At 59.2% G+C, this 53,968-nt stretch carries 58 protein-coding genes and 1 tRNA gene (1 of these 59 cut by a window edge); 27 read left to right on the plus strand and 32 right to left on the minus strand.

All coding sequences use genetic code 11. From position 1 onward, the window contains the following. Window positions 1–82: 82 nt before the first annotated feature. From ACIPIZ_RS11695 to dapA, 3 genes are read right to left on the minus strand one after another with little or no spacing between them, the layout of a single operon-like run. Entirely contained in the window at window positions 83–844 is a 762-nt protein-coding gene (locus ACIPIZ_RS11695; RefSeq protein WP_401165411.1) for an MBL fold metallo-hydrolase, read from the minus strand. 6 nt (window positions 845–850) lie between these two features. Further along, window positions 851–1,966, minus strand: a complete 1,116-nt coding sequence (gene bamC / locus ACIPIZ_RS11700) for an outer membrane protein assembly factor BamC (RefSeq protein WP_105708455.1) — start codon at window positions 1,964–1,966, stop codon at window positions 851–853. A 17-nt stretch (window positions 1,967–1,983) separates the two neighbouring features. Next, window positions 1,984–2,862, minus strand: a complete 879-nt coding sequence (dapA, locus tag ACIPIZ_RS11705; protein WP_038358365.1) for a 4-hydroxy-tetrahydrodipicolinate synthase — start codon at window positions 2,860–2,862, stop codon at window positions 1,984–1,986. A gap of 329 nt (window positions 2,863–3,191) precedes the next feature. Between dapA and ACIPIZ_RS11710 the strand changes: the two genes are divergently transcribed. Both ACIPIZ_RS11710 and ACIPIZ_RS11715 read left to right on the plus strand, forming a co-directional pair. After that, window positions 3,192–3,752 carry a glycine cleavage system protein R gene (locus tag ACIPIZ_RS11710; RefSeq protein WP_008077813.1) on the plus strand — a complete coding sequence of 187 codons (561 nt, stop codon included), beginning with the start codon at window positions 3,192–3,194 and terminating at the stop codon, window positions 3,750–3,752. 10 nt (window positions 3,753–3,762) lie between these two features. Continuing rightward, the gene (locus ACIPIZ_RS11715; protein ID WP_064388451.1) at window positions 3,763–4,236 is read left to right on the plus strand and encodes a peroxiredoxin; all 474 of its coding nucleotides are present in this window, start codon (window positions 3,763–3,765) and stop codon (window positions 4,234–4,236) included. 135 nt (window positions 4,237–4,371) lie between these two features. Here ACIPIZ_RS11715 and ACIPIZ_RS11720 read toward each other — a convergent pair whose 3' ends face one another. Continuing rightward, window positions 4,372–5,442 (minus strand): AI-2E family transporter, encoded by a 1,071-nt coding sequence (locus ACIPIZ_RS11720; protein WP_064388453.1) that lies wholly within the window; start codon window positions 5,440–5,442, stop codon window positions 4,372–4,374. Window positions 5,443–5,473: 31 nt separating this feature from the next. Further along, window positions 5,474–5,713, minus strand: a complete 240-nt coding sequence (locus tag ACIPIZ_RS11725) for a sulfurtransferase TusA family protein (protein WP_064388455.1) — start codon at window positions 5,711–5,713, stop codon at window positions 5,474–5,476. Between the two features lie 98 nt (window positions 5,714–5,811). Between ACIPIZ_RS11725 and ACIPIZ_RS11730 the strand changes: the two genes are divergently transcribed. Beyond that, window positions 5,812–7,245: a M48 family metalloprotease gene (locus ACIPIZ_RS11730; RefSeq protein WP_064388458.1), complete on the plus strand. Its 1,434-nt coding sequence runs from the start codon at window positions 5,812–5,814 to the stop codon at window positions 7,243–7,245. A gap of 80 nt (window positions 7,246–7,325) precedes the next feature. On the opposite strand, the gene ACIPIZ_RS11735 is transcribed toward ACIPIZ_RS11730, so the two are convergent. The 4 genes from ACIPIZ_RS11735 to rpoE all read right to left on the minus strand — a co-directional run bounded on the left by ACIPIZ_RS11735 (window position 7,326) and on the right by rpoE (window position 11,142). Then, window positions 7,326–8,759 (minus strand): DegQ family serine endoprotease, encoded by a 1,434-nt coding sequence (locus ACIPIZ_RS11735; RefSeq protein WP_401165414.1) that lies wholly within the window; start codon window positions 8,757–8,759, stop codon window positions 7,326–7,328. Window positions 8,760–8,968: 209 nt separating this feature from the next. After that, window positions 8,969–9,934: a MucB/RseB C-terminal domain-containing protein gene (locus tag ACIPIZ_RS11740; protein ID WP_401165416.1), complete on the minus strand. Its 966-nt coding sequence runs from the start codon at window positions 9,932–9,934 to the stop codon at window positions 8,969–8,971. A gap of 8 nt (window positions 9,935–9,942) precedes the next feature. Beyond that, a complete protein-coding gene (locus ACIPIZ_RS11745; RefSeq protein WP_064388462.1) occupies window positions 9,943–10,530 on the minus strand; it encodes a sigma-E factor negative regulatory protein in 588 nt (195 codons plus the stop codon). Between the two features lie 30 nt (window positions 10,531–10,560). Further along, window positions 10,561–11,142 (minus strand): RNA polymerase sigma factor RpoE, encoded by a 582-nt coding sequence (rpoE, locus tag ACIPIZ_RS11750; protein ID WP_003172477.1) that lies wholly within the window; start codon window positions 11,140–11,142, stop codon window positions 10,561–10,563. A 558-nt stretch (window positions 11,143–11,700) separates the two neighbouring features. Between rpoE and nadB the strand changes: the two genes are divergently transcribed. Further along, complete coding sequence (gene nadB / locus ACIPIZ_RS11755; protein ID WP_105708449.1) at window positions 11,701–13,317, plus strand: L-aspartate oxidase; 1,617 nt, start codon at window positions 11,701–11,703, stop codon at window positions 13,315–13,317. On the opposite strand, the gene ACIPIZ_RS11760 is transcribed toward nadB, so the two are convergent. Both ACIPIZ_RS11760 and ACIPIZ_RS11765 read right to left on the minus strand, forming a co-directional pair. After that, a complete protein-coding gene (locus tag ACIPIZ_RS11760; protein WP_064388474.1) occupies window positions 13,286–13,738 on the minus strand; it encodes a protein YgfX in 453 nt (150 codons plus the stop codon). The two genes, nadB and ACIPIZ_RS11760, sit on opposite strands and share 32 nt — an antisense overlap. Continuing rightward, window positions 13,722–13,976, minus strand: a complete 255-nt coding sequence (locus ACIPIZ_RS11765) for a succinate dehydrogenase assembly factor 2 (protein WP_007911418.1) — start codon at window positions 13,974–13,976, stop codon at window positions 13,722–13,724. Before ACIPIZ_RS11765 ends, ACIPIZ_RS11760 begins: the two co-directional genes overlap by 17 nt. 150 nt (window positions 13,977–14,126) lie before the next feature. Here ACIPIZ_RS11765 and ACIPIZ_RS11770 point away from each other — a divergent pair, with 150 nt between their 5' ends. Both ACIPIZ_RS11770 and ACIPIZ_RS11775 read left to right on the plus strand, forming a co-directional pair. Then, a complete protein-coding gene (locus ACIPIZ_RS11770; protein WP_064388476.1) occupies window positions 14,127–15,068 on the plus strand; it encodes a folate-binding protein YgfZ in 942 nt (313 codons plus the stop codon). Between the two features lie 35 nt (window positions 15,069–15,103). Beyond that, complete coding sequence (locus ACIPIZ_RS11775; RefSeq protein WP_064388478.1) at window positions 15,104–15,925, plus strand: HDOD domain-containing protein; 822 nt, start codon at window positions 15,104–15,106, stop codon at window positions 15,923–15,925. 107 nt (window positions 15,926–16,032) lie between these two features. Here ACIPIZ_RS11775 and ACIPIZ_RS11780 read toward each other — a convergent pair whose 3' ends face one another. Together ACIPIZ_RS11780 and ACIPIZ_RS11785 are read right to left on the minus strand one after the other, a co-directional pair. Continuing rightward, a complete protein-coding gene (locus ACIPIZ_RS11780) occupies window positions 16,033–17,418 on the minus strand; it encodes a sensor histidine kinase (RefSeq protein WP_064388479.1) in 1,386 nt (461 codons plus the stop codon). Then, window positions 17,411–18,082 (minus strand): response regulator, encoded by a 672-nt coding sequence (locus ACIPIZ_RS11785; RefSeq protein WP_007898613.1) that lies wholly within the window; start codon window positions 18,080–18,082, stop codon window positions 17,411–17,413. The genes ACIPIZ_RS11780 and ACIPIZ_RS11785 overlap by 8 nt, the downstream gene beginning before the upstream one ends. 236 nt (window positions 18,083–18,318) lie before the next feature. Between ACIPIZ_RS11785 and ACIPIZ_RS11790 the strand changes: the two genes are divergently transcribed. From ACIPIZ_RS11790 to ACIPIZ_RS11810, 5 genes are read left to right on the plus strand one after another with little or no spacing between them, the layout of a single operon-like run. Further along, complete coding sequence (locus ACIPIZ_RS11790; protein WP_401165420.1) at window positions 18,319–19,611, plus strand: OprD family porin; 1,293 nt, start codon at window positions 18,319–18,321, stop codon at window positions 19,609–19,611. A gap of 53 nt (window positions 19,612–19,664) precedes the next feature. After that, window positions 19,665–20,642, plus strand: coding sequence for a tripartite tricarboxylate transporter substrate binding protein (locus tag ACIPIZ_RS11795; protein WP_034153137.1), 978 nt, complete (start codon window positions 19,665–19,667; stop codon window positions 20,640–20,642). Between the two features lie 56 nt (window positions 20,643–20,698). Further along, on the plus strand, window positions 20,699–21,157 hold the full coding sequence (locus tag ACIPIZ_RS11800; protein WP_122853640.1) for a tripartite tricarboxylate transporter TctB family protein: 459 nt from the start codon (window positions 20,699–20,701) through the stop codon (window positions 21,155–21,157). Window position 21,158: 1 nt separating this feature from the next. Further along, a complete protein-coding gene (locus ACIPIZ_RS11805; RefSeq protein ID WP_105708443.1) occupies window positions 21,159–22,673 on the plus strand; it encodes a tripartite tricarboxylate transporter permease in 1,515 nt (504 codons plus the stop codon). After that, complete coding sequence (locus ACIPIZ_RS11810; RefSeq protein WP_401165423.1) at window positions 22,666–23,700, plus strand: AbrB family transcriptional regulator; 1,035 nt, start codon at window positions 22,666–22,668, stop codon at window positions 23,698–23,700. Before ACIPIZ_RS11805 ends, ACIPIZ_RS11810 begins: the two co-directional genes overlap by 8 nt. Before the next feature lie 85 nt (window positions 23,701–23,785). Here ACIPIZ_RS11810 and ung read toward each other — a convergent pair whose 3' ends face one another. Continuing rightward, window positions 23,786–24,478, minus strand: a complete 693-nt coding sequence (gene ung / locus ACIPIZ_RS11815; protein ID WP_064119805.1) for a uracil-DNA glycosylase — start codon at window positions 24,476–24,478, stop codon at window positions 23,786–23,788. A gap of 132 nt (window positions 24,479–24,610) precedes the next feature. Here ung and ACIPIZ_RS11820 point away from each other — a divergent pair, with 132 nt between their 5' ends. Then, window positions 24,611–25,723 (plus strand): enoyl-CoA hydratase/isomerase family protein, encoded by a 1,113-nt coding sequence (locus tag ACIPIZ_RS11820; RefSeq protein ID WP_150647038.1) that lies wholly within the window; start codon window positions 24,611–24,613, stop codon window positions 25,721–25,723. A 54-nt stretch (window positions 25,724–25,777) separates the two neighbouring features. Here ACIPIZ_RS11820 and ACIPIZ_RS11825 read toward each other — a convergent pair whose 3' ends face one another. Next, window positions 25,778–26,185, minus strand: a complete 408-nt coding sequence (locus ACIPIZ_RS11825; protein WP_064388490.1) for a hypothetical protein — start codon at window positions 26,183–26,185, stop codon at window positions 25,778–25,780. A 181-nt stretch (window positions 26,186–26,366) separates the two neighbouring features. Continuing rightward, window positions 26,367–26,618, minus strand: a complete 252-nt coding sequence (locus ACIPIZ_RS11830) for a hypothetical protein (protein ID WP_064388492.1) — start codon at window positions 26,616–26,618, stop codon at window positions 26,367–26,369. 326 nt (window positions 26,619–26,944) lie between these two features. On the opposite strand from ACIPIZ_RS11830, the gene ACIPIZ_RS11835 reads away from it, so the two are divergent. The 6 genes from ACIPIZ_RS11835 to ACIPIZ_RS11860 all read left to right on the plus strand — a co-directional run bounded on the left by ACIPIZ_RS11835 (window position 26,945) and on the right by ACIPIZ_RS11860 (window position 31,433). Next, window positions 26,945–28,432 (plus strand): diguanylate cyclase, encoded by a 1,488-nt coding sequence (locus ACIPIZ_RS11835; RefSeq protein WP_401165426.1) that lies wholly within the window; start codon window positions 26,945–26,947, stop codon window positions 28,430–28,432. After that, complete coding sequence (locus tag ACIPIZ_RS11840) at window positions 28,425–28,655, plus strand: cysteine-rich CWC family protein (RefSeq protein WP_401165428.1); 231 nt, start codon at window positions 28,425–28,427, stop codon at window positions 28,653–28,655. The genes ACIPIZ_RS11835 and ACIPIZ_RS11840 overlap by 8 nt, the downstream gene beginning before the upstream one ends. Window positions 28,656–28,688: 33 nt before the next feature. Next, complete coding sequence (locus ACIPIZ_RS11845) at window positions 28,689–29,381, plus strand: pseudouridine synthase (protein WP_064388495.1); 693 nt, start codon at window positions 28,689–28,691, stop codon at window positions 29,379–29,381. 316 nt (window positions 29,382–29,697) lie between these two features. Beyond that, window positions 29,698–30,582: an alpha/beta fold hydrolase gene (locus ACIPIZ_RS11850; protein ID WP_105708428.1), complete on the plus strand. Its 885-nt coding sequence runs from the start codon at window positions 29,698–29,700 to the stop codon at window positions 30,580–30,582. A gap of 158 nt (window positions 30,583–30,740) precedes the next feature. Continuing rightward, window positions 30,741–30,814, plus strand: a tRNA-Gly gene (locus ACIPIZ_RS11855). Between the two features lie 214 nt (window positions 30,815–31,028). Continuing rightward, window positions 31,029–31,433: a type II toxin-antitoxin system HicB family antitoxin gene (locus ACIPIZ_RS11860; RefSeq protein WP_064388546.1), complete on the plus strand. Its 405-nt coding sequence runs from the start codon at window positions 31,029–31,031 to the stop codon at window positions 31,431–31,433. 86 nt (window positions 31,434–31,519) lie between these two features. Here the strand turns inward: ACIPIZ_RS11860 and ACIPIZ_RS11865 are convergent, their stop codons facing one another. After that, on the minus strand, window positions 31,520–31,882 hold the full coding sequence (locus ACIPIZ_RS11865; RefSeq protein ID WP_064388498.1) for a DUF6124 family protein: 363 nt from the start codon (window positions 31,880–31,882) through the stop codon (window positions 31,520–31,522). A gap of 572 nt (window positions 31,883–32,454) precedes the next feature. Between ACIPIZ_RS11865 and ACIPIZ_RS11870 the strand changes: the two genes are divergently transcribed. After that, window positions 32,455–33,183, plus strand: a complete 729-nt coding sequence (locus ACIPIZ_RS11870) for a class I SAM-dependent methyltransferase (protein WP_401165430.1) — start codon at window positions 32,455–32,457, stop codon at window positions 33,181–33,183. A 227-nt stretch (window positions 33,184–33,410) separates the two neighbouring features. Here the strand turns inward: ACIPIZ_RS11870 and tam are convergent, their stop codons facing one another. After that, window positions 33,411–34,181, minus strand: a complete 771-nt coding sequence (gene tam, locus ACIPIZ_RS11875; protein WP_150647036.1) for a trans-aconitate 2-methyltransferase — start codon at window positions 34,179–34,181, stop codon at window positions 33,411–33,413. Between the two features lie 376 nt (window positions 34,182–34,557). Here tam and ACIPIZ_RS11880 point away from each other — a divergent pair, with 376 nt between their 5' ends. From ACIPIZ_RS11880 to ACIPIZ_RS11890, 3 genes are all read left to right on the plus strand, one after another. Then, a complete protein-coding gene (locus ACIPIZ_RS11880; protein WP_016982769.1) occupies window positions 34,558–35,061 on the plus strand; it encodes an inclusion body family protein in 504 nt (167 codons plus the stop codon). Between the two features lie 125 nt (window positions 35,062–35,186). Further along, the gene (locus ACIPIZ_RS11885) at window positions 35,187–35,726 is read left to right on the plus strand and encodes an AidA/PixA family protein (protein WP_401165433.1); all 540 of its coding nucleotides are present in this window, start codon (window positions 35,187–35,189) and stop codon (window positions 35,724–35,726) included. 122 nt (window positions 35,727–35,848) lie between these two features. Next, entirely contained in the window at window positions 35,849–36,259 is a 411-nt protein-coding gene (locus ACIPIZ_RS11890) for a low affinity iron permease family protein (protein WP_007911483.1), read from the plus strand. A gap of 92 nt (window positions 36,260–36,351) precedes the next feature. Here ACIPIZ_RS11890 and ACIPIZ_RS11895 read toward each other — a convergent pair whose 3' ends face one another. The 8 genes from ACIPIZ_RS11895 to ACIPIZ_RS11930 all read right to left on the minus strand — a co-directional run bounded on the left by ACIPIZ_RS11895 (window position 36,352) and on the right by ACIPIZ_RS11930 (window position 42,179). Beyond that, window positions 36,352–36,855, minus strand: coding sequence for a DUF4142 domain-containing protein (locus ACIPIZ_RS11895; protein ID WP_401165435.1), 504 nt, complete (start codon window positions 36,853–36,855; stop codon window positions 36,352–36,354). A 76-nt stretch (window positions 36,856–36,931) separates the two neighbouring features. Next, window positions 36,932–37,087, minus strand: coding sequence for a KGG domain-containing protein (locus tag ACIPIZ_RS11900; protein ID WP_007911485.1), 156 nt, complete (start codon window positions 37,085–37,087; stop codon window positions 36,932–36,934). 116 nt (window positions 37,088–37,203) lie between these two features. Then, complete coding sequence (locus tag ACIPIZ_RS11905; protein WP_401165437.1) at window positions 37,204–38,553, minus strand: diguanylate cyclase domain-containing protein; 1,350 nt, start codon at window positions 38,551–38,553, stop codon at window positions 37,204–37,206. A gap of 79 nt (window positions 38,554–38,632) precedes the next feature. Beyond that, window positions 38,633–39,271, minus strand: a complete 639-nt coding sequence (locus ACIPIZ_RS11910) for a LysE family translocator (RefSeq protein WP_064388510.1) — start codon at window positions 39,269–39,271, stop codon at window positions 38,633–38,635. Between the two features lie 60 nt (window positions 39,272–39,331). Continuing rightward, window positions 39,332–39,748 (minus strand): fosfomycin resistance glutathione transferase, encoded by a 417-nt coding sequence (fos, locus tag ACIPIZ_RS11915; protein WP_401165439.1) that lies wholly within the window; start codon window positions 39,746–39,748, stop codon window positions 39,332–39,334. A 4-nt stretch (window positions 39,749–39,752) separates the two neighbouring features. Beyond that, window positions 39,753–40,481 carry a hypothetical protein gene (locus ACIPIZ_RS11920; protein ID WP_105708416.1) on the minus strand — a complete coding sequence of 243 codons (729 nt, stop codon included), beginning with the start codon at window positions 40,479–40,481 and terminating at the stop codon, window positions 39,753–39,755. 29 nt (window positions 40,482–40,510) lie between these two features. Beyond that, the gene (locus tag ACIPIZ_RS11925; protein WP_401165517.1) at window positions 40,511–41,239 is read right to left on the minus strand and encodes a hypothetical protein; all 729 of its coding nucleotides are present in this window, start codon (window positions 41,237–41,239) and stop codon (window positions 40,511–40,513) included. 28 nt (window positions 41,240–41,267) lie between these two features. Next, on the minus strand, window positions 41,268–42,179 hold the full coding sequence (locus tag ACIPIZ_RS11930) for a LysR substrate-binding domain-containing protein (protein WP_205895482.1): 912 nt from the start codon (window positions 42,177–42,179) through the stop codon (window positions 41,268–41,270). Between the two features lie 77 nt (window positions 42,180–42,256). Between ACIPIZ_RS11930 and ACIPIZ_RS11935 the strand changes: the two genes are divergently transcribed. Next, window positions 42,257–42,745 carry a DMT family transporter gene (locus ACIPIZ_RS11935; protein ID WP_150647029.1) on the plus strand — a complete coding sequence of 163 codons (489 nt, stop codon included), beginning with the start codon at window positions 42,257–42,259 and terminating at the stop codon, window positions 42,743–42,745. A 146-nt stretch (window positions 42,746–42,891) separates the two neighbouring features. Here the strand turns inward: ACIPIZ_RS11935 and ACIPIZ_RS11940 are convergent, their stop codons facing one another. From ACIPIZ_RS11940 to ACIPIZ_RS11955, 4 genes are all read right to left on the minus strand, one after another. Continuing rightward, on the minus strand, window positions 42,892–44,223 hold the full coding sequence (locus ACIPIZ_RS11940) for an MFS transporter (RefSeq protein ID WP_064388522.1): 1,332 nt from the start codon (window positions 44,221–44,223) through the stop codon (window positions 42,892–42,894). Window positions 44,224–44,394: 171 nt separating this feature from the next. Then, entirely contained in the window at window positions 44,395–45,321 is a 927-nt protein-coding gene (locus tag ACIPIZ_RS11945; protein WP_401165442.1) for a hydroxymethylglutaryl-CoA lyase, read from the minus strand. Then, on the minus strand, window positions 45,318–46,511 hold the full coding sequence (locus ACIPIZ_RS11950) for a CaiB/BaiF CoA transferase family protein (RefSeq protein WP_401165444.1): 1,194 nt from the start codon (window positions 46,509–46,511) through the stop codon (window positions 45,318–45,320). The genes ACIPIZ_RS11945 and ACIPIZ_RS11950 overlap by 4 nt, the downstream gene beginning before the upstream one ends. Before the next feature lie 246 nt (window positions 46,512–46,757). Continuing rightward, complete coding sequence (locus ACIPIZ_RS11955) at window positions 46,758–47,666, minus strand: LysR family transcriptional regulator (protein WP_401165446.1); 909 nt, start codon at window positions 47,664–47,666, stop codon at window positions 46,758–46,760. A 224-nt stretch (window positions 47,667–47,890) separates the two neighbouring features. On the opposite strand from ACIPIZ_RS11955, the gene ACIPIZ_RS11960 reads away from it, so the two are divergent. Next, a complete protein-coding gene (locus ACIPIZ_RS11960; protein ID WP_253485264.1) occupies window positions 47,891–49,135 on the plus strand; it encodes an aminotransferase class I/II-fold pyridoxal phosphate-dependent enzyme in 1,245 nt (414 codons plus the stop codon). A gap of 15 nt (window positions 49,136–49,150) precedes the next feature. Continuing rightward, window positions 49,151–50,317, plus strand: coding sequence for an MFS transporter (locus ACIPIZ_RS11965; RefSeq protein WP_253479862.1), 1,167 nt, complete (start codon window positions 49,151–49,153; stop codon window positions 50,315–50,317). On the opposite strand, the gene yiaY is transcribed toward ACIPIZ_RS11965, so the two are convergent. After that, window positions 50,314–51,462 carry an L-threonine dehydrogenase gene (gene yiaY / locus ACIPIZ_RS11970; protein WP_401165448.1) on the minus strand — a complete coding sequence of 383 codons (1,149 nt, stop codon included), beginning with the start codon at window positions 51,460–51,462 and terminating at the stop codon, window positions 50,314–50,316. The genes ACIPIZ_RS11965 and yiaY overlap by 4 nt on opposite strands. A gap of 156 nt (window positions 51,463–51,618) precedes the next feature. On the opposite strand from yiaY, the gene ACIPIZ_RS11975 reads away from it, so the two are divergent. Next, window positions 51,619–52,638 (plus strand): DUF4917 family protein, encoded by a 1,020-nt coding sequence (locus ACIPIZ_RS11975; RefSeq protein ID WP_401165450.1) that lies wholly within the window; start codon window positions 51,619–51,621, stop codon window positions 52,636–52,638. Window positions 52,639–52,740: 102 nt separating this feature from the next. Here the strand turns inward: ACIPIZ_RS11975 and ACIPIZ_RS11980 are convergent, their stop codons facing one another. Further along, on the minus strand, window positions 52,741–53,283 hold the full coding sequence (locus tag ACIPIZ_RS11980; protein ID WP_008076856.1) for a helix-turn-helix domain-containing protein: 543 nt from the start codon (window positions 53,281–53,283) through the stop codon (window positions 52,741–52,743). A gap of 106 nt (window positions 53,284–53,389) precedes the next feature. Between ACIPIZ_RS11980 and ACIPIZ_RS11985 the strand changes: the two genes are divergently transcribed. Then, a protein-coding gene (locus ACIPIZ_RS11985) for an aldolase (RefSeq protein WP_064388534.1) crosses the window boundary here: on the plus strand, window positions 53,390–53,968 show its 5' portion. 204 nt of this gene lie beyond the right edge of the window; 579 of the gene's 783 nt are visible here — the first part of the coding sequence; the start codon lies at window positions 53,390–53,392; the stop codon falls past the right edge of the window.

A 53,968-nucleotide genomic window follows, 5' to 3' on the forward strand; every position in this document is an offset into this window, starting at 1 on the left:
GGTCATGTAAACCGATTTGGCTTTGCCGCGGTAGAGTTCTTCACGTTTTTCCATGATGGGCTCCGCTTGCTAAGTAGGTGGGCTAGGCGATGTTGCGACAGTCAAGCCCTGAATCTTGATCGGCCAGTTGCAGCCAGTCCGGGTCGCACCCGAGGGTGTCGACAAAACATTGCCGGGCCAGCTGCGGCATGTTGTTCTTGCTGCTCAGATGAGCCAGGACAAGGTGTTGCAAGCCCTGCCAGCCCAACTCGGACACCAGGAATGCCGCCTGATGGTTGTTCAAATGTCCCAGCTCGCCGCCCACCCGCTGCTTGAGAAAGTACGGGTAGTGCCCACGGGCCAGCATGTCGCGACAATGGTTGGACTCGATCATCAACGCATCGAGGTCCCGATAACCGTCCAGCACCCGCTCGCAGTAAGAACCCAGGTCGGTCAGCAGGCCGAAGCGCCGCTGCTCTTGATCACTGAAGACATACTGAGTCGGTTCCTGCGCATCATGGGCCACGGCAATGACCCCGACGCTCAGAGCACCGATCTGCAGTTGCTCGCCGCCGGCCAGAAAGCCTGCGGGTTCAATCGGTTTGCGCATCCCGCGCAGAGTGCCGCGACTGAGGTAGACCGGTAGATTGTAGCGCCGAGACAGCAAACCCACGCCATGCACGTGGTCGGCATGTTCGTGGGTTACGAGTATCGCGCTCAATTGCGCCGGGTTCACACCCAGGCGCAACAGGCGTTTTTCGGTTTCCCGCAGGGAAAAACCACAATCCACCAGCACATACGTATCAGCACTGGCGATCAGCGTGCCGTTCCCTTGGCTACCGCTGCCGAGAACGGCAAAACGCATGGTTGATCAGCCCAGGTTGTCCTGAATCACGCTCAGCACTTTGCGCGCCACTTCAGCCGGCGCAACGGTGTTGATGTTTTTCTCGACGGTCACCTGAATGTTCTCGCCAACCTTGCTCAGGCGAACCTGATAACGCTCGGCACGGGATTCAACTTCTTCCTTGGTCGGCGCACTGCCGAACAGGCTGCTGAAGAAACCAGGCTTGTCGTCTTTCTTCTCGGCTTTTTCGGCCAGGTTGATGTAATACAGGCCCAGGCTGCGGTTGATGTCTTCAACGCGCCATTCGCCTTGTTCCAGTGCACGGCCAACGCTCGACCAGGCACGGTCCAGATCGGTACCGACGTTCAACACCGGGTTGCCGCTGCCGTCTTCGCTGAGGCTGACACGGCTCGGGGTATCGAAATCACGCGAGGCCAGCATCGACACCGAACCGCCCTTCTCGGAGATTCGGCTCATGCTCGCGAGCATGTCGTCGACCAGGGCTGCGTCCAGGCCAGTGTTGACCGAACGGTTGGTGAAATCGACATCGGCGGTGCTGCCGGCAGGACGCTCGGCGCTGACCACGTAGATTTCACTGGTGTTGCGCTGCACGCCTGGCTCGATGCGCACACGCACGCGGGTTTCGCTGTCGCTGGCGATACCGGCTGCGCTCAGGCGCTTGGCCATGGACGCGGACAGTTCGTCGGAATGCTGCCAGGTGGTGGTGAATTCGCCGGTCTGCGGGCGCTGTTCGTCCAGACGGAAACCGTTGTCCTGGAAGAACTGCACGGCCACTGGCCAGACTTCGGCCGGTGGATGCTGGGCCACGACCCAACGCGAATCACCACTCTTCTGCAGCGAGTAATCGCTGGCATCGGCAACGGCCGACAGCGGCTGAGGACGCGGCACAATGTATTCGCCCTTGGCGGTGTCATCAGCGACGTTACGCGGGATCGGCAGCAGCGGATCCAGACGTTTGGACGTGCTGACATCCGGTGGCAGTTGCATCGGTGCAGTCTGTTGCGCTTCCAGGTAATCGCTACCGCGGTCACGGAAATAACCTTCCGGGCCCCAGACCCATCCGCAGCCACTGGTGCTGGAGATAATCAAGGCAAGTGCGGAAAGTCCGGCCATTCGCTTCATGCGTTGTACTTCCTCAATTAAACCAGGACGCTGCACTGGCGCAGGGCCGAGCGCAGCGTTTCATGACAAGGTGTGCTCAGCCAGGTCAGCGGCAGGCGGATGCCTTCGTGCATCAGGCCCATTTCAACCAAAGCCCACTTCACCGGAATCGGGTTGGCTTCGATGAACAGGTCTTTATGCAGTGGCATCAGTTTTTCGTTGATTGCCCGTGCGGTGTCGGCGTCGCCCTTGAGAGCGGCCTCGCACAGGTCGGCCATTTCGCGCGGGGCGACGTTGGCAGTCACGGAGATGTTGCCTTTGCCGCCCAGCAGGATCAGTTCAACGGCGGTCGGATCATCGCCGGACAACACGATGAAATCCTTGCTCACACCATCGATGATCGCTTTGGCGCGCTTCAGGTCGCCAGTGGCTTCCTTGATGCCGATGATGTTCGGCACCGTGGACAGGCGAATCACGGTCTCGGCCTGCATGTCGCACGACGTGCGGCCCGGAACGTTGTAGAGAATCTGTGGAATGTCGACCGCTTCAGCGATGTGCTTGAAGTGCTGGTACAAGCCTTCCTGAGTCGGCTTGTTGTAGTACGGAACCACCAGCAGGCAGGCATCGGCACCGGCTTCTTTGGCGTTGCGGGTCAGCTCGACGGCTTCGCGGGTCGAGTTGGCGCCAGTACCGGCGATGACCGGGATGCGCCCGCCAACCTGTTTGACCACGGCTTTGATGACGGCGATGTGTTCTTCTACATCAAGGGTTGCCGACTCGCCGGTAGTACCGACTGCGACAATGGCATGGGTGCCGTTCTTGAGATGGAAGTCCACGAGTTTGCTGAGGCTGTCCCAGTCAAGACGCCCTTGTGCATCCATGGGAGTGACCAGTGCCACCATACTGCCCGCAATCATGAAACCGCTCCTGCCGGAAAAAGAGAGCGGTAATGGTACTGGCGCCAAGATGCTTGCACAAGCGAAGTACTGCGCTGCCGCCATTCCCCTTGGCGCCGCTTTTCGCTACCCTTCAGACTTTGATCGGTACCGATCAGCTTGTACGTCGGGTTCCAGCCTCCCTTTTCGGCCTCCCAGACCCCGTTCCTGCGTCGCATCGACGCGCTCCCGCTATAGTGGAGCGAGCCGCGAGCGCTTGCCGGGTCTATCGCAATGGACAGCCAGAACAGGCAGGCCCCGGCCGCCAGCGTCCGTAACCTACCGACCGCTCATCGCTTTAGGAATGCTGCATGTCCACCCCCACAGTTCGCGAACAATTCCTTGTCATCAGTGCCCTCGGCGCCAACCCCATGGAGCTGACTAACGTCCTGTGCCGCGCCAGCCATGAAAATCGCTGCGCCGTAGTCACTTCACGCCTGACCCGCCACGGCGAGTGCAGCGCGCTGATTCTTGAGGTTTCCGGCAGCTGGGACGCCCTCGCCCGCCTGGAGGGCAGTCTGCCAAGCCTCTCCAAGAAGCACGCGTTCACTGTCAACGTAGTGCGCAGCGCGCCGCTGGAGAATCGTCCACAAGCGTTGCCATATGTGGCTTACGTCAGCTCGGCGTATCGCCCGGACATCATCAATGAGCTGTGCCAGTTTTTCATGGACCACAACGTCGAACTGGAAAACCTGACCTGCGACACGTATCAGGCACCACAGACCGGCGGCACCATGCTCAACGCCACGTTCACCGTGACCCTGCCGGCCGGTACCCAGATCAGCTGGCTGCGCGATCAGTTCCTCGACTTCTCCGACGCGATGAACCTGGACGCACTGATCGAGCCTTGGCGCCCACAGAACCCAATGTAAGGAAGCTTTCATGGCCGTTGTCATCGACCAACCGGTTGCCGATTTCGAAGCGCCTGCCACCAGCGGGCAGACCGTCAGTCTGTCTGCCCTGAAGGGCAAGCAAGTGGTGATCTACTTCTATCCGAAGGACAGCACGCCGGGCTGCACCACCGAAGGCCAGGGCTTTCGTGATCAGTACGCGGCGTTCCAGGCTGCCAACACGGAAATCTTCGGTATTTCGCGGGACAGCCTGAAGTCCCACGAGAACTTCAAGTGCAAGCAAGAGTTTCCGTTCGAGCTGATCAGTGACAAGGACGAAGCTGTTTGTCAGTTGTTCGACGTGATCAAATTGAAGAAGCTGTATGGCAAGGAATACCTGGGCGTTGATCGCAGCACCTTTCTGATCGACAAGAATGGTGTGCTGCGTCAGGAGTGGCGTGGCGTGAAAGTGCCGGGGCATGTAGATGCTGTTCTGGCTGCTGCGCAGAATTTGAACAAGGCCTGATGTTTCTCTGGCGTCTTCTCTGACGCCATCGCTGGCAAGCCAGCTCCCACAGGTTTTGTGTGCACCGAAAACCCTGTGGGAGCTGGCTTGCCAGCGATGAGGCCTTAAGCCGCACCGAACAATCTGGATCAACTACTACAGCAACGGCGCCACCGCCGGCTCCTTGCGCGGCCACGCATCCAGCACCGCCTTGAACAGCGTCGCCAGCGGAATCGCGAAGAACACCCCCCAGAACCCCCACAACCCGCCAAACAACAGCACCGCGCAGATAATGGCGACCGGGTGCAGGTTGACCGCCTCCGAGAACAGCAACGGCACCAACACGTTGCCATCCAGTGTCTGGATGATCCCGTAGACCGCCATCAGATAGATGAACTGATCACTCCAGCCCCACTGGAACAATGCGATCAACAGCACCGGCACGGTCACCACCACAGCACCGACATACGGCACCACCACCGACACGCCCACCAACAACGCCAGCAGCGCCGCATAGTTCAATCCAAGCGCCACAAAAGCGATGTAGGTCACGCCACCACAAATAACGATTTCAATGACCTTGCCGCGAATGTAGTTGGCAATCTGCCGGTTCATTTCCTGCGCGACCCGCGTAATCAGAGCGCGTTCACGCGGCAGATAACCGCGCACCCATTCGCCAATCATCAGCCGATCCTTGAGGAAGAAGAACACCAGAATCGGCACCAGTACCAGATAGATCATGATGTTGACCAGCAACGGCAGACTCGACAACGAGAACGTCAGCGCCCATTGGCCGAATTTGCCAATCTCGCCGCGCGCCGCCTCGATGGCTTGCAGCACTTGCTCGTCAGAGACCAGGTGCGGGTAGCGCTCCGGCAACAGCAACAGCAACGATTGCCACTTGGCGAGCATGCCCGGCAGCTCATTGAACAGCGTGATCAATTGATGCCAAAGCAACGGCACGACCACGACGATGAACACCATCAGCACGCCCATGAACAGCGCAAACACCAGCCCCACCGCCGCGCCACCCGGCACACGCAAGCGCTCCAGCGTGACCACCAGCCCTTGCATCAGGTACGCCAGCACCATCCCAGCCAGCACCGGCGCGAGCATGCCGCCGAGGGTGAGCACCGCCGTGAAGGCGAGGAACAGCAGCACCGCCAGCACCACGGCTTCTTCATCGGAGAAGTAGCGCTGAATCCAGTCGCGTAACACTTTGAACATCAATAATCCTTAGGTCTTTTACGCTGTGGGTTCAGGCCTTTTTCAACCAGTAACGGTAAACGCCTGCTTCGTCTTCTTCGCGCAGCAGCGTATGACCGGCCAACTTGGCAAAGGTGCGAAAGTCGCGTTGCGAGCCTGCGTCGGTAGCGATCACCTTGAGGACGGCGCCACTCTCGAGCTTGTTGAGTTCCATTTTTGCCTTGAGCAACGGCAACGGGCAATTGAGGCCACTGGCGTCCAGTTCCACGTCATGGGCTACAGCGTCGGTCATTGCGTCACTCCGGTTCGGGTCGTCGAGCTGCCTAGAATATCTGGTCGCAGCTCCGGTGTCCGGCTACAGTAAGGTCTTTGTCTTCTAAGGCTTTGTGCATGACTTTTCTGCGCCCTACCCTGCTGACGCTCGCTTGCCTGCTCGCCTCACCAGGCTTTGCCGACGATCTGCCGTCACTCGGCGACGCCAGTTCTGCCATTGTCTCGCCGCAACAGGAATACCAGCTCGGTCGCGCCTGGCTGGCCATGCTGCGCAGCCAGGTTTCACAGCTCAACGACCCCCAGCTCAAGGACTACGTCGAATCCAGCGTTTACAAGCTGGTGGAAACCAGTCAGGTCACTGACCGACGCCTCGAATTCATCCTGATCAACAGCCCGCAGCTCAACGCTTTCGCTGCGCCGGGCGGTGTGGTCGGCGTTAACGGCGGCCTGTTCCTCAATGCGCAGACCGAGGGCGAATACGCTTCGGTACTGGCGCACGAATTGGCTCACTTGTCGCAACGCCACTTCGCTCGCGGCGTCGAAGCTTCGCAGCGCATGCAGGTGCCGATGATGGCCGCTCTGCTCGCCGGCATCGTCATTGCAGCAGCCGGTGGCGGTGATGCAGGGATCGCGACCATTGCCGGTACGCAAGCAGCGGCGATTCAGTCACAACGCACCTTTTCCCGACAGAACGAACAGGAAGCCGACCGCATCGGTATCCTCAATCTGGAAAAGGCCGGGTATGACCCGCGCTCGATGCCGACCATGTTCGAACGCTTGATGCGTCAATATCGTTTCGACGCCAAGCCGCCAGAATTCCTGCTGACTCACCCGGTCACCGAATCGCGTATTGCTGACACCCGCAACCGCGCCGAACAGGCCAAACCGGGCGGCATCGAAGACTCCAAGCGCTATCAACTGATTCGCGCACGCGTGCAGCTGATTTATGAAGAAACCCCGGGCCTGGGCGCCAAGCGCTTCCGTGCACAACTGGATGAAAACCCGAAAAATGACGTGGCGCGCTACGGACTCGCGATCGCGCAGATCAAGGGCGGACAGTTGAATGAAGCTCGCGAGAACCTCAAGCAATTGCTGGCGACCTCACCGAACGAAATCATCTACAACCTGGCGCAGGTCGATCTCGACATCACCAACAATCGCCTGCCGGATGCGCAATCGCGGGTGGACCGGATGCTCGCGCAGTACCCCGGCAACTATCCACTGAATCAGGTGCGCGTCGATCTGTTGCTCAAACAGAATCGCGCTCCCGATGCCGAGAAAGCGCTGGAAGGTTTGCTCAAATCACGCCCGGATGATCCGGACGTCTGGTATCAGGTCGCCGAGACGCGGGGTCTGTCGGGTAATATCATCGGCCTGCATCAGGCGCGCGCCGAATACTTCGCGCTGGTTGGCGATTACCGCCAGGCGATCCAGCAACTGGACTTCGCCAAGCGCAAGGCCGGCAACAACTTCCCGCTGTCCTCGCGGATCGATGCCCGTCAGCGTGAGCTGATGGAGCAGGAACGCATGATCAAGGACATGATGGGCTAACTTTATCGCTGTGACATAAAAGCTTCAGGCATAAAAAAACCGCCTCTTTCGAGGCGGTTTCTTTTTACCCTACCGCTGGATTATTCAGCCAGTTTGAAGGTGATGAAGCTGGCACGACCTTGACGCAAGACACGCATCGATACCGAACGGTTCTTCGGCAGCGCCTTGGCAATTTCACCGAACTCTTTGCTGGAGCCGATGGCCTGGTTGTTCAGGTGCGTGATGACGTCACCCGGTTGCAGACCGATCAGGGCAGCAGGGCCGTCCTGTACCTCCTTGATCACCACACCACCTTTGAGGTCGTAGGTTTTCTTCTGCTCGGCGGTCAGCTCGCCCACCGAAACACCGAGGCGGTTGCTGGTACTTTCAGCGCCGGACTTCGGTAGTGCATCCAGCTCCTTGCCTTCGTCCGGGATCGCGCCAACGGTCAGATCGACGTTCTTGCGCTTGCCCTCACGAATCACTTCCAGGCTGGCTTTGGCGCCAGCCTTGAGTGCGCCGACCAGATGCGGCAGGTCAGCGGACATCACGATCGGCTGGCCGTTCATGCTCAGAATCACGTCGCCGACTTGCAGACCGCCCTTGGCAGCAGGGCCGTCATCCTGAATCTGCGCAACCAGCGCACCGGCCGGCTTATCCAGACCGAACGACTCGGCCAGATCCTTGTTCACTTCCTGGATGACCACACCCAGCCAGCCACGGCTGACTTTGCCGCCGCTTTTCAGCTGATTGGAAACATCCATCGCCACGTCGATCGGAATCGCGAACGACACGCCCATGAAGCCGCCGGAACGGGTGTAGATCTGCGAGTTGATCCCGACCACTTCACCGTTCAGGTTGAACAGCGGGCCACCGGAGTTACCCGGGTTGATCGGCACGTCAGTCTGGATGAATGGTACATAGTTTTCGTTCGGCAGGCTGCGACCAACAGCGCTGACGATGCCTTGAGTCACAGTATGGTCAAAGCCGAATGGCGAACCGATCGCGACGACCCACTGGCCGGCTTTCAGATCCTGGGATTTGCCCAGCTTGAGCACTGGCAGGTCTTTGCCTTCGATTTTCAGCAAGGCCACGTCAGAGCGCGGGTCGGTGCCGATCAGCTTGGCTTTCATTTCGCTGCGATCGGCTAGACGCACGAGAATTTCATCGGCATCGGCAATCACATGGTTGTTGGTGAGGATGTAACCGTCTGGGGAAATGATGAAACCCGAACCCAGCGATTGCGCTTCACGCTGACGACCACCACCGCCCGGCGAACGCTGCTGAGGCGGCATGCCACGCTCGAAGAACTCGCGCAGCATCGGCGGCAGACCTTCCAGGTCAGGCATCTGCTGGTTCACTTTGCGATCCGGCAGTTTCTGCGTGGTACTGATGTTCACCACGGCTGGCGAAGCTTGTTCGACCAATTGGGTGAAGTCAGGCAGATCGGCCGCTTGCGCAGCAGGGACCACCTGACCGAGCAACAGCACAGTGGCGAAAATGGAGAGATAAGATTTCAAACTTGGTATCGACATACAGCTCCCGTTACGACGAGCAGGGTTAAGCGATATGGAGCAAGGAACACCGTAAACCACCGACCGGCATTTTTGTTCCGGCAACAACAAACAAGGCCAGAGCCGTGAGGCTCTGACCTATAAAAAATTTTCGGGGTATTTGCAAATGAAAATGCTCAGCAAACATTTCATCTACGTCTCGACGAAGAAGTGGTAATGACTGAATCAGCTCACTGCTTGCTGGTGGCAGTGCCATCAGTGTTACGCATCGACAGAGCAATTCGTTCGGCGGTGCCAATCGGGATTTCGCCGACCACCGTGACCATCATTTCGCCGTCGGGGGTAGTCAGGCGACGAGAAACGGCAACGGTCGGGCCCAGTTGAGTCCGCGTATCGGTCACTGTTGCACCGTTCAAAGGCTCAAGGAACACCGAGAACCGCGCCAGACCATCGTCATACAGCAAGCTGTTGACCTGTGTCTTGGTTTCCGGATCTTTGTGCGAGGTGCTGCTGGTCAATTCAAAACCCGGCGGCAGCCATTCAGAGTGCCAGACCTGCGCGGTCTTGACGGCCGAAGCCTTGTCGCTGTCGAGCGTAATCGCTTTACAGTCGGCATCGGCCTGTAAATCTTTGTCCGAAGGGACTTCGTCAGTATCGAGGCTGGTGAACTGGAAGCGTTCGAGCAACTGCCCTTTGTCATTCAGTAGCAACGACTTCAGCGGCAAGCCCGTTTTCTTGTCCAAATGCAGCTCAAACCCGTAACGATGCTGATCGCGAGGCGTCAGCGATACGATCACTGCGTCTCGCCCAGCCACGCGCGACTTGCCGATGACGGCAAGTTCATACCAGTTTTTCAGCTTTTGCGGATCGAGAGGACGAGCGGCTGAGTTCGGAGAATCCCCCAGCCCGGCAATCAGAGTGCCGCTGACGCATTGAGTATGTCCATCAACGCGCACGACTTCCTGCGCCGAGCCGTCGAGCTGGAGTAAACGCTCGCGGACTTGGCCATTCTGGACGCGATGCCAGATGTTATGGGTAGAAAAACTACCGTTACGCTCGTAAACGAATGTGCCGTGAAAGCTTTGCTGCTGCTCGGCCTGGCCCAGACGGGCCAACCAGTCCTGGGCCTCATCAGCGTGGGCTGGAACAATGAACCAGCCGCTTAGCAGAAGCGAAAGTAGAGGTATGGCGCGCATGATCCTCCTTAGCGGTTTTCCAGGCTTGCAGCACGTGCGTATGGCAGCGCGCTTTCAGTGCCTTTCAGTGCAGCCTGTTGAGCATGTTGGCGCAGGTAACCTGGCAGACGCTGATCGTGCCAGCCTGGTTGACCTTGCAGTACGCCATTGGCCATAGGGCCGGTAGCTTCAGAACTCTCACTATAGCCTGCCAGAACAGCCGGGCCTTTGACCTGTGGAGTGGCCAGGGTAGGCTGATTGGATTGCTGTGCCAGTTCAACACCAGCGATTTCGTCCTGGTTGTACAGGCGCACACCGGCCAGAACGGCAACAGTCACCGAGGCAGCAACAGCCAGGCGACCGAGGTTGCGCCATGGGCTGCGAGATACTTTGGCCGGAGCCGTTTCGTCTTCCAGTGCAGCAGATACTGCCGCAGCGATGTCCAGGCGTGGCAGCAGCAGATCCTTGTGCATGGCTGCCCGAGCGATCTGGTAACGAGCCCAGGTCTCACGGGTTTCGACGTCATCAAGTGCATTAATCACTCGACGCAATTCCAGTTCGTCCGCTTCGTTATCCATCACTGCGGACAGCGATTCCTGCAGGGCTTCACGACTCATGGCGTTCCTCTCTTGGCTATCGCCGCTGTCTCAGTTTTCCTGCAACAACGGCTGCAGGGCTTTATCGATGGCCTCCCGAGCGCGGAAAATCCGGGAGCGCACGGTACCCACCGGACATTGCATGACGCTCGCAATGTCCTCGTAACTCAGACCATCGAATTCACGTAAAGTTAACGCCGTACGCAAATCCTCTGGCAGTTGCTGGATGGTTCGATGGACGGTGCCTTCGATCTCATCCCGCAGCAGTGCACGTTCTGGTGACTCGAGATCCTTGAGGCCATGATCGCCATCGTAGAACTCTGCATCTTCGGAACTTACATCGCTATCCGGCGGCCGACGGCCGCGTGAAACCAGGTAATTCTTCGCCGTGTTAATGGCAATACGGTACAGCCACGTATAAAACGCACTGTCGCCGCGAAAGTTTCCAAGTGCTCGATACGCCTTGATAAAGGCTTCCTGAGCCACGTCCTGGGCTTCATGGGTGTCGTGCACAAAACGCACGATCAACCCGAGAATCTTGTGCTGATACTTCAGCACCAACAGATCGAAAGCTCGCTTGTCGCCGCGTTGAACGCGCTCGACCAGCTGCTGATCCTCTTCCTGGGTTAGCATGAACACTCCTCGATAAGCCCGAAGGAGACTTGCATAACTAAACGACCAGACTTGCAAACATAGACTCGGGCTTTTCGCAAAAGTTCTCCCCCTCCAGGCAAGTTTCCTGCGGGCTCTGATTTGGCACGCACGAAAAACGCAGCGCGGGATAAACCGGCTGCGCGAATAATCTTGTTATCGGTTTCGCCGGGCTGGAATCCAACCGCAGATTCCGCACTGAAGCCGACACGTCCCTTGTTTCTGGCACCGACTATTGATCTTGGGCCTTTGGCAAAAGTTCCAATTATTTATAGTCGCACCGCCCAGACATTGGGCAACCCTGGGCAGAAAAATCCTGTTTCAGCGCCGATACAGTCGTGTTCTCCCCAAAAGGGTGAAAAAAACTTCCGACGAAGCACGCGGTTTTTTCCTTCACAGTAGTTTCACAATGCCATATCGGCGCGGCTATTGTGCCGTCCCACCCCTCTATATACTAGTGGGCTGTGTGGCTGTCTTGACTCGCCGATCCAGCGGTCTTGCGCCACCCCCGACCCGGGTCGCTTTGAGCGGAATCCTGTAATGAGCCAACAATTCCAACATGATGTTCTGGTCATAGGCAGCGGTGCTGCCGGTTTGAGTCTCGCGCTGACCTTGCCGGGTCATTTGCGCATTGCCGTATTGAGCAAAGGCGATCTCGCCAACGGTTCGACCTTCTGGGCCCAGGGTGGCGTCGCCGCCGTGCTTGATGACACTGATACTGTCGAATCCCATGTTGATGACACCCTGAACGCCGGTGGCGGTCTGTGCCATGAAGACGCCGTGCGCTTTACCGTCGAGCACAGTCGTGAAGCCATCCAGTGGCTGATCGACCAGGGCGTACCGTTCACCCGCGACGATCAATCCGGCACTGAAGATGGCGGATTCGAATTTCATCTGACCCGCGAAGGCGGTCACAGCCACCGTCGCATCATCCATGCGGCCGATGCTACCGGCGCGGCAATCTTCAAAACTTTGCTGGCTCAGGCCAAAGAGCGTTCGAACATCGAGTTGCTGGAGCAGCGGGTTGCCGTTGATCTGATTACCGAACGCCGTTTGGGCATGGAAGGCGAGCGCTGCCTCGGCGCCTACGTACTCAATCGCAAAACCGGCGAAGTCGATACCTACGGCGCACGCTTTGTGATTCTGGCCTCGGGCGGCGCGGCCAAGGTTTACCTCTATACCAGCAACCCCGACGGCGCCTGTGGTGATGGCATCGCCATGGCCTGGCGCTCCGGCTGCCGGGTGGCGAACCTGGAATTCAACCAGTTCCACCCGACCTGCCTGTACCACCCACAAGCGAAAAGCTTCCTTATTACCGAAGCCCTGCGCGGCGAAGGCGCACATTTGAAGCTGCCGAACGGCGAGCGCTTCATGTATCGCTTCGACAAACGCGCCGAACTGGCACCGCGCGACATCGTCGCTCGGGCCATCGACCATGAAATGAAGCGTCTGGGTGTCGACTGCGTCTATCTCGACATCAGCCACAAGCCCGAAGACTTCATCAAGACGCACTTTCCTACCGTATATGAGCGCTGCCTCGGTTTCGGTATCGACATCACCAAGCAGCCGATCCCGGTCGTACCCGCTGCGCACTACACCTGCGGTGGCGTGATGGTCGATCAACAAGGTCGCACCGATGTGCCGGGCTTGTATGCCATCGGCGAAACCAGCTTCACCGGCCTGCACGGCGCCAACCGCATGGCCAGCAACTCGCTGCTGGAATGTTTCGTCTATGCGCGTTCGGCCGCGGCGGACATCCTCGCGCAACTGGACGATGTCGCCGCGCCAAGCGCCCTGCCCGCGTGGGACGCCAGCCAGGTGACCGACTCGGACGAAGACGTGATCATTGCGCACAACTGGGATGAGCTGCGCCGATTCATGTGGGACTACGTTGGCATCGTGCGCACCAACAAGCGCCTGCAACGGGCTCAACACCGCGTACGTTTGCTGTTGGACGAGATCGACGAGTTCTACAGCAACTATAAAGTCAGCCGCGACCTGATCGAGTTGCGCAACCTCGCTCAGGTCGCCGAACTGATGATCTGCTCAGCCATGGAACGCAAGGAAAGTCGCGGCCTGCATTACACCCTCGACTACCCGGACATGTTGCCCGAGGCGCTCGACACTATTCTGGTGCCGCCCACCTACGTCGGCTGAACTTGAGCCGCACGCGCAGGCGTCGATGCACATCGGCGACCTGCGAATCTCGCGGTACGCAGATCGACCTGACCCGCCATTCCCCGCGCAAACGAAAGCGCAACACCACAATCAACGGCAGCGCCAGGCTGTCCGGCCTCAATTGCACGGTTTGCCAGCCATTGGCTTGATTCCACAGTTGCCAGCCATCGGCATCGCGGCGCAATCCGCAAAAAGCCATTCGGTGAGTCAGCAAAATCTGCCGTGGCAACGTCCAAAACCCATGAAGCAGACAGGCAAAAGCCCCGAGCAGGCTGGCCCAGAGTGGAATCGAAAGCAGAAACAAAGCACCCAGTGCGAACGCCTGGGCCAGCAGATACGCCGCCAGCAACTGCCCAGAGGCATGCCAGCGGCATTCGAACGTATTACTTGGGCTGGACACGATCCAGAATCATGCGAACCATGCGCTGCAACTCCGGGTCTTCAGACTCGCTGCGCTCCATGAACCAGCCGAACATGTCCTGATCCTCGCACGTCAGCAGACGGACATACAGATCGCGATCCACCTGGTTCAACGTCGCGTAAACCTCCTGCACGAACGGCACCAGCAACACGTCAAGTTCAAGCATGCCGCGACGGCTGTGCCAAAACAGGCGATTCAGTTCAACTTGTTCGACCATGGAGCCCTCCTCAAATTTGCCGGCAAGTATACAGCCCCGGCGCAGGTCGCACAGTCGGCTTTGGTCGGGCACCACCGATCCTTTATCAACTACCCATTTCAACCATGCACCCTTATGATGTGCCCCAGTCTATTTACCCTGCGATGACCCATGGCCGATTCTGCTTTTTTCTGCACCCTGTCTCATGAAGGCGTTCTTGCGGTTCGCGGCTCGGATGCCGGGAAATTCCTGCAAGGCCAGTTGACCTGCAACCTCAATTATCTGAGTGACACAAAGGCCAGCCTTGGCGCGCGCTGCACGCAGAAAGGCCGGATGCAGTCGAGTTTCCGCATTCTGCTCGAAGGTGACGGCGTGGTGCTGGCGATGGCCAGCGAGTTGCTGGAACCACAATTGGCGGACCTGAAAAAATACGCAGTCTTCTCCAAATCGAAACTGACCGACGAAAGTGCTGCCTGGATGCGCTTTGGTCTGGTGCAAGGCGATGCCGCCCTGAGCTGCCTCGGCCTGGATTTGCCGGTCGATACCGACAGCGTCGTGCGCCATGAAGGTCTGATCGCCATTCGTGTCTCGCCAGATCGCGCCGAACTCTGGGTGCCTGCCGATCAGGCAGACGCCATCAAATCCAGACTCGCCGTAACACTGCCGGAAGGCGAACTGAACCAATGGCTGCTGGGCCAGATCCGCGCCGGTATCGGTCAGGTCATGCCGAGCACCCGCGAACTGTTCATCCCACAGATGCTCAACCTGCAAGCCGTTGGCGGCGTGAGCTTCAAGAAAGGCTGCTACACCGGCCAGGAAATCGTCGCGCGCATGCAGTACCTGGGCAAACTCAAGCGTCGTCTGTATCGCTTGAGCCTCGACACGGCTGATTTGCCGGAGCCCGGCACACCATTGTTCGCGCCGAGCCACAACAGCTCGATCGGCGAAGTGGTCCTGGCCGCCAACGCCGGTCAAAACATTGAACTCCTGGCGGTGCTGCAGGCCGAAGCTGCCGAATCGGGCGATCTGCACGTGGGTTCCCTCGAAGGCCCGGCGCTGCACTTGCTCGACCTGCCTTACGCACTGGATCGCGACCGCGAAATCCAGCGCTGATCGCAGCATTTGTTGCAACACCCTAGAGAGTCCAAATGAGCGAACTGGCGGAAAAAGTCCAACAGGATTTGGTTGAGGCCATCGATAACGATGACCTGGTTCTGCCCACGTTGCCGGAAGTGGCCCTGCAGATTCGCAAGGCCGCTGAAGACCCGGAAATCAGCGTCAGCGACCTGAGCAAAGTGATCGGCCGGGACACGGCGTTATCGGCGCGCCTGATCAAAGTGGTCAACAGCCCGCTGCTGCGCGCCGCCCAGGAAGTTACCGACCTGCACACGGCCATCACCCGGCTGGGCATCAACTACAGCAGCAACCTGGCGATCGGTCTGGTGATGGAGCAGATTTTCCACGCCCGCTCCGAAGTGGTCGAACAGAAGATGCGCGAAGTCTGGCGCAAGAGCCTGGAAATTGCCGGGGTCAGTTATGCGCTGTGCCGCCGCTACACGCAGCTCAAACCCGATCAGGCAGCACTCGGCGGGCTGGTGCACCAGATCGGCGTGTTGCCGATTCTGACCTACGCAGAAGATCACTATGAGCTGCTGTCAGACCCGGTCAGCCTCAACCATGTGATCGATCACATTCATCCGTTGCTGGGCGACAAGCTCCTGCGCGTCTGGGAGTTTCCAGAACGCCTGGTGGAATTGCCGGGGCGCTATCAGGACTTCAAGCGCGACTCGACGGCCATTGATTACGTCGATCTGGTGCAGGTGGCGAGCCTGTATTGCCACAAGGACACTGATCACCCTTTTGCGCGGATCGATCCAATGACAGTTCCGGCGTTCCGCAAGCTTGGGATCGATCAGGAGAACAAAGCGCTGTGTGAAGATCTGGAAGAGTCGCGGACGATGTTTTACTGATCCGAGACCTTATTGTGGCCATCGCGAGCAGGCTCACTCCTACAGGAGAACGTGTTCCAGTGTAGGAGTGAGCCTGCTCGCGATGAGGCCAACAAAAACACTGCAAGTCACCCGGCAATAAAACTGACCCGCACCTTCAACCCCGCCTGCTCGCCATCATGCAGACTGATCTGCGCCAGATGCGCCCGGCAAATCTCACCGACAATCGCCAATCCCAGCCCCGAACCCGCGACCTGCTGATTACGCCGGTAGAACCGTTCGAACACCCGATCGCGCTCTTCCAGCGGAATCCCCGGCCCGTCATCTTCGACCTCAAGCACCGCCGGCGCCGTCACGCGTAAAATCACATTGCCGCCCGGTGGCGTGTGCGCCAGCGCGTTGTCCACCAGATTGCTCAGCAACTCGTTCAGCAACGTCGGCTCACCGCGCAGCCAGACGGGTTCGTCCGCCTCCAGCGCCAGCGCCACCCCGCGCTTGTGCGCCAACGGCGCCATGGCCATGCCCAATTCTCGGGCCAACTGACTCAGATCGAGCAACTGCGCGCCACCCTCGGCGATCGCCCGGGCGCCGTTTTCGACCCGCGCCAGCGACAGCAACTGATTGGCCAGATGGGTCAGGCGATCAGTGCTTTGTGCCGAAGACTCCAGCGTCGAGCGCCAGACTTCGGCATCGTTGGAGCGCAGGCCCAACTCAAGCCGCGCCTTCAGCGCTGCCAAAGGCGTACGCAACTCATGGGCCGCATCGGCAATGAACTGCGCCTGCCGTTCGAACTGCCCGCGCAAGCGCTCGGTGAAATGATTGAGTCCACGGACCAACGGCCACAGCTCATGCTGCACTTCAACCAATGGCAGCGGCCGCAAGTCGTCGGGCTGACGCTCTTCCACCGCTGTACGCAAGCGCTCCAACGGGCGCAAAGCCGCACTGACCGCGAACCACACCAACAGCAACGCACCGATCGCCAACATACCCAATCGCAGCAAGGTATCGGCCGCCAGACTGCGCGCCATGCTTACCCGAGCTTCATCGGTTTCGGCGACACGGATTTCCGCCATGCCGTTCATGTTCGGTTCGGTCACCGCCTTGAGCAGGCTGACCACACGCACGTTTTGCCCTTTGTAGGTGGCGTTGTAGAAGCGCGCCAACGCGGGATAACTGTCCGTGCGCGGCGTCCCCGGCGGCGGGCCGGGCAGGTTTTCGTAGCCGGAAATCAGCTTCTGATGGATGTCATTGACCTGATAGTAAATCCGCCCGGCGCTGTCGTAAGCGAAGGTGTCGAGTGCGACGTAAGGCACATCGGCACTCAATGTGCCGTCACGTTGCGACAGACCCGCAGCGATGGTCCGCGCCGAGGCCAGCAAAGTGCGGTCGTATGCCGTGTCGGCGGCTTCGCGACCATTCCAGTAAGCACTCAAACCACTGGCGAGCATCAACACCACCAGCAATAACGCGAGGTTCCACAGCAAGCGCCAGCGCAGGCTGCTGGGCTTATGCATCGCGGCTTTCCAGCAGGTAACCGAGGCCGCGGAAGGTCACGATCGCCACTGGTTGACCGTCGAGTTTCTTGCGCAAGCGATGCACGTAGATTTCGATGGCGTCGGGACTGGCCTCTTCGTCGAGGCCAAACACCTGCGCGGCCAATTGTTCCTTGCTCATCACCCGTCCTGGCCGGGCGATCAGCGCTTCCAGCACCGCTTGCTCGCGTGAGGTCAACGTCAGTAATTCTTCGCCGAGGGTGAAGCGTCGGGTATCGAGGTCATAGGCGAGTACGCCACAGCGCTGCTGACGCTCGCCGCCGAGCACGCTGCGACGCAACAGGGCTTTGACCCGCGCTTCCAGTTCCGTCAGTTCGAATGGTTTGGCGAGGTAATCATCGGCACCGAGATTGAGACCATGGACGCGATCCTTCACATCACTGCGCGCGGTGAGCATCAGCACCGGCAGATTTTTTCCTCGAGCGCGCAACCGCGCCAGCACTTCAAAACCGTCCATGCGCGGCAGGCCGACATCGAGAATCGCCACGGCGTATTCCTCGCTGCTCAAGGCCAGGTCGGCGGCTACGCCATCGTGCAACACATCCACGGTCAGACCGGTGCTCTTGAGCGCCTGGGCGACGCTTTCGGCCAGTTGCAGATGGTCTTCGACGAGCAGAACACGCATGGATTTTTACCTCGTTCAGGGATGGCCGACGCCACGCTTTGCCGCGGAGTTTACAGCCGCAACCGCCGCTGTGAAGCCCGAAAACCGTGAAAGTCAGCTGAAAGGTTAGTGAAAGGTTAGCCGGTTAGAGTCGGCCCACGGACAGTCCCGACTGCCGTCGCTGCTGCCACACAGCGCTACGAAAAACGCCACGAAGCGTTTTCGACCAATAAGAACAATAAACGGAGTACACCCGCATGCTGTCCATGCAGCCTCAGGCTTCCACGCCTGTCCGCCCTTCCCGTTTCAGCCACACCGCCCTCGCCAGTGCCGCCGCCCTTGCCGGTTTTTCACCGCTGAGTTTTGCCGACTTCATTGAAGACAGCAGCGCCACCTTCGAAACCCGCAACATGTATTTCAACCGCGACTTTCGCGATGGCACCAGCGCGCAGCAATCCAAGCGTGACGAATGGGCCCAGGGTTTCATGCTCAATCTGCAATCGGGTTACACCGACGGCACCGTGGGGTTCGGTGTCGATGCGTTGGGCATGCTCGGCGTCAAGCTTGATTCGAGTCCGGACCGCACCGGCACCGGCCTGCTGCCAACCCACGACGACGGGCGCGCGGCGGATGAGTACTCCAAAGTCGGCCTGACCGGCAAAGTGAAAATATCTGCCACCGAACTTAAAATCGGCAGCCTGATTCCCGAACTGCCGATCCTCAAACCCAATGACGGGCGCATCCTGCCGCAGACCTTTGAAGGCGGTTTGCTGACCTCCAAAGAGATCAGGAACCTGACCTTCACCGGCGGCCGTCTGGAAAAAGCCAAGGATCGCGACAGCACCGATTTCGAGGACATCGCCCTCAACAACAAGAACAGCCGTTTTGCCGGCACTGCTGCCGGCAAGCACTTTGATTTTGGCGGAGTGGACTACAAGTTCACCGACAAGATCACCGGCAGTTACCACTTCGCCCAACTCGACGAAGTCTACAACCAGCACTTCTTCGGCCTGGTCGCCTCGCGGCCGATGGGCCCGGGCACGTTTGCCACTGACCTGCGTTTTGCCGTCAGCGATGACCAGGGCGCGGCCCGTGGCGGCGAGATCGACAACCGCTCGCTCAACGGTCTGGTCAGCTACGCGCTGAGCGGCCACAAGTTCAGCGCCGGTTATCAACACATGTCTGGCGACAGCGCCTTCCCGTACGTCGATGGCAGCGACCCGTACCTGGTCAACTTCGTGCAGATCAACGATTTCGCCGGCGCTGAAGAGCGCTCCTGGCAGGCGCGCTACGACTTCGACTTCGCCAAGCTCGGCATTCCTGGCCTGAGCTTCATGAGCCGCTACTTGAGCGGTGACAACATCAAGCTCAAGAACGGCGAAGAAGGCAAAGAGTGGGAACGCAACACCGAGATCAAATATGTAGTACAAAGCGGCGCCTTGAAGGATGTCGCCGTGCGTTTGCGTAATGCCACTTACCGCTCCAACTACTCGGCTCGCGATGCAGATGAAGTGCGTTTGCTGGTGAGCTACAGCGTTGCCCTTTGGTAAATGCCCGTAAGTGAAAAACACGTCGAATAACAACAATGCCCGTGGAGAATCGAATGAACCTGTCACTGCGTAAAGTTGCACTGGCCGCCAGTTGCATCCTGTTTGCCGGCCAACTGATGGCTGAACCGAAACGTCCGGAATGTATCGCCCCGGCCTCCCCCGGCGGTGGTTTCGACCTGACCTGCAAACTGGTGCAAAGCGCACTGGTCAACCAGAAGCTGCTGAGCAAACCGATGCGCGTCACCTACATGCCCGGCGGTGTCGGTGCAGTGGCCTACAACGCCGTGGTCGCGCAGCGTCCGGCCGATGCCGGCACGCTGGTCGCATGGTCGAGCGGTTCGTTGCTGAACCTGGCCCAAGGCAAGTTCGGTCGCTTCGATGAAACCAACGTGCGCTGGCTGGCGGCGGTCGGCACCAGCTACGGCGCCATCGCGGTGAAAAGCGATTCGCCCTACAAGACCCTCGACGATCTCGTTCAAGCGCTGAAGAAAGATCCAAGCTCGGTGGTGATCGGTTCCGGCGGCACCGTCGGCAGCCAGGACTGGATGCAAACCGCACTGATCGCCAAGGCTGCCGGGATCAACCCGCGTGACCTGCGTTACGTCGCCCTCGAAGGCGGCGGCGAAATCGCCACCGCCCTGCTCGGTGGCCACATCCAGGTCGGCAGTACCGACATCTCCGACTCCATGCCGCACATCCAGAGCGGTGACATGCGTCTGCTCGCGGTGTTCGCCGACAAGCGTCTCGACGAGCCGGAAATGAAAGACATTCCGACCGCTCGCGAGCAAGGCTACGACATCGTCTGGCCGGTGGTTCGCGGTTTCTACCTCGGGCCAAAAGTCAGCGATGAAGACTACGCCTGGTGGAAAGACTCGTTCGACAAACTGCTGGCCTCCGATGAGTTCGCCAAGCTGCGCGATCAGCGTGAACTGTTCCCGTTCGCCATGACCGGCCCGGAACTCGACACCTACGTGAAGAAGCAGGTCGCGGACTACAAAGTGCTGGCCAAAGAGTTCGGCCTGATCCAGTGATCGTCTCTGTCTAGCGGCTGCGTTCCCGTTTGCGGGGACGCGGCACAGGAGCTCCCATGCTTATTCAACGCATTTTCGCCTCCGTGCTGTTGCTGGTTTGCGCCGGTCTGGCACTGATGGCGTGGCCGTACCAAGCGGCTTTTTCCTACGAACCGGTGGGCCCGCGCGCCTTCCCTCTGCTGATGCTCGGCCTGATGGGCGCGGGGCTGCTGTACATGGTGTTCCGCCCGGCGCCGATCAAACACAGTGAAGACGAGCCGCCACTGGATCGCGAAACCCTGACCAAGATCGCCATTTGCGTCGCACTGCTGCTGGTGTTCGCCGGCCTCTTCGAACCGCTGGGTTTCATCCTCAGCAGCATCCTCATCGGCATACCGATGGCGCGCCTGTATGGCGGTCGCTGGATGCCGAGCATCGTGGTGACCACGCTGATGGCCATCGGTCTGTACCTGCTGTTCGACCGCGTGATGGAAGTCCCGCTGCCCCTTGGCCTGCTCGACGTGCTGGAGAACTGATATGGATACCCTCGGTTATTTGGGTCAAGGCTTCGGCGTCGCGCTGAGCCCGTACAACCTGGTCACGGCCCTGACCGGCACGCTGATCGGCACCGTCGTCGGCCTGCTCCCGGGCCTCGGCCCGATCAATGGCGTGGCGTTGTTGATCCCGATCGCATTCGCTCTCGGCCTGCCGCCGGAATCGGCGTTGATTCTGCTCGCGGCGGTGTATCTGGGCTGCGAATACGGCGGTCGGATCAGCTCGATCCTGCTGAACATTCCGGGCGAAGCATCGACCGTGATGACCACCCTCGACGGTTACCCGATGGCCCGTAAAGGCTTGGCCGGTGTGGCGCTGTCGCTGTCGGCGTGGAGTTCTTTCATCGGCGCGTTTATCGCCACCTGCGGCATGGTGCTGTTCGCCCCGCTGCTGGCGAAATGGGCGATTGCTTTCGGGCCGGCGGAATACTTCGTGCTGATGGTGTTTGCGATTGTCTGCCTCGGCGGCATGGCCGGGGATCGACCGTTGAAAACCTTCATCGCTGCGTTGATCGGTCTGTTCCTGTCGAGCGTCGGCATCGATGCCAACAGCGGTGTGTACCGCTTCACCGGCGACAACATCCACCTCACCGACGGCATCCAATTCGTCGTGCTGGTGCTGGGCCTGTTCTCGATCAGCGAGATCCTGCTGCTGCTGGAGAAAACCCATCGCGGCCAGGAAGCGGTGAAAGCCACCGGGCGGATGATGTTCAATTTCAAGGAAGCCTCGTCGGTGTTCGTGGTGAACATTCGTTGCGGCTTGCTCGGGTTCATCATGGGCGTGCTGCCGGGTGCCGGCGCGACGCTGGCCAGCGCCGTGGCTTACATGACCGAAAAACGCATCGCCGGTGCCAGCGGCAAATTCGGTCAGGGTGATGCCCGTGGCCTCGCCGCTCCGGAAACGGCCATCGGTGCTTCGGCCTGTGGTGCGTTGGTGCCAATGCTGACGCTGGGCGTTCCAGGTTCGGGCACCACGGCGGTGATGATCGGCGCGCTGTCGCTGTACAACATCACCCCGGGCCCACTGCTGTTCCAGCAACAACCGGACATCGTCTGGGGCCTGATCGCCTCGTTGTTCATCGCCAACATCATGCTGGTGATCCTCAACATCCCGATGATCCGCATCTTCACCCGCATCCTCGCCGTGCCGAACTGGGCGCTGGTGCCAGTGATCGCGATCATCACCGGGATCGGCGTTTACGCGGTACACGCGACCACCTTCGACCTGTTCCTGATGGTCGGTATCGGCATCTTCGGTTACATCCTGCGCAAGCTCGACTTCCCGTTGTCGCCGGTATTGCTGGGCTTCATCCTCGGCGGTCTGATGGAGCAGAACCTGCGTCGTGCGCTGTCGATTTCCAACGGTGCGCTGGAAATCCTCTGGTCGAGCCCGATCACCTTCGGTGTATGGATGCTGACCGCGCTGATGCTGGCCTTCCCGCTGATTCGCATCTGGCGCAAACGTTCGGTCGCGCGTCGCGCCATTGCCGATGTTTGATCGCGCCTCACTGAAATCCTGGTGGGGAACCCCGCTGGTCGGTCTGCTCGGCGGTTACCTCGCCAGCCAGATCGGCTGGCCTCTGCCGTGGATGGTCGGCTCATTGCTGGCGATCATCCTCGTGCGCTGCCTGACCCCATGGCAACTCACCGAAATCCCTGGCGGCCGCAAGTGCGGCCAGTGGATTGTCGGCATCGGCATTGGCCTGCACTTCACCCCGCTGGTGATGGAGCAGGTGCTCAGTCATTTCGGTTTGATCTTCTTCGGTGCGCTGGTCACCAGTGTGTCGGCGGTGGTCGGCGTGTGGTTAATGCGTCGTACCGGCGAGGATCGCGCCACGGCGTTTTTCTCGAGCATGCCCGGCGGTTCCGGCGAGATGGTCAACCTCGGTGCGCGCAATGGCGCGATGCTCAGCCACGTTGCGGCGGGGCAGAGTTTGCGAGTGCTGGTCGTGGTGTTGTGCGTGCCGGCGGCGTTCAAGTATCTGCTCGGCGATGGCAACCCGATTTCTCACGCAGGCAGCGTCGATTGGCGCTGGCTGGCAATTCTGTTTCCGGCGGGCGGTTTGCTCGCGTGGCTCTGGCAGCGTTTGCGCCAACCCAATCCGTGGCTGTTCGGGCCGTTGCTGGTGAGCGCGGCGGTGAGCATTGGCTGGGATTTGCACATCGGTTTACCCAATGGTGGCAGTCAGATTGGCCAGTGGCTGATTGGCAGCGGCTTGGGCTGTCACTTCAACCGGCAGTTCTTCCGCCGCGCGCCTTCCTTCATGGGGCGGACGTTGATTGGCACGGCGTTGACCATGTTGATCGCCACGCTGGCGGCGTTGGGGTTGAGTGCGCTGACCCATCTGGATCTGCGCTCGCTGACGCTGGGCATGATGCCCGGCGGAATTGCCGAGATGAGTCTGACGGCGGAGACCCTGCAACTGTCGGTGCCGCTGGTGACAGCGATGCAGGTGATGCGGCTGCTGTTTGTGCTGTTTCTGGCGGAGCCGTTGTTCAAGTACTGGAATCGTAGTCCCGAGTAAGACCGCATTGCCCCCATCGCGAGCAGGCTCACTCCTACAGGGGAACGCATTCCAACTGTAGGAGTGAGCCTGCTCGCGATGCTTTTCAAATCGGCGGCAAACGCCACTCGATCGGCGTCTCGCCATTCTGCTCAAGAAACTTGTTAGTGCGGCCAAAGTGTCCGCAACCCAAAAACCCGCGATATGCCGACAACGGCGACGGATGCACCGACGTCAGCACCAGATGTTTGGTCGCGTCGATCAGCTTCTGTTTGCTCTGCGCATGCGCGCCCCAGAGCATGAACACCAGATGCGGCTGGCGCTCGCTGACCAGTTCAATGATCCGGTCAGTAAAGAACTGCCAGCCCTTGTCCTTGTGCGCATTGGCGTTGGCGCGCTCGACGGTCATGGTGGTGTTGATCATCAACACGCCCTGATCGGCCCAGCTCTGCAGGTAGCCGTGATTGGGAATGTCGATGTTCAGATCGCGCTTCAACTCTTTATAGATGTTGACCAGCGACGGCGGCGCCGGCACACCCGGCTGCACCGAGAAGCACAAACCGTGGGCCTGACCCGGGCCGTGATACGGGTCCTGGCCGAGGATCACCACTTTCACCTTATCCAGCGGCGTCGAATTCAGTGCGTTGAAAATCATCGGCCCCGGCGGATAGATTTCCTTGCCGGCCGCCCGCTCCTGCTGCAGAAACTGGCGCAACTCTGCCATGTAAGGCTGGTCGAACTCAGCACGCAGTGCCTCCTTCCAGCTCGGTTCGAGTTTGATACGGTCGTCAGCAGTCATGGTCATACCCGGCAAAAACAATGGGGCGAACCCTAGGAAAGCCGGCCACGCTTGTCAATTGATCTGACGCAGATCCGGCACTTTCCCCCACAGCGATCATACTGATCGTTCAAATTCCCGATCGAGGTCACGATGAATCTGCACTTCGAAGAACTCACCGGCACCGACGGCGCCCGCATCGGTATCGCCAGCCTCGATGCTGAACAATCACTGAACGCGCTGTCTTTGCCGATGATCAACGCCCTCAGCGACAAGTTGAACGCCTGGGCCAAGGATCCGCAAATCGTCTGCGTGCTGCTGCGCGGTAATGGCGCCAAAGCGTTCTGCGCTGGCGGCGAGGTGCGCAGCCTGGTGGAAGCCTGTCGCGCTCACCCCGGCGAAGTACCACCGCTGGCCGCGCAGTTTTTCAGCGCGGAATATCGCCTGGATTACAGCCTGCACACCTATCCGAAACCGCTGATCTGCTGGGGTCACGGTTATGTGCTCGGCGGCGGCATGGGCCTGTTGCAAGGCGCCAGTACGCGGATTGTTACGCCGAGCAGTCGTTTGGCGATGCCGGAAATCACCATTGGTCTGTATCCCGACGTCGGCGCCAGTTGGTTTCTCGCACGGCTGCCGGGCAAGCTCGGATTATTCCTCGGCCTCACCGGTGCGCACATGAATGGTCGGGATGCGATCGATCTGGATCTGGCCGACCGCTTCCTGCTCGACGAACAACAGCCGCAATTGATCGAAGGCCTGCTGCAGCTCAATTGGCAGGAACAGACGGACATGCAGCTCAACAGCCTGCTCAAGGCTTTGCAGCAGGAAGCCGTGGCGCAAATGCCCGAAGCGCAGTGGCTGCCGCGTCGCCAGCAGATTGATGAGTTGCTGGATGTCAGTGACGTCACCTGTGCGTGGAAAGCCATCAGCCTGCAACGCGACAGCAGCGACCCGCTGATCGCCCGCGCGGCGAAAACCATGAGCGAAGGCTCGCCGCTGACTGCGCACCTGGTCTGGGAACAGATCATCCGTGCCCGGCACATGTCGCTGGCCGAAGTCTTTCAGATGGAATACACCCTGAGCCTCAATTGCTGCCGGCACCCGGAGTTCAGCGAAGGGGTTCGCGCGCGATTGATCGACAAGGATCAGAAGCCGCACTGGCATTGGCCGGATATCAACCATGTGCCGGAAGCGGTGGTTGAGGCGCACTTTCACAAGGTCTGGGAGGGGCGGCATCCGTTGGCGGATTTGACGCAGTATTGAAATCCGGGCACAAAAAAAGCGGCGCGTTATGCGCCGCTTTCTGTTGGCAGGTGATTACCAGCGGTTGCCACGTCCATTGTGGTCACCGCGTCCACTGTGTCGGTCATAGTTGCCACGACCGCGGTGATCGTTATCCCAACCGCCACGACGGTGGCCATCCCAGCGGCCGCGATCATTGCCGTGCCAGCGACGGCTTTCGTAGTGACGCGGGGCCGGTTGATAGTAACGCGGCGCCGATTGGTAATAGCGCGGTTGCTGGTAATACCGCGGAGCTGGTTGGTAATAGCGTGGCTGCGCGTAATACCTGCTGCCACCGTTGTAATACGTGCCACCCGTGTTGTAGTAGGCCGGTGCAGGTGATGTGTAGACCTCTGAGCTGTAATACGAGTCCGCGTAGGAGTACGGGACGCAACCGGCAACGGAAAACATCAACGCAGCAAGCAGAAGAATTCGTCTATACATGGCGGCCTCCTGGACCGCGGGTTGGCCACACCAGCGACGCTGGCAGGCGACAGTCAATTAATCGGTGACTGTCGAAAAATCAGACAGCGTTTTCGGCATCTGGTGCGTTCCTGCAACAAGTTGAAACAAGTGATCTATGAAACCTTGTTCATCCGCAAAAACACCGTCATTCAGCCGCTGATTAGTGGTGCCCACTGTGATATCCGCCGCCGTGATAACCCCGTCCGTAACCGCCGCGATAACCGTAGCCACCGTAGTAATAGCGGGGGCCGCTGTAGTAACGCGGGCCGTAATAACCACCGTAGTAATTGGGCGAGTAATAGCCGGGATAGTAGTAGGTGGCGGGGTAAGCATCGTAAGGGCCGGCGTAGTAATAACAACCGGACAAACCGAAAACCAGAACCGCGCCGAGCAACATCTTCTGAACACGCATGGCGGCCTCCTGAAAGACCCACGGCCGCAACGGAACAGAGCAGCCGACACACGTTTGACTGGGGCGGATCGATCCAGTGCCCGGTTCGCGATGGCTTCAGATCAGCGGTGTCCGCGCCATCGCAAAACCTTGTAGGAGTGGGCCTGCTCGCGATGACGGTGTATCAGCCACATCTTCACTGAATGTCACACTGCAATCGCGCGCAGGCTCACTCCTACAAGATTGGCTTTGCGCCAGGAACGACCATTCGCGCCGCACATGGAGCAGTTATTTCCCCGTGGTGCCATTAGAATGCTTGCCATCGGGCCACTGCCAACGGAACTGCCATGCCGCTTCGTTCTCCCCTGTACTCGCAACGTTCACTGGTTCTGACGCTGATCGCCCTGCTCGGCGCCGGGTTCCTCGCCACGTCGTTGCTCAGCTACTACGCCTCCCGCGCGTCGATCCGCGACAACATCGTCAACACCGAGCTGCCGCTGACCTCCGACACGGTGTACTCGGAAATCCAGAAAGACCTGGTCCGGCCGATCCTGATCTCCTCGATGATGTCCCGCGACACCTTCATGCGCGATTGGGTGGTGAACGGCGAGCAGAATCCCGAGCAGATGACCCGTTACCTCGACGAAGTCATGACCCATTACGGCGCCTACACCGCGTTCTTCGTCTCCAACAGCACGCACACCTACTACCACGCCAAAGGCGTGCTCAAGCAGGTCAAGATCGACGAACCGCGCGATGCCTGGTACTTCCGCGTGCGTGACATGAAGGATCCATACGAAATCAACGTCGACCCGGATCTGGCCAACAAGGACAACCTGACGTTCTTCATCAACTACAAGGTTTACGACTACCACAACCGCTTCATCGGTGCGGCGGGCGTCGGTCTGACCGTAGATGCGGTGATCAAACTGATCGACAAGTATCAACAGCGCTATCAACGCAGCGTGTATTTCGTCGATACCTTTGGCCGACTGGTGTTGACCGGCGCCGACGGTGGCCCGGAAGGCGCGCACATCGGCCAGAGCCTCGGCGAACTCGAAAGCATGAAAAGTCTGGTCAGCCAGTTGCCCAAACCGCACAGCGGCAGCTACGAATATTCCGCTCATGGGCAAGGGCATTTCCTCAACGTACGGTTTATTCCGGAGCTGAATTGGTACCTGTTTGTTGATAAACGCGAAGACGGCGCGCTGAGCGAAATCCGCCAGTCGCTGTATCTGAATCTGCTGATCTGCCTGCTGGTGACGCTGATTGTCCTGGCGCTGCTCAACCGTGTGATCAAACGCTATCAAAGCAAAATCCAGGCTCAGGCCACCCTCGACAGCCTCACCGAACTGCCCAACCGCCGTGGTTTCGACATACTCGCCGCACAGGCCCTGCACGAAGCGCAGCGCGAGACCAAACCGCTGACCGCGTTGCTGCTCGACCTCGATCACTTCAAAGTGTTGAACGACACTTACGGGCACATGGCCGGTGATCAGGTGTTGATCGGTTTCGCTCGCGATCTGCAAAGCTGCCTGCGCCATGCCGACATTGTCTGTCGCTGGGGCGGTGAGGAATTCATCGTTTTGCTGAAGGACACCGACGGCGACACCGGTCAGAAAATTGCCGAGAAGATCCGCCAACACGTCGAACAACACGAATATGCCTACGACGGCCACCGACTCCATCTGACCGTGAGCATCGGCGCCACCGCCCTGCAACGCGATGACACCTTGCACAGCCTGCTGTCGCGGGCCGATCATGCGATGTACCGAGCCAAACAAACCGGCCGCAATCGCACCTGCGTGGAAATGCCTCACTCGACTTATGCCTGATTCTGAAGTTAAACCCGACCTTTGCCCGGCCTGCGGCGCCCGTAACGACTGCAGCCTGGCCGACCCGCGCACCGCTGACCGCGAATGCTGGTGCTATGGCGTGAGCATCGACCCGGCCGTGCTTGAAGCGCTGCCGCCAGCGCTGCGCAACCAATCCTGCCTGTGCCCGCGTTGCGCGCAGGTCGAGGCGCAACTGCAAGCGGCCAAGCGGCCGATCCCGTAAGATGCGCGGCCCTTCATTCACCGAACTCTGAACATGCGCGTCGACCGTTTTCTCAGCAACCTGCCCCGCTACAACCGTCAGCAGGTTCGCCTGTTGCTGGTGGAAAAGCGCGTGCGGATTGACGGAAAAATCGTCAGCGATCCGCACAGCGAGGTGCTGGATTTCAGTCGCGTCGAAGTCGATGACGAAGTCCTGCAAAGCGGCAAACCGGCACGCTACTTCATGCTGCACAAACCACCGGGTTGCGTCAGCGCCACCCGTGATCCGCAGCATCCGACTGTGCTCGACCTGATCGATGAACCGGACAAGGACGACCTGCACATCGCCGGACGCCTGGACTTCAACACCACCGGCCTGATGCTGATCACCAACGACGGCGCGTGGTCGCGCCGCCTGACCCAGCCGCAGACCAAATTGCCGAAGGTCTATTACGTCGAGACCGAGCAGGAGATTGGCGCGCAATATGCGAGCACCTTTGCCGAGGGGATTTACTTCGCGTTCGAGGATCTGACCACGCAACCGGCGCAACTGGAGCTGCTCGGCCCACGCTCGGCGCGGCTCAGCATCGTTGAAGGTCGCTACCATCAGGTGAAGCGCATGTTTGGCTTTTTCAACAACAAAGTCCTGCGCCTGCACCGCGAATCCATGGGTCCGCTGCTGCTCGATAACGCGCTAAAACCGGGCGAGTACCGCGCTTTGCGCACCGAAGAGATCCATTTGTTCTAAGCCGGCGACCGCTCAGCAGAAGTTGTCGAACAATTTACCAACGGCACTTGCGCGATGCCGACTCCCCTGCTTGAATCAGGACGTCGGCCAGATTGTGACCGATGAGTCACAACATACTTCTAAGAAACTTTTTGCCGGTCGTAAGCCTCAGGGCTTCGCCTCAGCCGGCAGACTGCCCGCCAATAACAATACCCGTCGACCTGCCGTAACGGATCGACATGGGCCAAGCAAATTCCAGGCGTATGCCTACCTGTCACAAAGCTCGTGCAATGTCTATTTGCGCGCATACCCGCTTGCTTGCCAGGAGTCTTATGACATGAGGCCAGAAATCGCTGTGCTGGATATACAGGGTCAGTATCGGGTTTACACGGAGTTCTATCGCGCAGACGCCGCAGAAAAGACCATCATCCTGGTCAACGGCTCGATGGCCACGACTGCGTCGTTTGCACAGACTGTGAAAAACCTGCACCCGCAATTCAACGTGGTTTGCTACGACCAGCCCTACGCGGGCCGGTCAAAAGCCCACAACCGCCACGAGAAACATCTGACCAAGGACGTCGAAGGGCAGATTCTGCTCGAGTTGATCGACCACTTCGCCGCCGAACACGTGCTGTCGTTCTCCTGGGGCGGCGCCGCGACCCTGGTCGCCCTCGCCCACCAGCCACGGCGCATCGAACGGGCGGTGATCAGCTCGTTCTCGCCAGTGATCAACGCGCACATGCTCGACTACCTCGAACGCGGTGTCGACTACCTCGGCCAGCGCGACGGCGACCGCGTCGGCCATCTGGTCAACAGCACCATCGGCAAACACCTGCCATCACTGTTCAAACGCTTCAATTATCGCCACGTCAGCAGCCTCGCCGAGCACGAATACGGGCAGATGCACTTCCACATCAGCGACGTACTGCACAGCGATCGGCAGTGCTATCTGAACGCAGCGAAAAAGATCAACGTGCCGGTGCTGTTTCTAAACGGCGAATGGGACGAATACACCGCTGCCGAAGACGCACGCCTGTTCGGCAACCACGTGGCGCAGAGCACGTTCACCACGCTGCAAGCCACCGGGCATTTTCTCGATATGGAGCACAAGGCCGCTTGCCGCGATAGCCAGAACGCCCTGCTCGGCTTTCTGAAACCGGCGCAGCAGACCAGCCGAACGCGTTACTCGTTTGTTCAGGATCAACATGCATTCGCCATTTGAAAAAGTGTCATCGCGCGCGAGACTGCGGGGTTGGGATTTTGCTTTTCTCACTGCAGTGCTCGCCCGCGATTGACCGTTTGCAGTGATTCAAAGCGTTCATGAGTAAAAGAAAAACTTCAAATCCGTGGCCGAGTCTGGTACAAAGTCAGCCGCTCTGAGCGGGTATAGTTTAATGGTAGAACAGTAGCTTCCCAAGCTTCCGACGAGGGTTCGATTCCCTCTACCCGCTCCACTCGAATATTGGTCTCACGTTGTGATTTTGACGGGGGATGCAGGATAGAAAAACCGGCCCATAGGGCCGGTTTTTTTGTGGCTGGGATTTGAGGTTTGCCAATTGGGTGCAGAACCATTCAGAAACACACCGTTGATTGCAGATACGCCATCTCCCCTTACCCTTTGATCTCTCTAACGATAAGAAGCGCTGCGTGCTCAAGGGGATTATCCAGATGCTCTATCCAATCGCAATCTCTGCCAGTGACGGTGAGTGTGCCTGGGGTGTTGAGGTGCCGGATCTGCCAGGATGTTTTTCTGCCGGAGATGATCAAGAGGATGCCATTGAGATGGCAAAAGCGGCCATAGAGGCCCACATCGAAATTCTGGCGGAAAGTGGTGCAGCCATTCCGGTCGCTGGGAAACCTGGAACTCACTTCTCCAATCCGAAATACGCAGGCTGCGTTTGGGCGTTGGTGGACGCGGATGTCGGTCGGTGCCTCGGGAGTCCGCAAGAAGTGAGTATTACGCTGCCGGGCTACCTGCTTGAGCGCATTGATCTTCACGTTCACCATCATCCGGAGGAGAAGAATCGTTCGGCGTTTTTGACTTCGGCGGCGTTGCGGATGTTGGCGCCTTGAATCGTGAATGTCTGTAGCCGCAATTACAAAAAACCGGCCTTTAGAGCCGGTTTTTTTGTGTCTGCTACACCTCGACGATTTTGTGATTACCCCGCTGGCACGACCTTATCCAGTGCCTGATTCACCGCCAATTCTCCCAACATGACGACCTGCGCGATGCCGAGTGCAGTCTTGCGGTGTGAGGTGTCGAGCAACGCGGCGAAGTTGTTGAGCATGGTGGTGGCCGAGCCGAGGGTTTCGCTGGCGTTGGCCAGCAGAGACTCGGTGTCGTAGGTAGGGTTGGCGAGGTACATCGGTTCGGGTTCGTGGGTGGAACCCATGATTCTGGCCGTAGGGCTGAGATAGTGGTCGAGGGCGCGTTCGGCGGCTTCGTGGAATTTCTTTGAGTTGGGTGATTCGTAGGGGGATGCCGGATCGGTTTCCGGCGGATTGGGCGTAACTTTGAACATTGGATTGAGACCTTTTAGTAAGGCCGCAACCGATCTCGCTACTAAACGGATGGGTGGCAGCTGTGCGCAAGTTAGTAGACCGGACCCCAATCCAAATCCGGCGCACCCGAGGGCGCCATGCGCACAGCCACCATCAGGTGCAAGCATTCGCCTGACTGAGTGGTACTCATGCAGCTATTTAGATTGAGGATGCCGGGCTACTAAACCCGATCACTGGAAATCAGTGACGCGAACCAAGTTACCGACCGCCCCCCAGGCGCACAAGCCGGCGGATTCTGGCGTAGCGGTAGGCAACGGCGCAAGGATTTGTAGGCTTCAGGACGTAACACTGCACGCCTTTAAACACTTCGCCCGGAAGATGTTTACGCGGCGATAAAACATAGCGTTTTCCCCGACATTACAGACCCACAACACTCCGCCGGTTTTCACCTCTCGCCCAACCGACTAGCATTTCCCCATCGACCACCACCCTCCCCCTGCGCGGCCATCGACGAATACGCGCCATCACTTTCGAGGGATTCCAATCGCGGCCACGTTGCCGCTGACGATCGAACTCAAAAGAGCACTTCACCATGACGCAAAACATTTACGACGATCCCGAATTCTTTCAAGGCTACAGCCAGATGAACCGCTCCATCGGCGGCCTCGACGCGGCGCCGGAGTGGCCTGCGCTCAAGACGCTGTTGCCATCCATGCACGGTTTGAATGTGGTGGATCTGGGCTGCGGTTATGGCTGGTTCAGTCGCTGGGCGATTGAGAATGGCGCGGCCAGTGTCTTGGGGCTGGATGTTTCGGAGAAAATGCTGGAGCGCGCGCGGGAGTCTACAACGGAGTCGAACATTCGTTATGAGCGCGCCGATCTGGAACAGCTCGAGCTACCCGCCTGCAGTTTTGATCTGGCTTACAGCTCACTGGCGCTGCACTACATCAAGGATCTGCCGGGGCTGTTTGCGCACCTGTACGCGGCGCTGAAACCGGGTTCGCATTTTGTGTTTTCCATTGAGCATCCGATCTTCATGGCGCCGCGCAATCCGGGTTGGTTGATTGACGCTGAAGGTAACAAGCGTTGGCCGCTGGACAGTTATCAGTTGGAGGGTGAGCGGGTGACGAACTGGCTGGCTGAGGGCGTGATCAAGCAGCATCGTACGGTTGGGACATTGCTCAATTCGCTGATCGATGCGGGGTTCACGATTCGACATGTCAATGAATGGGGGCCGAGCGATGCTGAAATCGCGGCGCAACCGGCGCTGGCGGAAGAGCGGGAACGGCCGATGATGATGTTGGTGGCGGTGCAGCGCTGAGCTTAAAGCCCCTCACCCTAGCCCTCTCCCAGAGGGAGAGGGGACTGACCGAGTTGCCCTCCTGAGCTACGCCGACGTGCAAAATCGAGGCGAACTCAGGTTTGGAAACAACAACTCGGCTCCCTCTCCCTCTCCCTAGGGAGAGGGCTGGGCGGGCGGCGTCCCGATGAGGGGCCCGTCCGAAAGCGCACCCGAAATTCCCAGCCGAACAACACGTCCGACTCATTTCAACGTGTCGCAACGATAAACAACCTGGGAAATGGCAACAGCACCGAACCATCCGCCAACGCCGGATAAGCCTTCCCGACCTCCGCCAGATACTGCTCCAGGTACTGCGCCTTTTCCGCCTCGGTCAGCGGATTCAAAAACGGAATCAACCCACTCCCCTTGAACCACTCCACCACCCCCGCCGCCCCGCCAGACAGCTGATGGTGATAGGTGGTGCGCCACACATCGACCCGAGCGCAGTGTGGCCGCAGCATCGAGAAATAATCACTGGCACTCGCCATGTCGGTACGTTGCCCCGCAGCGCCGCTGAGCTTGCTCGCCCACGGACCATTCGCAGCGACTTCACGCATTAAACGGTGTGAGGATTCATTGAGGTTATCCGGCATCTGGATCGCCAGACTGCCACCCGCCGACAACTTGCTGGCCAGCGCCGGCAACAACGTCGCGTGATCCGGCACCCACTGCAATACGGCATTAGCGAAGATCACATCAAACGGCCCTGAATCGGCCCATTTATCAATCTCGGCGACATCGAAGCGCAAATCCGGCAAGCGCTTGCGTGCGGCATCGATCATGTCTGCCGAGCTATCCAGCCCGCTGATCTTCGCCCCCGGAAAACGCTGCACCAGCAACTCAGTCGAGTTGCCGGGACCGCAACCGATATCGACCACTGTTCGCGCTTCAGGTGTGGGAATCGCCGCCAGCAGATCACGGGCCGGGCGGGTGCGTTCATCTTCGAAAGCGACGTATTGTTTGGCGGACCAACTCATTGCGTTCTCCTGTCGGGACATTTCAGCGGTTCGTCACGATACAGGGTGCGCAGCGAGCAGTTCCACAGCGGCTCGATTTCAAACGGTGTCAGACCGGCCTGCCTGCTTATAGCCAATAGGTCGGACCTTCTGGATTCGGCGACCGTCCGTCGAGCCGGACAAAAGCGATTTTGACAGCTAAAAAATCGTACCTATAGTCAAGGAGCGGCAATCGGAAGGAACCCGAATCAGTCGATTTCGTGCAAGGAGCACGGCCTGTTCATTTCTCGTGATCAGTGGGTTCCCCCAGTAGTGTGCTGGCAAAAGCCATACGGCAAGCAAGCATCGTCGTGACTGGATTGCAGTCCGACGTTCACTATGAAAAAGGAGCATCACCATGTCTCGAGTGACGGATATTCTGGTTTCCATCGACACCGAAACCATTCTGAAAAAGTATCCAAACATCAGCAAGGATCCGAAGAACCCCACGCTGATCGATTGGAAACATGTGTACATGGTCACCAATCAGGACAACGTCGTCAGTGGCCAGGCCGGTGGCGAACTGGACCTCAAGGCTCAGGTCGGCGATCTGATTCGCTGGCGCGAAACCAGCCTGTCGCAGAGCTTCGAACAGGCGGTGATTTTCTACAAATTCATCCCCAACGCCGGGGAGAACCTGATCTCGCCCCCCTCCCCGCGCAAGGCCACAGCGTGCGTAGCTGTGCCCAATACAAGCAATCCATCCGTGCCAAGCTGCCAGAAAGTCGACAACCACTATTGGTCATCCGAAACCCTGGACTGTGGTCGCGTGACGTATCACTTCCACTTCCTGATCGTCGATCGCAACTGCCAGATCATCGGCTGCTGCTCGTGGGATCCGTTCATCTCCATTCACAACTGATGACGCTCCGAGCCCCTTGGAGACAGGGGGCCCGACCGATCCGTCGCCGCCCCGGCCGGAACAGGATGTCTTGCCTTGACCGAAGCGGCTGTCGTTTCCTGCCAACATCATGAAAGGAAGCCATGATGACTAGCGAACCGATTCCGTCACCATCATCCGGCGTTACCAGCGCACACAATGTGCTGCTGATCGTCGACGCTGAATCAGTACTGGCGCGTTATCCGAACCCAAGCCTGGACGCCGCCGCACCGACGAGCATTACCGATGGGCTGATCTTTTTCGCCATAGGTAATGACTCGAAAGATATAGTCATAAATGACAGCAAAGTAACAATCCCCGTTGAGATTGACCGCGACCTGCACTTTCGCGGACGCTCCGTCAGCCTGATCGCCGAACACAGTGTGGTTGTGTACCGGATGACAGTGGCAGACAACGGCGTGCTTTCCGAACCTGACTTGCAAATTCATACCGACCTGACCGTGCCCGCGCCCAACCCGGACGACCCGACAACGCCGGGCAGTCGAAAAGCTGACGATCATTATTGGACCTGCACGCCGAAGAAACCTGGCGATGTGCAATGCGAACTGAGTTTCATGCTGGTCAATCAGCAGTGCGAGGTGGTGGGTTACTTCCACTGGAACGTCGACGTCGAACTCGAGGCTTAGAGTACTAATACTGAAACCGGTCGGGAGGCCGGTTTTTCAGGGACATTTCACACATCAGTAGAATTTTCCCAATCCCGCCAATGTCTGAATTTCAAGCACTCCCCTCAATAAGGAACACCGCTATGAAATTCGCAAAAATCTCCCAGAAGCTCGCGATGGTGGCCGGTAGTCCCAAGACCTTCATGGGCGCATTGATCCTGATCGGGTTGTGGGGACTGAGCGGGCCGATCTTTGATTACAACGACACTTGGCAACTGATCATCAACACTTCGACCACCATCATCACGTTCCTGATGGTGTTCCTGATTCAGAACACGCAGAACCGCGACACCGATATTCTGCATTTGAAAATCGATGAATTGCTGTTGGTGACCAAAGAGGCGCAGAACGCGATGCTTGGGCTGGAGGCGCTCGATTTGAAGCAGTTGGAGGCGTTGCGCAGGCACTACCGCTCGTTGGGCGAGGGTGAGGTTTTTAATCTTGAGGGGTTGGGTGAGAAGAGTAAGTCCAAGCAGGATTTGAATGAGTGCTGATGGTTAGATAAAAAAGCAAAAGATCGCAGCCTTCGGCAGCTCCTACAGGGATCGTGTAGGAGCTGCCGAAGGCTGCGATCTTTTGCTATTGATTAGCGGCTAGCCTGCAGCGCGCGAGCCTTCTCTAGATGGCTTTGCAATTTCGGCAAGGTCTCGTCGGCAAACGCCTTGATCTCCGGCACGTCGGTGGTCTGCGCTTGCTGCTGAATCTGCTCGATGGCCTCTTCAGTGGCTTTGACCTGACTAGCGGCGTAAGCCTGATCGAAGGATGCGCCCTCGGTCACTGGCGGCATCAATTCTTTTGCCTTGCCGGCCAGTTCTTCACGCGGTGCGACGGGCAGGTCGAGCTTCTTGGCGATCTTCGCCAGATGCTGGTTGGCCGTCGTGCGGTCGTTGATGACGACGATGGTGTAGTCCTTGACCTCTTTGGATTCGGCCTTGCCATGGGCCAGGCGACTGGCCTCGATGTCGGCCATGCCTTTGGCCGAGGCATCGTTGATGAAATCGGCGGGCGACTGGGCAAAAGCACTGCTGGCAAACAGGCCCAACAGCGATGCAAAACTGATGTTGCGTATACGGGTGGCCATCCGGCTCATGGTCGCGCCCTCCTTACTTGCGAAATTCAAGCGGGAGCTTACGCCCCCGCCTCTCAATCAAAACTACCTTCACCGACTACTTCGACTTCTGAGCGGGCTTGCGGCCCATGTCTGGTTTTGGCTCTTTGTCGACGGTCGTTGTGGTGGTTTTCCCACCTTTGCGACCTGCTTCAGAGGCCTTCGTTCGATCGTTGGCGAAGTTTCCCGAGTTCGAGTTTCTTGAATTAGGCATGATTCTCTACCTCTTGGTAATGATCGTGGCGAGCAGGTGCCCGCCTAGATTGAGAATTTCCCGGGCCGCAAAGGTTTAGAAAAGTTGCAGTCGCCGCGACGAACGGCGCCGCCGGATCAGCTACTGAGCGCGTGATGGTTCAAGCGTTTAGCGGCGTACATTGCCTGATCGGCATGGCGGAACAGTTGCTGCTCCTCCCTGCCGTGCTCTGGATAGCGGGCAACGCCGATGCTCGGTTCGATATGCAGGTTGTGGCCATCGAGTCGCATCGGTTGTACCAGCACCTGTCGGATTTTTTCCGCCACGCTGTCGGCATCTTGCGAAACCTGCACGCTGTGCAGCAGCACGACAAATTCATCGCCGCCAATTCGGGCCACCGTGTCAGTTTCCCGCACGCAGCCCTTGAGGCGGTTGGCCACGGTTTGCAGGAGCATGTCGCCGACGGCGTGACCAAAGGTGTCGTTGACCTGTTTGAAGCGATCCAGGTCGACATACAACAAGGCCATATGCCCTGATTGCTCGCGAGCGCCGGCCAACGCAGCCTTCAAGCGATCGCGCAGCAATTCACGATTGGGCAGCTGCGTCAGCTGGTCGTACTGCGCCATACGTCGCAGGCGGGCGTGCAATTGCTGACGCTCGATGGCCGTGGCGACCTGGGCGCAAACGTATTGCAGCAGTTCCTTGTCTTGCTCGGTGTAGCGCTCGCCGCCGGGCAGGCTTTTGACGATCAAGGCGCCGATGGTGCCGTTTTTCGAATTCAACGGCACGCCGAGCCAGCAGGGCGCGTTCTGCCCCGCCACCAACTCGGCGAAATCGGCTGGGGAATCTGTACTGTCCGGCGTAAGAAGAATCGGCTGGCCGCTACGGATAACTTCCGTGCACAGCCGTCCGGTGACGGTTCCCGGTTGCTCGGGCTGCAATTCGTGATCGTCGACGTGATAAGGGAAATTCAGTTGTGCGCAATGCTCGTCGTACAGCGCCACGGAGAAATTCATCGCCGGCAGCCATTCGCCGATGATCAGATGAATACGCTTGAACAGCGCCAGCAGATCTTCCGCCGCATGGGCCGCTTCGGAAATCGCGTATAACGCTGCCTGGCGCGATTCGGCCTGCTTGCGCTCGGTGATGTCGCGCGCCACGGCGATGCGCAGTTGATCGACTTCCGACCAGCGCGCCGACCAGAGGATGTGCACGACGCTGCCGTCCTTGCGCAGGTAACGGTTTTCAAAGTTGAGTTTGGGTTCGCCACCCATGATTTCGTTGGCGGCAGCCAGAGTACGCTGACGATCCGCCGGGTGTACCAGCTCGATCATTTGCCGGCCGATCAACTCTTCAGGCGAATAGCCGAAAACACGCTCACAAGCGGCGCTGACAAAAACGAAGCGCCCCTGCTTGTCGACCGCGCAAACGGCGTCCAGCAAGAGGTCTATAAAACTCGCCAACGGCGCGGAATTTCGGCTTTCCATGGTTCAGCGTGGGTGTCCGGGCAATGCAGCACTGATTAACCATCCCTGACCTCTTGATTGCGCATCCCTGCACACACCTTCAAGCCTTGTTCGGCATCAGCCCAGGCAGCGCATGCATTAGTGCGTTGATGGCGAAACCGATGAACATCACCCCGCACAGCCGGGTGATCAGCAGCTCATGACGTTGATACATCGTGCGCACCCGCTGCGCGCCGACCACACCAATGAGGATAGCGTAGGCCAGCAAGCCACCGAGGAAACTCAGGGCAATCAACATCGGCAGCATCGACCAGTTGAGCAGTTCGGCGCGGCTCGATAGCAGCGCGGTGAACGTGGCGACCGCCACCGGATAGGCCTTGGGATTGGTCAAACCAAACAGAATTCCGTGCCAGAACGGCTTGCGCGCCGCGCCCTGTGGTTCATCGCCGTTGCGCCGCTGGGCCCGCACCGCGCGCCAGCCGAGCCAGAACAGGTACAAACCGCTGAGCACACCGAGCACATCAAACGCGGTGCTGCCGATTTCCCGGGCGCCGACAATCGCAATCAGCGCCGTGCTGCACCAGACCACATCACCGAGCAGATGCCCGCAAAGAAACCCCGCCCCGGCCCGCCGCCCGTGAGCTGCGCCGATGCCGAATACCGCCAGCACACCCGGCCCGGGCGTAATACCGTAAATGAAACCCGAGGCCAGCACGGCCATTAACAACGATGGAGTCATGGAAAACCTGCAAGCGCCCGATCACGTGGCCGCCAGTCTATAACAGACAAATGTGTCTGATCATGACTCGTCGTAAAAACGCATGCCGGCGTACGGTTTTTGCCGGCAAGCTGCCAGTCGCGATGCAAGATCGCCGACATGCACTTCGAGCTTGTGGCCGTCGGGATCGAGAAAGTAGAACGACGCACCTTCGCTGCGGTTATCCCGCCATTCCTGCACGTTCGCCATTTTTAGCTTTGCTACGAACGTTGAGAAATCCGCTGCATCAAGGCTGAACGCGTAATGGGTGTAATCACCGCACGCCTCGGCTTTGCGCAGCGGATCTTGCGACAGACACAACCACAGCCCAGGCAGCGACAAGTAGGCACCGGCGTCCCACGTCGCTTCGACACCCAACTGCAGCACATCACGGTAGAAGGCGAGGCTGCGATTCAAGTCGCTGACCGCGAGGGTCAAGTGATTGAGGCCGGTGAGCATCGGGTCAGTAACCTCTGAGGTCTTCGGGGACGGTGTATTGTTCGCCGTCGTAGGTCAGGGTGACGCGAGTTTTCTTCATCTCGATAGTTTTCGAGATGCACTTCTTGTCCGACAGGAAGGATTTGTAAATTGAACCACTCGAGCTGACGATCAGATCGGCGAATCCATGGTGGCTCGTCGGGCCGATATCGATAGTTCTGCGGATTTGCGTGTCCTCGGTTCCACATTCATCCGTCCCTTCGCCGAACTCCTTGCGAATCACCAAGCCTTCCAGCACAGGGCGCAATTTGTTGCCCTCCCGCACATACAACGCCAAATCGGTTTTTGCGTAAGGATTGGCTCTGGAGCCATGACTGGCGAATTTTGAACGCAAACCGAATGCACGGACATCTGCAGCCAATCGGTAACGGGCCGTATCGATTGTCAGATCGTCGAAACTGATGGCATCGGAATTGTAGGCACCCGGCTTGGCATAGGTAGCGAGACTCTTGCCGCTTGTCGAACTGACGAGCGCCAGTTCCAGATCGAACGTCCCCATCTCATCGTCGCCCGAATCCGAGAGAAATGAAGATTTCGCCGCAATCGACTGGTCGTTGAACGCCGGCCACGCTTTGCAGCGCGAAAGGGACTGGCCGTCGAACTTCTTCACTTCGCAAACAGGCTGGGCTTGAGCGGTCATAGTCAAAAGACCCATTGCGATAAAAGAGCCCAGCAAGGTGATACGCGAGATCATTGTTCTTCCTTGAGTAAAAGACATCGGTCTTAGTGGCCTTTGAAATCTTCAGGCACTACGTAGTTTTTGCCGTCATAACGAAGTGTCGTCAAGACCGGTTTCTGCGCGACAGTATTGGATACACACGCCGCGTCCTCTCCCTTGCCTGTGGTTGAGCTACTGATCGTTTTGATAATCAGGTCGGCATAGCCATGGGTGCTGGTCTTGGCCAACGCCACGGTTCGCGTCGTCTCGTAGCGCTCCCCTGCACAATCGCCATCCCACTCCCCGCCGTATTGATAAACCACCAGTCGATCCATTACCGGACGCAATGCGTTGCCGTCTTTCACATAGAGCGACAACCAGGTTTCATCCACAGGATTCACACGGGAAGAGCCTTTGAATCGAACCCGAACGCCAAAGGCCTGCAATTGCGGCGCGAGCTTATAGCGGGCGGTATCAAATTTCAGTTCATCAAGCGCGATGGCATCCACAGAGAATGCGGAGGGCTGATAAAAGCTCGCTAACGGCTGCGAGTCTGCGCTCGTCACCAAGGACAAATGCAGGTCGTAAAGCCCCACCGTCCCTGACGCGCCATATACCGGATCGGGTGAGAAATTGGCGGCGGCGGTGAGCGTCAGTCCGGGATACGCCGGCCAGTCCTTGCAGAGGGAAAAATCCATCTCATGCGCCGTGGGTGCCGGCGTGCAATCGGCCAATGCCTGCCCTGCCAGCAACCAACCGCACAATGCCGCACAACCGATCCAGCCAGACTTCATTGTCACTTCCCGCTCCTTGATTATTTTTTCAGCCGCGCACTATCCCCTCCTCAATCGTCCGATTCAACCAGTTCAACGCCTGATCCCCACCCCGCCGCTTATGCCACGCCAGTACAAACTTAAACGGCGCAATCTCGAACGGTGGCGGCACCACGATCAGTTCACGCTGATCGATCTCGCGGACGCTGCGTGAGGACACCGTCAGAATCAGATCCGTGCCACTGATGAACTGCGGCGCGACGTTCCAGTGCGGCAGGCTGATCGCGACGCGGCGGCGCTCACGCAGAGATGTCAAGGCACGCTCGATTTCCGGCGTGCCGCTGCCGCGCATTTCCAGCAATACGTGCGGCCGCGACAGGTAGCTCGGCAAATCCAGCACACCGTTGGCCGGCAGCGTCTGGCGATCCAGCAGGCAGACGTAGCGTTCTTCAAACAGCACCGAGTTGCGCAGTTCGTTGGGCATTTCCGGGAAGACGCCGGCGGCGACGTCGATATCGCCATTGAGCACGCCTTCGAGCATGCCTTCACGACTGGCATGGCTGATTTGCAAGTCGATCCCCGGTGCCTCCCGGCGCAAAGTGCGGATCAGCGTAGGCAGAATGATCGCCGCGCCATAGTCCGACATGGCCACACGAAACGTCCGACGCGCACTGGCCGGATCGAAGGTGTTCGGCGCCAGCAGCGATTGCACCTGAGCCAGCGCTTCGGTCAACGGCGCGACCAATTCCAGCGCCCGCGCCGTCGGCACCAGCGTCGCGCCTGCGCGCACCAGCAACGGATCGCCGAGCAGATCGCGCAACCGCGCCAGCGCATGGCTGACCGCCGGTTGACTGAGGTGCAGACGCTCGGCGGCGCGGGTGACGTGTTGCTCGCTGAGCAAGGCGTCGAGGATCACCAGCAGGTTGAGGTCGATACGGCGCAGATCATTCATCTGGTGCATGTTCTGGATGACGAAACGGAATTTAAATCTGCGCGACGAATACTCTAGAGTCCAGCAAAACCTTGTGGAGCTTGATCATGAGTACGTTGCAGTGGACCGGATTGTTGGCGCTGGCCGCGTTTGCCGGGGCAGTAGTGCCGTTTCAAAGTGCGATCAACAGCAATCTTGCGCGCGGGCTGGGGCATCCGTTGTGGGCAACGTTGGCGTCGTTGCTGGTGAGCGTTTTGGTGTTGTTGCCAGTGATTTTGGCGTTGCGTTTGCCCCCGCCGTCTATGGCGTTTATCAGCAAGGCGCCGTTGTGGATGTGGGCGGGTGGCGCATTTGGCGTGTGTTTTGTGGCGTTGGCGGTGATGCTGCTGCCAAAGCTTGGGGCTTCGGGGTTTGTTGCGCTGGCGTTGGCCGGGCAGGTGATTGCCTCGATGGCGCTGGATCACTTGGGCTTGTTTGGACTGGTGGAGAAACAGCTGACGGTGTCGCGGGTGTTGGGTGCGGTGTTGTTGATTGCGGGAGTGGTGTTGATTCAGTTTGGCGGGGTGTTTGAGAGGAATGCAATGGCTGCTGGATGATCGTTTTAATCGATGATTTTCAGCGTCTGGAAGTCAGTCTTCGCGAGCAGGCTCGCTCCCACAGGTGCCGAATTCCAACTGGAGGAATGCGATCAACTGTGGGAGCGAGCTTGCTCGCGAAGGCGTCATTGCAGGCGCCGCCGATCTCAGAACCTGTCGAGCGTGCGCAGTTTCTGCGGCAGTCCCCACAACAGCAACGCCGCCGCAATCAGTGCCGCCACGCCAATCACGTAAAGCGCCGGCGTGGTGCTGCCGGTCAGATCCTTGATCCGCCCGACCATCACCGGGCTGACGATCCCGCCGAATTGCCCCAGCGTGTTGATCACCGCAATCCCGCCCGCCGCGCCAGCGCCAGCACCGGCAAGCAACTTCGGTGGCAGGGTCCAGAAGCTTGGAATCGAGGCAATGATCCCGGCGCCGAGCAAGCCGAGGGCGACGATCAGAAACGTGGTGTGGCTGGCAAATATCCCGGCGCTGAAAAAACCGATCGCCCCGACAATGACCAGCCCGGCGACAAACTTGCGCCGTTCACCGGTCGCGTCCGACAAGCGCCCGATCACCACCATGCTGATCGCCCCGCAAATGTACGGAATGGCCGTCAGCAGGCCGATCATCACCGGGCTCTCGGTGCCGGCGCTGCGGATCAATTGCGGCGCCCAGAAATTCAAACCGTAGGACGCCACCTGGATCAGGAAGTAGATCAGGCCCAAGGTCAGGAAACCGGGAATCTTCAACGCCGCCAGCAGCGAGCCGCCGCTCTTGTGCGGTTCATGCTGGGCGATGCGGCTGGACAGCAGTTTCTTCTCGTCAGCCGTCAGCCAGTGCGCATCCTCGATGCGATCCTTGAGCAGCATCAGCACCAGAAAACCGAGACCGATGCACGGCACGCCGCCGAGCAGAAACAACCAGTGCCAGCCGCGCATTTGCAGCACGCCGTCGAGGTGTTCCAGTACCAGACCGGAGAACGGCGCGCCGACCAGCCCGGCAAACGCTGAGGCGAGAAACAGCATCGAGGTGATGCGGCCACGGAAGTGCTGCGGAAACCACAGCGTCAGGTAATACAGCACGCCCGGGGCAAAACCGGCTTCCATCGCACCGATCACAAAGCGCAGCGCGTAGAACTGCCATTCACTGGTCACGAAGACCATCAGTGCCGTCGCCACGCCCCAGGACATCATGATTCGGGCGATCCAGCGGCGCGCGCCGACCTTGTACAGCATCATGTTGCTGGGCACCTCGAACAGCACATAACCGACCACGAACAGCCCGGCGCCGAGACCGTAAGCGGTATCGCTCAGGCTCAGGTCGGCTTGCAGCTGGAACTTGGCGAAGCTGATGTTGATGCGATCGAAAAAGGCGAACAGGTAACAGACCATGATCAGCGGCATCAGGCGCCAGGCGACTTTGCTGACCAGGGCTTTTTCGGCATCGTGATCGACGGACGAGCTTGCGCCCGCCTCCATTACATTGAGGCTCATAGCTTTTCTCCAGGCGGACTGCCGGTGGGCGTCCGATTGTTTTTGTTGTCTGGTTCGGTTTTTAACTGTAGGAGTGAGCCTGCTCGCGATAGCGGTGTATCAATCACCGCAAATGTTGCCTGACACACCGCTATCGCGAGCAGGCTCACTCCTACAGGGGGATTGGTGTTGTCAGGTGGGGATTGGGTGCAGGTCGCAGTTGCGCCCGGCCTTGGCCAATTGGCCGGGGACTTCGTGGCCAAGCAAAGCCGGCAGACCTCGCGAGAGTTGCAACAACAGCGGCAAGTCGATGCCGGTGTGGATGCCGATCTCATCGCACAGATTCACCAGATCTTCCGTGCAGATATTGCCCGACGCCCCCGGCGCAAACGGGCAACCACCGAGGCCACCAAGCGCCGCATCGAAACGCCGCGCCCCCGCCTCATAAGCCGCCAGCACATTGCACAAGCCCAGACCGCGGGTGTTGTGAAAATGCAGGGTCAGATCCGCCGGCGAAACCCGCTGCAACACCCGCCGCACCAACCGATCGACCTGTCGCGGATTGGCCATGCCGGTGGTGTCGGCGAGGGTGATGCCCGTAATGCCGAGTTCCTGATAAGCGTCGAGGATTTGCAGCACGCGATCCTCGTCAATCTGACCTTCGAACGGGCAACCGAACGTCGTCGCAATACTGCCATTGAGGCGCACGCCGGAGCCGCTGGCGAACGCGACAATCTCTGCAAACGCCGCCAACGAGTCTTCACAGCGCATGCGCATATTGGCCATGTTGTGCGTCTGGCTGGCGGACATCACCAGATTCAGTTCATCGGCACCCGCCGCCAATGCGCGCTGCGCACCTTTGAGGTTGGGGATCAGCGCGACGTAAATCACCTGCGGTTGACGCTGAATCCCCTTGAACACCTGCTCGCCATCACGCAGCGCCGGAATGGCTTTCGGCGACACAAACGAACCGGCTTCGATGCGACTGAAACCCGCCAGCGACAGTTGATCGATCAGCGCGATTTTGTCGACGGTTTCCACCCACGTCGGTTCGATCTGCAAGCCGTCGCGGGGCGAGACTTCCTGGACGATCAAGGTTTGCGAATAGTCCGTGATCATTGCACCACCCCTTGGCTTTTCAGGCGCTCGATGTCGAGTTCAGCCAGGCCGAGGCCGGTGAGAATGCCGTCGGTGTGCTGGCCGAGTGTCGGCCCCGACCAGTTCACGCCGCCGGGGGTCTCCGAGAGTTTCGGGACGATGCCGGGCATCTTCACGGTTGCGCCGCCGGGCAGTTGCGCGTTGAGCAACATGTCCCGCGCCTGATAGTGCGGATCGGCAACGATGTCGGCCACCGAATAGATCCGGCCTGCGGGCACTTCTGCGCCTTCGAGCGCCGCGAGGACGGCGTCGATCGGCAGGCTGCTGGTCCAGTGGGTGATGGCGGCGTCGAGCACACCGCTTTTGGCGGCGCGACCATCGTTATGGGCAAATTCTTCGGCATCAGCCAGGTCATCACGGCCAATGGTGTGCATCAGACGTTTGTAGATCGGGTCGCTGTTGCCGGCGATCACCACGTAAGCGCCATCAGCCGTGAGGTAAGTATTGGACGGTGCGATGCCCGGCAAAGCGCCGCCGCTGCGCTCACGGACATGGCCGAGCATGTCGTATTCCGGCACCAGGCTTTCCATGACGTTGAACACGCTTTCGGCCAGCGACACGTCGACGATCTGCCCGCCGCCCTGCCCGGTCTTGACCCGTAGCAGCGAGATCAGCGCGCCGATCACCGCGTGCAGCGAGGCCAGCGAATCGCCGAGGCTGACACCGACCCGCGCCGGGGGCGAACCGGGGGTGCCAGTGGTGTAGCGAATGCCGCCCATCGCTTCGCCAATCGCGCCAAAGCCGGGGCGGTCGCGGTACGGGCCGGTCTGGCCATAACCGGAAATGCGCACGAGGGTGAGATTGGGATTCAGCGCGTGGAGCACGTCCCAGCCCAGGCCCAGTTTCTCCAGCGCGCCGGGGCGCAGGTTTTCGATGATCACGTCGGCATCGCTGGCCAGTTGCTTGACCAGTTCGATGCCTTCGGCGGATTTGAGGTTGAGCGCCAGGGATTTCTTGTTGCGTGATTGCAGGTACCACCACAGCGACGTGCCTTCGTGCAGCTTGCGCCATTTGCGCAGCGGGTCGCCCTGACCCATGGCTTCGATCTTGATCACCTCGGCGCCGAACTCGGCGAGCATGCGCGCGGCAAACGGCGCGGCGATCAGGGTGCCGATCTCGATCACTTTGATCGCACTCAAGGGGGCAGTCATCGCGGGGTACCTCTTGTTCTTGGAATATGCGGCCAAGGCTAGAGGAACGATGACTGGGCAATCCAGCCGTCTCTCGGCAAAGGGCGTTCGCGAAATGCGAACGCTCAGGGGTGAATTCCAATCAGTCTTCCAGAGCAGGCTCGCTCCCACAGGGATTGGTGGCGGCTGCAGATTCTGTGTTCAGCCCCCATCCACTGTGGGAGCGAGCCTGCTCGCGAAGAGGCCAGCCCATTCAGCGGAAATTTATCAGCCCTGCCCGCGCAAATGCTCAAACAACAACCGACTCACCGGCGACAACCGCGCCTCATCCCGCACCACCACAATTAACGCGCGATCCGACCACTCATCCGTCAACGGCACCGCGTGCAACCCCAGCGCCTGACCAAACAGTTCATAGGCGCGCTGCGGCAAAATGCCAATGCCCATGTTGGCCTGAACCATCCGGCACACCGCATCGAACCCCGGCACATGAATACGAATTCGCAGGACTTTACCGGCCTGGCGCGCGGCCGCGTGGGTGCGCATGTTGATCGAACTGGCCGCGTGCAAACCGACGTAATCGCTGTCCAGAGTTTCGCTGAAGGCAACGAATTCACGCGCGGCCAACGGATGCTCCGGCAGCATCACCACCACCAGTTTGTCCTGGCGGTACAACACGCTGTGCAGACCTTTGGTGTCGCTGTCGTTGGAACAGATACCGAGATCCGCCACGCCATCGAGTACACCCTGAATCACCCCGGCGCTGGGCCGTTCCTCAAGGTCGGTCTTGACCTGCGGATGCTGCGCGGAGAAGTCGCGCAGGTCTTCGGGAAGAAACTGAATGATCGCCGAGAGGTTCGCCAGCATGCGCACGTAACCGCGCACACCGTGACTGTGTTCGCCGAGCTCAAGGCTCATTTTCTCGACGTTGAACAGCATTTGCCGCGCATGGTGCAGCAGTGTTTCCCCGGCCGGGGTCAGCGTCATGCCCTTGGCCTGGCGCACGAACAAACTGATCCCGAGCGCCTCTTCCAACTCCATCAGCCGTTTGCTCGCCGCCGACACGGCGATGGCTTCGCGCGAGGCGGCACGGGTCAGCGTGCCCTCTTCGTGCACGGCGACAAACAGTTGCAGGGTGATCAGGTCGAGGCGGCGGATCAGGCTTTTTTGCAACATGGAAGGCTCAATGACTGGGGTTGGTCAGTATCGGCAGGATAGCCCGATTTTCGCCCACGTCAGACAGGTGATTGATCGATAGATTTTGTGGTTTCGCCCTACAAACAAAACTCTGTCGCCTTTCAGGATTCGCAGAAACAGCTGATTTTTGCCGGTTTTTTCGTTCTGTAAAGTCTGGCAACACACACAAATTGCAACACCCCATGGATCGCTACGCTCAAGGAATGTCGCCTGTGAATCTTCCGTTGCATACGCCCAATCTGTATTCCAATTTCCGCAAAATCATCGCCTTGGCCGACTACGATTGGGAGATCGCCGAACAGAGCAAGGTCGCCGGTCTCAATGTTGCAGTGCAGAGTCCCAACCACCTGCTTGATCAGTACGGACGTGAATTCCATCACTTCTGTACGACCTCATACCTTGGGCTCGATCATCACCCAGCCCTGCTCGAAGGCGCCATCACCGCCCTGCGCGAAACCGGCAGCCTGCGCGTCGCCAACTCGAAGAACCGCTGCAAACTGGCGATTCTCGAGCAATACGAGAACGAATTGTCGCAACTGTTCGATGCGGTCTGCCTGAGCACCTTGTCTTGCAGCGCGGCCAGCGCCGGGATCCTGCCCTTGCTGGCGAGCGGCATCTTCACTGAAGGCCAGCCGCCAGTGATGGTGTTTGACCGTCACGCGCATTATTCGATGAATCATCTGAAGGCCGCGTGCGCCGACGAAACCCGCGTGGTGACTGCGCCGCACAACGACATGGATTTTCTCGAGAGCGCCTGCCAGCAACACGGCCGCGTGGCTTACGTCGCCGATGGCGCGTACAGCATGGGCGGCGTCACCAACATGGAAGGCCTGTTGTATTTAAAGGATCGCTATGGGCTGTTTCTTTATCTTGATGACTCCCATGCGTTGTCCGCTGTCGGTCAGCAGGGCGCCGGCCTCGTTCGACCAAGGGTAGCGGCGCTGGAGGAGGACTGCGTGATCGTCGCGTCACTGGCCAAGTCGTTTGGCGCCAGCGGCGGGTTGGTGATGTTGGGCAACGAGCGACAGAAGACGCTGATTCAGCGCTACGGCGGGCCAAGCAATTGGTCGCAAAGTCTCAACTGCGCGGCGATCGGTGCCGGCAGAGCGTCGATCCGCCTGCATCGCAGCGCCGAGTTCGCCACGCTGCAAAGCAATCTTCAGGCTAATATCCGCCTCTTTGACAGCCTGATCTGCACCGATCAATGCCACAGCAACATGGCCATTCGGTTGATCACATGCGCACAGGCTAACGTGGCCAATCGTATTGCCAGTGAATTGGCCGAACAGGGATTTTTCACCAGCGCGGTATTTTTCCCGGTGGTCGCACAAGGCAAGGCCGCCATCCGTATTACGCTGCGCGCGGACATGCAGCCGGCGCTGATCCGGCGCTTCTGTGAAGTGATCACCGGTCTGTTGCGTACCCACCGTTGCGATCTCGACGACTGAAAACAGGGACGAGTCATGAACGCCAGCATCACCCTTCTGATCACCTGCAGCACGGTTTTTCTCGCTCAGTTGGGCATGAGTATCTATTTGCCGGCATTGCCGCAGATCGCCCTTTATCTGCGGGCAGAACCTGCGCAGGTGTCGTGGGGGTTGTCGCTGTACCTGATCGGCATGGCGCTGCCGATGTTGCTCTGGGGCAGTCTGGCCCAGCGCATCGGACGCAAACCGGTGTTGTTGGCAGCGTTGGTCATTTACGGCTTGGCCAATCTGGCGTTGCCGCGAGGTTCGACGCTTGAAGCGTTTTTGCTGCTGCGTCTGATGCAAGGCGTCGGTGCCAGCGGTATTTCGGTGATGGCGCGGGTGCTGATCCGTGACAGCTTTCGCGGCGATCTGCTGGCCAAGGCGTTGTCGTGGGTTTCGATTTCGTTCGTGGTGGCGCTGGGCATCGGCCAATACGCGGGCTCGCTGATCGAGGCGACGGCGGGCTGGCAAGCGATTTTTTACTGGCTCGGCGCAACGAGCCTGTTGATGGCGTTGATGGTGTCGCGAGTCGCTTTCCCCCCGATGGCTGATGAACCGGCCAGCGCTTCATCGTGGTCGGCTTATCGGCAGATTCTGTTGCACCGGGCGTTTCTTCTGCCGGCGCTGGCCGGTGGCTTGGGCTACGGTGTGATCATCGCTTTCAACACGGCGGCGCCCCTGATCTTGCAGGGCCCGTTCGCGTGGTCGTCGGTGGATTACGGACTGCTCGGCTGGCCAATTAGCGCGGCCTATTTTCTCGGGGCGCTGGCGGTCAATCACTTTGTGCTGCGCACCGGCCAAGCGTGGTTGATGACCGTCGGCGCAGCGTTGGTATTGGCGGGTAGCAGCGTGATGTTGCTGGGCAGTCTGGCGGCAAGTTCCATCGCGTTACTGTTTTGGTTGCCGTATTGCGTGGCGGTGTTCGGTCAATCATTGAACTACCCGATCAGCCTGTCGCGCGCCAACGATGGCGCGCCGATTGCCGGGGCGTATGCGATGGCGCTGAGCGGGTTCATTCATCAATTGATGGCGGCGATCATCGGCGCGCTGGCCAGTCTGATCGCCAGCCCACACGCCTGGCCCCTGTCGCTGCTGTGCACGTTGCTGGCCGTCGGCGCGATGTTCTGTATACGGATGGCGCCGATCGGCGCCAAGCGTTAGAAGGCGTTGCGGAAGATTTCCTCGATCTGGCGCTGATCCGCCGCCCGAGGATTGGTCAGACCGCAGGCGTCCTTCAGGGCATTGCTGGCGAGTAACGGGATGTCGCTGAGCTTGGCGCCGAGTTCACGTAAGCCACCGGGAATCTCAACGTCTTTGGCCAGACAGCGGATCGCGCTGATGGCCGCTTGCGCGCCCTCTTCGGCGCTAAAACCCCGAATGTCGGCGCCCATCGCGTGGGCAACGTCGTTCAGCCGCTCGGCACAGACCAGCGCATTGAACGTCTGCACATGGGGCAGCAGCACGGCGTTACAGACGCCATGGGGCAAGTCATAGAAACCGCCCAACTGATGCGCCATCGCATGCACATAACCGAGGGAGGCATTGTTGAACGCCATGCCTGCGAGAAATTGCGCGTACGCCATGTTCTCCCGTGCGGCGCGGTCGCTGCCGTCGCGCACGGCCAGACGCAGGTTGTTGCTGATCAGGGTCATGGCCTTGAGCGCGCAGGCGTCGGTGATCGGATTGGCGGCGGTCGAGACGTAGGCTTCGATGGCGTGAGTCAGCGCATCCATGCCCGTGGCGGCGGTCAGGGCTTCAGGCATGGCGAGCATCAGCTCCGGGTCGTTGACCGACAGCAGTGGCGTGACGTTGCGGTCGACGATGGCCATTTTCACGTGGCGCGATTCGTCGGTGATGATGCAGAAACGGGTCATCTCGCTGGCGGTGCCGGCGGTGGTGTTGATGGCGATCAGCGGCAGTTGCGGTTTGCTCGATTGATCAACGCCTTCGTAATCGCCAATCTGTCCGCCATTGGTCGCACACAGGGCAATGCCTTTGGCGCAGTCGTGGGGTGAACCGCCGCCAAGGGACACGACGAAGTCGCAGCGGCTTTCCTTGAGCAAACCCAGGCCGGACTCGACGTTGGCGATGCTTGGATTCGGTTTGGCGCCGTCGAAGATCACCGAATCGATGTCCTGCATCGCCAGTTTCTCGGCGACCATGGTTGCCACGCCGGCCTTGGCCAACCCGGTGTCGGTGACGATCAGCGCCTTGCGAAAACCATAGTTGCGGATCGCAACCATGGCTTCGTCGAGGCAACCATTGCCCATGATGTTTACCGCCGGAATGAAAAAGGTACTGGTCATGCGCACGTCTCCTGACTGTGGCCGAATCGACTGCTCCGGTTCGGCGGATAGACACAGCATCGACCGATCGGTCACGACCGATGTTGATCTGGCTCAATGCCCGCTCGTGATAAAGTCGCCGCCCATCAGCCCCTTTGTTTTGAGACCGCCTACGCAATGACCGATTTTCTGGATGTCGACGCCAGCCTTGAAGACTGGAACACCCTGCGCGCCGCGACCGACTTCAACGGCTTGTTGGTGGGCAATGGTGCCAGCCGTGCGGTGTGGGACGATTTCGGCTACGACTCGCTGTTCGAAAACGCCCGCACCGTGGAAGAAAAACCGCTCAGCCCGTCGGAACTGGCGGTGTTCGACGCCATGCAGACGCGCAGCTTCGAGCAGGTGCTCGGCGCTCTGAAAACCACCAGTCGGGTCAACAAGGCCCTGGCCGTCAGTTCGGCGGCGCCGCGCAATCGCTACTACGCGATCAAGGAAGCGCTGATCAACACCGTGCACGCGGTGCACATTCCTTGGCGGCTGGTGAAAGCCTCGACGCTGGCGACGCTGAATGAAGAACTGGCGCGCTACCGCACGGTGTTCACCACCAATTACGACTTGCTCAACTACTGGGCGCTGCAACACCAAAGCGGGGCCATCGACGATCTGTTCAACGGCGCCAATGCGAGTTTCGACCTGAGCGAAAGCAGCACTGACAAACCGCGTTTGCTGTATCTGCACGGTGGTCTGCATCTGGTGCGCAATCAGGACGGCACCGCGCGCAAACTGACCTCAACCGAAGGCACGTTGCTTGGTAGCTTCGCGATCAACAATACGATCAAGACGCTGGATGACGTGCCGCTGTTCGTCACCGAAGGACCGAGTGCGGACAAGCTCAAAACCATTCGCAGTTCGGATTATCTGTCGTTCTGTTATGAGCAATTGCTCGAGCATGGCGGCAGTCTGTGCATCTTTGGCCATGCGTTGGGCGAGCAGGATGCGCACATCGTGCGGGCGCTGCGATTGGCGAAACCTGCGACGGTGGCGATCTCGATTTACCCGCGCAGTGCGGCGTTTGTTCAGCATCAGAAGCGGCATTACGCGAAGGTGTTTGAGGGGACGGGGGTTGCGTTGCGGTTTTTTGATGCGAAGACGCATGCGCTTGGCAGTCCGAAGTTATCGGTGCCGGTCGAGGTTTGATGGTGAGGCTTCCGACGCTATCGCGAGCAGGCTCACTCCTACGGGGGATCGCATTTCAACTGTAGGAGTGAGCCTGCTCGCGATAACTTTAGCCCAATCAACTCATTCTTCGGCGCTGTGCACCACCACCAGCAACTGCGCTTGCACCTCCCCCACAGACCTGATCCGGTGCGGTTTCTGCGCATTGAAGTGCAGCGCATCGCCGCGCTGCAGCAGCACCTTCTCGTTCATGAAATCCACTTCCACCTGCCCTTCGTGGACGAACAGAAACTCCTCGCCCAAGTGTTCCTTGAAGGTCTTGTCGCTGAACTCGCTCGGCGGATAGATGATGAACGGCAGCAGATTGCGCTCGCTGACCTGATGGGCCAGCACCGCATAACCCGGGCTCTGATCATTCGCCGCGAGTGACTGCCGTTCGTGGCTGCGCACCAGGCTGTAGCTGTCGAGGCTAACGTTGTCTTCGGAGAACAATTCCTCGACCTTCACGTTCAGCGCTTTCGCCAGTTTCAACGCAGCAGCAATCGACGGGGTGTTCAGCCCGCGCTCGACTTTCGACAGATAACTCTTGGTCATGCCGGATTTTTCGGCCAATGCCTCAAGGGTTACGCCAAGTTTTTTTCTCAACAATTTCAAACGGATAGACATGCGCGGCGATTATTCCAGCAAGGAAGCGACAATTCGTGCTTGCCAATGACACTTTGTGTCATATAGCCTCTTTAGTGTCATTTGCAATCACCCAAAGGACACAGACATGGCCAAGACATTAGCACTACCCAAAGACCAACTGGTCAAGCAAGCGCTTATCCAGATGCAAAAAAGCCTGGCGGATAATACGTGGACAGACCGGCAAAAGCTGGCTCTGACCTGCCGGATTCTGTTCGAGAACGGTCACGACTCCGGTCTGGCCGGGCAAATCACCGCTCGCGGCCCGCAGCCCGGCACCTATTACACTCAGCAATTGGGCCTGGGTTTCGACGAAATCACTGCGAGCAACCTGCTGCTGGTCAACGAGGATCTCGAAGTGCTCGAAGGTCACGGCATGGCCAACCCGGCCAACCGTTTCCACAGCTGGGTGTACCGCGCCCGGCCGGATGTGAACTGCATCATCCACACTCATCCGACGCACGTGGCGGCGCTGTCGATGCTCGAAGTGCCGCTGCAGATTTCCCACATGGACTTGTGCCCGCTGTACGACGACTGCGCGTTTCTCGAAGGCTGGCCGGGGGTGCCGGTGGGTAACGAAGAAGGCGAACTGATTGCCGGCGCGTTGGGCGACAAACGCGCGATTGTGCTTTCGCATCACGGTCAATTGTCGACCGGCACGACGATC

This window comes from Pseudomonas sp. NPDC087690 (assembly GCF_044743175.1).
Taxonomy (GTDB): domain Bacteria; phylum Pseudomonadota; class Gammaproteobacteria; order Pseudomonadales; family Pseudomonadaceae; genus Aquipseudomonas.

What these genes read in the sequence shown, in the direction of transcription:
- ACIPIZ_RS11695 (WP_401165411.1), bottom strand. Translation starts at nt 844, where the DNA reads ATGCGTTTTGCCGTTCTCGGCAGCGGTAGCCAAGGGAACGGCACGCTG.
- bamC (WP_105708455.1), bottom strand. Translation starts at nt 1,966, where the DNA reads ATGAAGCGAATGGCCGGACTTTCCGCACTTGCCTTGATTATCTCCAGC.
- dapA (WP_038358365.1), bottom strand. Translation starts at nt 2,862, where the DNA reads ATGATTGCGGGCAGTATGGTGGCACTGGTCACTCCCATGGATGCACAA.
- ACIPIZ_RS11710 (WP_008077813.1), top strand. Translation starts at nt 3,192, where the DNA reads ATGTCCACCCCCACAGTTCGCGAACAATTCCTTGTCATCAGTGCCCTC.
- ACIPIZ_RS11715 (WP_064388451.1), top strand. Translation starts at nt 3,763, where the DNA reads ATGGCCGTTGTCATCGACCAACCGGTTGCCGATTTCGAAGCGCCTGCC.
- ACIPIZ_RS11720 (WP_064388453.1), bottom strand. Translation starts at nt 5,442, where the DNA reads ATGTTCAAAGTGTTACGCGACTGGATTCAGCGCTACTTCTCCGATGAA.
- ACIPIZ_RS11725 (WP_064388455.1), bottom strand. Translation starts at nt 5,713, where the DNA reads ATGACCGACGCTGTAGCCCATGACGTGGAACTGGACGCCAGTGGCCTC.
- ACIPIZ_RS11730 (WP_064388458.1), top strand. Translation starts at nt 5,812, where the DNA reads ATGACTTTTCTGCGCCCTACCCTGCTGACGCTCGCTTGCCTGCTCGCC.
- ACIPIZ_RS11735 (WP_401165414.1), bottom strand. Translation starts at nt 8,759, where the DNA reads ATGTCGATACCAAGTTTGAAATCTTATCTCTCCATTTTCGCCACTGTG.
- ACIPIZ_RS11740 (WP_401165416.1), bottom strand. Translation starts at nt 9,934, where the DNA reads ATGCGCGCCATACCTCTACTTTCGCTTCTGCTAAGCGGCTGGTTCATT.
- ACIPIZ_RS11745 (WP_064388462.1), bottom strand. Translation starts at nt 10,530, where the DNA reads ATGAGTCGTGAAGCCCTGCAGGAATCGCTGTCCGCAGTGATGGATAAC.
- rpoE (WP_003172477.1), bottom strand. Translation starts at nt 11,142, where the DNA reads ATGCTAACCCAGGAAGAGGATCAGCAGCTGGTCGAGCGCGTTCAACGC.
- nadB (WP_105708449.1), top strand. Translation starts at nt 11,701, where the DNA reads ATGAGCCAACAATTCCAACATGATGTTCTGGTCATAGGCAGCGGTGCT.
- ACIPIZ_RS11765 (WP_007911418.1), bottom strand. Translation starts at nt 13,976, where the DNA reads ATGGTCGAACAAGTTGAACTGAATCGCCTGTTTTGGCACAGCCGTCGC.
- ACIPIZ_RS11770 (WP_064388476.1), top strand. Translation starts at nt 14,127, where the DNA reads ATGGCCGATTCTGCTTTTTTCTGCACCCTGTCTCATGAAGGCGTTCTT.
- ACIPIZ_RS11775 (WP_064388478.1), top strand. Translation starts at nt 15,104, where the DNA reads ATGAGCGAACTGGCGGAAAAAGTCCAACAGGATTTGGTTGAGGCCATC.
- ACIPIZ_RS11780 (WP_064388479.1), bottom strand. Translation starts at nt 17,418, where the DNA reads ATGCATAAGCCCAGCAGCCTGCGCTGGCGCTTGCTGTGGAACCTCGCG.
- ACIPIZ_RS11785 (WP_007898613.1), bottom strand. Translation starts at nt 18,082, where the DNA reads ATGCGTGTTCTGCTCGTCGAAGACCATCTGCAACTGGCCGAAAGCGTC.
- ACIPIZ_RS11790 (WP_401165420.1), top strand. Translation starts at nt 18,319, where the DNA reads ATGCTGTCCATGCAGCCTCAGGCTTCCACGCCTGTCCGCCCTTCCCGT.
- ACIPIZ_RS11795 (WP_034153137.1), top strand. Translation starts at nt 19,665, where the DNA reads ATGAACCTGTCACTGCGTAAAGTTGCACTGGCCGCCAGTTGCATCCTG.
- ACIPIZ_RS11800 (WP_122853640.1), top strand. Translation starts at nt 20,699, where the DNA reads ATGCTTATTCAACGCATTTTCGCCTCCGTGCTGTTGCTGGTTTGCGCC.
- ACIPIZ_RS11805 (WP_105708443.1), top strand. Translation starts at nt 21,159, where the DNA reads ATGGATACCCTCGGTTATTTGGGTCAAGGCTTCGGCGTCGCGCTGAGC.
- ACIPIZ_RS11810 (WP_401165423.1), top strand. Translation starts at nt 22,666, where the DNA reads ATGTTTGATCGCGCCTCACTGAAATCCTGGTGGGGAACCCCGCTGGTC.
- ung (WP_064119805.1), bottom strand. Translation starts at nt 24,478, where the DNA reads ATGACTGCTGACGACCGTATCAAACTCGAACCGAGCTGGAAGGAGGCA.
- ACIPIZ_RS11820 (WP_150647038.1), top strand. Translation starts at nt 24,611, where the DNA reads ATGAATCTGCACTTCGAAGAACTCACCGGCACCGACGGCGCCCGCATC.
- ACIPIZ_RS11825 (WP_064388490.1), bottom strand. Translation starts at nt 26,185, where the DNA reads ATGTATAGACGAATTCTTCTGCTTGCTGCGTTGATGTTTTCCGTTGCC.
- ACIPIZ_RS11830 (WP_064388492.1), bottom strand. Translation starts at nt 26,618, where the DNA reads ATGCGTGTTCAGAAGATGTTGCTCGGCGCGGTTCTGGTTTTCGGTTTG.
- ACIPIZ_RS11835 (WP_401165426.1), top strand. Translation starts at nt 26,945, where the DNA reads ATGCCGCTTCGTTCTCCCCTGTACTCGCAACGTTCACTGGTTCTGACG.
- ACIPIZ_RS11840 (WP_401165428.1), top strand. Translation starts at nt 28,425, where the DNA reads ATGCCTGATTCTGAAGTTAAACCCGACCTTTGCCCGGCCTGCGGCGCC.
- ACIPIZ_RS11845 (WP_064388495.1), top strand. Translation starts at nt 28,689, where the DNA reads ATGCGCGTCGACCGTTTTCTCAGCAACCTGCCCCGCTACAACCGTCAG.
- ACIPIZ_RS11850 (WP_105708428.1), top strand. Translation starts at nt 29,698, where the DNA reads ATGAGGCCAGAAATCGCTGTGCTGGATATACAGGGTCAGTATCGGGTT.
- ACIPIZ_RS11860 (WP_064388546.1), top strand. Translation starts at nt 31,029, where the DNA reads ATGCTCTATCCAATCGCAATCTCTGCCAGTGACGGTGAGTGTGCCTGG.
- ACIPIZ_RS11865 (WP_064388498.1), bottom strand. Translation starts at nt 31,882, where the DNA reads ATGTTCAAAGTTACGCCCAATCCGCCGGAAACCGATCCGGCATCCCCC.
- ACIPIZ_RS11870 (WP_401165430.1), top strand. Translation starts at nt 32,455, where the DNA reads ATGACGCAAAACATTTACGACGATCCCGAATTCTTTCAAGGCTACAGC.
- tam (WP_150647036.1), bottom strand. Translation starts at nt 34,181, where the DNA reads ATGAGTTGGTCCGCCAAACAATACGTCGCTTTCGAAGATGAACGCACC.
- ACIPIZ_RS11880 (WP_016982769.1), top strand. Translation starts at nt 34,558, where the DNA reads ATGTCTCGAGTGACGGATATTCTGGTTTCCATCGACACCGAAACCATT.
- ACIPIZ_RS11885 (WP_401165433.1), top strand. Translation starts at nt 35,187, where the DNA reads ATGACTAGCGAACCGATTCCGTCACCATCATCCGGCGTTACCAGCGCA.
- ACIPIZ_RS11890 (WP_007911483.1), top strand. Translation starts at nt 35,849, where the DNA reads ATGAAATTCGCAAAAATCTCCCAGAAGCTCGCGATGGTGGCCGGTAGT.
- ACIPIZ_RS11895 (WP_401165435.1), bottom strand. Translation starts at nt 36,855, where the DNA reads ATGAGCCGGATGGCCACCCGTATACGCAACATCAGTTTTGCATCGCTG.
- ACIPIZ_RS11900 (WP_007911485.1), bottom strand. Translation starts at nt 37,087, where the DNA reads ATGCCTAATTCAAGAAACTCGAACTCGGGAAACTTCGCCAACGATCGA.
- ACIPIZ_RS11905 (WP_401165437.1), bottom strand. Translation starts at nt 38,553, where the DNA reads ATGGAAAGCCGAAATTCCGCGCCGTTGGCGAGTTTTATAGACCTCTTG.
- ACIPIZ_RS11910 (WP_064388510.1), bottom strand. Translation starts at nt 39,271, where the DNA reads ATGACTCCATCGTTGTTAATGGCCGTGCTGGCCTCGGGTTTCATTTAC.
- fos (WP_401165439.1), bottom strand. Translation starts at nt 39,748, where the DNA reads ATGCTCACCGGCCTCAATCACTTGACCCTCGCGGTCAGCGACTTGAAT.
- ACIPIZ_RS11920 (WP_105708416.1), bottom strand. Translation starts at nt 40,481, where the DNA reads ATGATCTCGCGTATCACCTTGCTGGGCTCTTTTATCGCAATGGGTCTT.
- ACIPIZ_RS11925 (WP_401165517.1), bottom strand. Translation starts at nt 41,239, where the DNA reads ATGAAGTCTGGCTGGATCGGTTGTGCGGCATTGTGCGGTTGGTTGCTG.
- ACIPIZ_RS11930 (WP_205895482.1), bottom strand. Translation starts at nt 42,179, where the DNA reads ATGCACCAGATGAATGATCTGCGCCGTATCGACCTCAACCTGCTGGTG.
- ACIPIZ_RS11935 (WP_150647029.1), top strand. Translation starts at nt 42,257, where the DNA reads ATGAGTACGTTGCAGTGGACCGGATTGTTGGCGCTGGCCGCGTTTGCC.
- ACIPIZ_RS11940 (WP_064388522.1), bottom strand. Translation starts at nt 44,223, where the DNA reads ATGAGCCTCAATGTAATGGAGGCGGGCGCAAGCTCGTCCGTCGATCAC.
- ACIPIZ_RS11945 (WP_401165442.1), bottom strand. Translation starts at nt 45,321, where the DNA reads ATGATCACGGACTATTCGCAAACCTTGATCGTCCAGGAAGTCTCGCCC.
- ACIPIZ_RS11950 (WP_401165444.1), bottom strand. Translation starts at nt 46,511, where the DNA reads ATGACTGCCCCCTTGAGTGCGATCAAAGTGATCGAGATCGGCACCCTG.
- ACIPIZ_RS11955 (WP_401165446.1), bottom strand. Translation starts at nt 47,666, where the DNA reads ATGTTGCAAAAAAGCCTGATCCGCCGCCTCGACCTGATCACCCTGCAA.
- ACIPIZ_RS11960 (WP_253485264.1), top strand. Translation starts at nt 47,891, where the DNA reads ATGTCGCCTGTGAATCTTCCGTTGCATACGCCCAATCTGTATTCCAAT.
- ACIPIZ_RS11965 (WP_253479862.1), top strand. Translation starts at nt 49,151, where the DNA reads ATGAACGCCAGCATCACCCTTCTGATCACCTGCAGCACGGTTTTTCTC.
- yiaY (WP_401165448.1), bottom strand. Translation starts at nt 51,462, where the DNA reads ATGACCAGTACCTTTTTCATTCCGGCGGTAAACATCATGGGCAATGGT.
- ACIPIZ_RS11975 (WP_401165450.1), top strand. Translation starts at nt 51,619, where the DNA reads ATGACCGATTTTCTGGATGTCGACGCCAGCCTTGAAGACTGGAACACC.
- ACIPIZ_RS11980 (WP_008076856.1), bottom strand. Translation starts at nt 53,283, where the DNA reads ATGTCTATCCGTTTGAAATTGTTGAGAAAAAAACTTGGCGTAACCCTT.